The following is a 55,866-nucleotide window of genomic DNA, read 5'->3' as shown; positions in this document are numbered from 1 at the left end:
CGGCCGAGATCCAGAGGCGCGCAGCTATTCGTCTTTTGCCACATTCGCTGATCCCGATGGCAATGGTGGCTGTTGCAGGAGATCACGCACCGATTGCCTGGTCGCGAGGACGCGCAGGACACGACATTCTCGAGTTTTCGGAGCTTGCCGCTGCGTTGCGGCGGGCGGCTTCGGCACATGTCGAGCATGAAAGGCGGACTGGCGGCCAGCGTGACGACAACTGGCCCGACTGCTACGCGCAGTTCATGGTGGCGGAACAGACCGGTGGCCCGCTCCCGACGTAGTGGCCACGCGCGGAGATTTCCAATGCTGCGAGCGATAGCTCCGGTGTCGAAATTCCCCGGGGCAGATCAAAGGTCGAGAACGACGTCCCCATCCGGCTGCGAGCAGCAAATCAGCGCATTGGCCGTCGCCGGCGGGTCGATTGGCTCGGGGCTATAGGTGACGGTCCCAGTGACGAGTCCCGTCTCGCAAGTATGGCAGACGCCAGTTCGGCATGACCATCGCGTGGGCACGTCGCAGGCTTCGGCAAGTTCAAGTAAGCTCTGAAACCGTGATCCCCAGCGGACGCTCAAGCCACTCCGGGCAAAAGAAACACGGGGGCCCGCGTTGGGAGCTTCAACCAGCGGATGCGGCGATCGCGATGGCTCGCTGGCTATCCCGGGCGTCGTCGAAGGACCTGGGCCAAACACTTCGGTATGGATTCTTGCAGGGGCGACGGCGCATGTGGCAAGACCGGCAGTCATGCCACTCATGAACACCGATGGTCCGCAGATGTAGAAGTCGGCATCTGGCGGCACACCCAGATCTTGGAGTGCGCGCACATCCAAGCGTCCGATAGCGTCGAAATCGACACCTAACCTGTCCTCGCGATCGGGCGAACTGTAGCGTATGTGGGAATGGCTGCGCGTCAAGGCCTCAAGCAGGTTTCGGGCCTCTTCGGCGAAAGGATGCTCGCGACCGCAATGGGCCCCATGGAACCACCAAACTTCTTGCGTCGACGCTCGGGCTGCCAATGCGTGAAGCATCGACATCATGGGCGTAACGCCTACTCCGGCGCTCAGCAGCACTATCGGGCGATCCTCGTCCCCGAGAATGAAATTGCCCCGTGGCGTGCTCACGTCCAGGAAATCTCCAACCTGGACGCTCTCGTCTATAAACGTGCTCGCCTCGCCATGCGGTTCCCGCTTTACGCTTACCCGATAGCACCGATCCCCGGGTAAACTCGACAAAGAGTAACTGCGCATAACAGCCGGCCCGTCGGCCGAAACCGCGAGGCGCAGCACGACGAATTGGCCGGGGATGGCGGCGTACAGATGAGAGTCATCCGTAGGCTCGAGGATCAATGAAACCACAGTCCCGCTTTCATGGACCTTGCGAGCCACCTTCAGCGGCCGGAACCCCGGCCATGCTGGTGTCCGTCCGGAGACAGGGTCCAGACCGGCATTTCCCGTCGTGGTTCCCTTCTCCCCTTGTGCGAGAAGTGCTCGGAAGGATCCTTGCCAACCAGGACTCAGCGCGGGAATGCGCAGTGCGCGCTCAAGCTGGCTCCGCGGATGGCTGGGCGTGTAAAGCAGCGCGTCCACCTCGGAGACCGTCATCGCCTCTGGGCCGATTTCCACCCGAGTGACTTCATCTCCCGCCTGAACCTGGCCTTCTTCCAGTACGCGCAGGTAAAAGCCAGGCCTGCCGTGCGCGACCAGCAGCGCGGCCATACGCGGCTCATTCATCCGGATGCCAACACGGTAACAGGTGACGCGCGGCTGCGTCACTTCCAACAGCGCGCTGCCGATGCGGTAGCGATCGCCAATGCAAACCTCACGATCCGGCAAGCCATCGACCGTGAAATTCTCGCCAAATTGCCCGTAAACGAAGTCGTTTCGACCTAGCTCGCTTTGCCAGAACCGATAAGAGTCGATTTGATAAACCAGCACGGCGCGTTGTTCGCCACCGTGCCCCGCGATATCTCCTTGCCCGTCGCCATCGATGTTGAGCCGACGCACCTGGCAGGGGCCCTCGACTGGCGCTTTCCAAACGGCGGTGTCGACGATTTTGCCTTGCCATGGAATGCCGCGCGGCAATCCCACATTGACCGATAGCAAGCGAGCCATGTTCTCTCTTCTTCGTCAGCGTCGCGGGCTGCACCGCTCGCCAACATTTCACCGAGGATGCCTTCAGGGTTACCACCAAGAGTACCATCGCGGGCCCGCCGATGCGACCGAGACCAAAGTATTGGAGATACCATCGTCCAATATATTCTGGCTCGTGGCGCTGCCATAGTTTGTTCTGCTGAAGTGACGGATGGGTGTTATCGTGGTCAGGATTTTGCAGATGGTAATCTCGTGTCGGGGATAAATGTATCTTTCGGCTTCCGCTTTGGTTCAAAATTCGGAGAACATGATAATGTCTCATCACTATTCAGGCCCTGACTTTGGCTTTCCTCGTGGAGACGCACGTTTGGACCTCACTGACATTTATGCCTTCCCCAAACCGGGAGACGCGAGCAAGTCGATCCTCATCATGAATGTGCATCCATCCTCGACGGTGATTGATCCACATTCCACAACCGTAGAGCCATTCGCCCCCGACGCGGTGTACGAGCTGAAGATCGACACAAACGGCGATGCAGTCGCCGATGTCGCGTATCGAGTGAATTTTGTGTCCTTGTCGGAAGGAAGGCAGATCGCCTCTGTGAGTCGTGTGGAAGGCGCCTTAGCAGCTGGGGCCGACGACGGCGGGGAGGTCGTCGTCACGGCCGCACCAGTCTCGAGAGGAAGCGACGCCCAGGTAACGGAAGCAGGCGATTACCGTTTCTTCGCGGGTTGGCGAAGCGAGCCGTTTTTCTTCGATACTCTCGGCGCCGTCGCTGATTTGCAATTCACGGGAGCTGATTTCTTTGCTGACAAGGATATCTGCAGCATCGTGCTGGAAGTAGCCAATTCCGCGTTGGGCTCAAAGCCCATCGGTCTATGGGCTCGCATCTTGGACAGACAGGGCGACCGTTGGATACAGGTTGAACGTGGTGCTCGACCCCAGCAGGCAGTGTTCCTCCCCGGCGAGCAGAGAGAGGACTATCTCTCTGCCGAGCCGGCAGACGACAACCAGTTCATCAAGACGTTCGCGCACACCCTTGAGCACTCGGGAGGATACCGGCCTGCTGAAGCAGAGCGCGTGGCAAGAACACTGCTTCCCGACATTCTCGTTTACGACCCGTCACGACCTGCGTCATTCCCGGAAAACGGCAGAAGCCTGACTGACGATGCCGCGGATTTCTTTATGGCCATTTTCACGAACGGCGGGGTTCCGGGGGATGGAGTGGGGCCGCACCGCGACCTGCTTGCCGAGTTCCCGTACCTGGGGTCGCCGCACAACCCGCACCTTTGAGGGTTGGAGATGTTCCCTGGGTGTTGTTCGGTCCACTACCCGGCCGAACGCCGCTCGTGTGCTTCACTGAGGAGACAGACATGCGATTGATCCTGATTTTGATAACTGTAACCCTCGCCTTGGCAACGCCAACCTTTGCCCACCCCGGCGTTGATTCCGTCGTTTCCTTTAACGCAGGGTTGGGTCATCCCCTCACGGGCCTCGATCACATCACGGCCATGGTGGCCGTCGGGATGTGGGCCGCCGCCAAGGGAAACCGTGCGCTGTGGGTGTGGCCGTTGACCTTCCTTGTGGTGATGCTGATTGGCGGCGCTCTTGGCCTGGCGCACATCACTGTGCCGTTGGTGGAGCCCGGCATCCTGGCTTCGGTGATCATCCTGGGGCTCATGGTGGCGTCGGCGGTAAATCCGCCGGTATGGATCGGAGCTGCCATCATTGCTCTTTTTGCGCTGCTGCATGGTCACGCCCATGGAACTGAGTTGCCTGAGACCGTGAATGGGGTTGAATTCGTTGCGGGATTTGCGTCTGCCACCGCGGTCTTGCAAGCAATCGGAATCGGATTGGCGCTCGCCTTGCAGCGCTCTGCGTCAGTTCCCCTCAGTCGCGCGAGCGGCGCGCTCTGCGTCGCGATCGGGGCGGGCCTGTACGCAGGAGTTCTTTGAAGCGGGGCCAAGCAAGAGCCGTTTCTGGCGTCAGATTCATTGCTGGATTGCAGCACAAGTGGCGCTGTGTGGCTGGGACTGACGCAAGAACTGTCGACCGGGCAAACGGAGGAATGGAATGTCAGGACCAGAGATGGATGATGACGTGTCTCTCAGCCCAGGCGTCGTTCCTGGGGGTCGCGTGCGTTCGCAGTTATCCACGGCGGGGGTGGTCCATGACCTCGGCAATCTCATCCAGGTGGCTTCCTCTGCGTTGAACCATCTGGCTCGCGAGCCCAGCATCTCAGCGGTTCCGGGAATTGATATTGTAATTGCCGGTGCCAGAACCGCGTTGGATCGAGCGGGCGGCCTTGTCAGGCAGACGATCAAGACGGCCCGGGAGATTCAGGGCAATGTCGAGCATGCGAACATAAGCGTGTGCCTGGTCGAGATCGAATCTCTTGTCCGAAGTGCTCGATATGAAAATGTTCGTTTTGAGTTTCGGGTAGATTCCAACCTCCCTTTGGTAAGGTGCGATCGGGCAGGCTTGCAGAACGCGGTCCTGAACCTTGTGTTCAACGCTCGTGACGCAATGCCTGACGGCGGTTTGATCTCGATCGACGCCTTTGCCCCGGAAAGCCTTCGTCAGGTCGCCATTCGCATTCGGGACAGCGGAATTGGAATGACCGGCGAGACAGTGGTCCGGGCATTTGATCCCTTCTTCACGACAAAGGGCGGTGGCTTTGGCGGTGTCGGCCTGCCGATGGTGAAACGTTTCGCCGAAGAGTCCGGAGGAAGCGTCCATATCGAGAGCGTACTCGGGATGGGCACAACCGTGACATTGCGATTGCCCGCAACAAGCTGACGAAGCACTGCGAGCGGTCCAATCGCGACTGCGGCCGGGCACCGGGTGTGCTGTGACAATCCCCTATCACCACGAGCCGGAAACCGTGAGGAGCAACAATGGAAAAGCCGTCCATATCTGAAGGCATCACACCACTGAGTGGGTTGGCGTTGGACGAAGCGGTGGCATCCGCGCACGAGGGGATGATCCCTCCGCCCATGGAAAAATCTCTGATAGCGCGGTTTCCCGCTTCGTTCTTTGCGATCGGCCTGGGGACAAGTTCCTTCGCTGGTTCGTGGCAGTTAGCGCATCAGCTCTGGGCGGCTCCGGAGGGGATTGTTGTGGCATTGGTGTTGCTTGCGGCGTGTCTGTGGGCAGTCCTTCTGACGCTCTACATTCTGAAGTTGTCGCTGGCTCCAATGGCGCTGCGAGCAGAGCTCGCCAATCCCGTTCAGAATTGCTTCCCTGGTCTGGCGGGCGTCGGCATGATGCTCACTGCAGTGAGCATGTTGCCCTACAGCAAGATTGGGGCAGTCGTGCTGCTTTCTACGGGAGGTGTGCTCGCAGCAAGCTACGGCATCTGGCGGACCCAAATGATCTGGCGGGGGACGATTTCGATGTCCGACGCGACCCCTGCCCTATATTTGCCGGTTGCCGCGGCCTCTTTTGTCCTGAGTATTGGCTTGTCGACATTTGGCTGGTTTGACTGGGCCGAGCTGGCGTTAGGGGCGGGACTCTTCTCATGGCTGGCGACCGAATCGCTATTGTTTGGCCGGCTCTATTTTGGTGAGCCGCTAGCCAGCCAGATCCGATCGACGATGGGTGTCCAACTGGCGCCGCCGGCGGTGTGCTCACTGGCCTACGCTGATTTGTCGGGTACCGCTGGAGACGTGTTCGTCCACTCCCTCGTGGGTTACGCGCTTCTGCAAGCAATTGTCGTTGGCGCCATTCTCTCACGGATCCTACGACGCTTCTCCGCCGGACTTTGGAGTGTCAGCTTCGGGGCCACAGCATTGGCAACGTCAATTGAAAAGCTGGCTGTTCGAGGCGACACGAATGTTGCGACGGTCCTTGCTCTGCCGGTTTTTGTTGGCGTCAACCTGCTTATCCTGTGGCTAACCGTCAGAACGATCATTTCGGCTATCTCCGGTTCTCTACTGCCTGTCGCCCAGGAGGAGAAATGATCCCGTGTGCAAATTCCGCCCTGCAATAGCGGCCACGTATAGCCGTGCTTCGTGGGTCTGAAGGGCCGCGACTTGGTAGGTGCTTCGGTCGGCACTGCGACGTTCCCTTGCCACGGGCTGCTCACAACTGCCGATTTGCAAAGGAGACGCCCGCGCAGGATCGGCAGCCAAGGAAGGTCGCGAAGATTTGAACCTTGTCTCAATGGGAGTCCCGGATGACCCAAGCAATCGTAGCGGATCAAATCTATGCAATGCCCCCGCAAAAGGGCTTTACCGTCGCGCTTTTTTTGACAGTGGCCGACATCGGTCGTTCGGCGCGGTTTTACGAGAAGGTCTTCGGAGGCCGCATTCTGAGCCTGGGAGATAGCAGTGGTGCGCCCGGCTACATTCAGATCGCGAATACTTGGCTGATCGTAAACGTCGGGGGTGGGCCTACCCCCGACAAACCGTCCGTCATGCTTGATGTTCCCGGCGATCCCAATTTAGCCAGCAGCTTTCTGAACATTCGCGTTGCCGATATCCACGGCTGCCATGAACTATGGCAAGCCCGAGGTGCTGAATTCATTACCGAGCCGATGGAGAAGTACGGCGAGACGTGGCCCGTACAGAACGCCGGCTGCCGCTTTTTCTCGCCTCCCGCGGCTCCCATGCCTAACTTTTTGAGCAGCGATGTCTGCTTACGGGCGGGGGCAAGCTGGCTCCAATGGCCGACATCAGGCGCAAAGCGGACGTTTTGAGCGTGTCATCAATTCTTGGAACCAGATCCCAGGCTGCCCATGGCCAGCGAATGGCTGCGCTCGCCAGAGCCCGCAGTAACGGCCTGCTTGGAGTGGGCAAATGACGGAGTATGAAGCGCGTTGCCCCGCCGCTTATGAGCGGGAGTGGGACGAATTGCTGGTTAAGCTGCTGCGTGAAGCGCGGAAGCCGGTGCCGGAGCGCATACCGACTAGCTCACGTGTACCTGCTCGATCTGGTGGGCCGGTACAAGAGGGCCGCGGTTACGCACAGCAAACAGCAGTTCATCCTCGTCCGTGAGCCCGTTCATGAAGAGCTTGAAAATGTGAGCCGCCACTTTCTCGCATCGCGGGCTGTCAGCCGGAATATGCCGCTCCTGGCTGATGGTCTTGTAGACGCGGGTGAGCATGTCGAGTTCGTCACTCGTGACGACTTGGCCGGGATACAACATAGCCTTTCCTCCTCGAAAGCTACGAAGCGCGAAGAGTGCGACAAGCGTGTGAATTCCGCAATCAATCATAATGTGATCGGGCGGCGCTGGGCGCGCGGTATTGCAGCGGCAAAGGAAGTGCTGGATCGCGCCCGAATAAAAGCCGTGGAAGCTGCAGAGGGCTCGTTTGCGGTCGAAGGGTGGCACGACATGGGCTTCCCACCGGATCGAAAACCGTCGGAGGAGGTATACTCCGCAGCCGAGTTTGGTGGGCGGCCAGCAATGCCGCGATCAAAGCGTGCTGCCAAGGGAATGGCCAGATGAAAAGCGCCTCGAGGAGGTTCACGGCTTGCAACTGCTGCACGATCCCGAAACGCAGCTTGTCGATCGGGTCACGGCTCTGGCTAAACTGCGCGCCATCATAAAAGCTGAAAACAGTAACAACGAGTTTCATGACATGAGGATCGGCGAACTGGCCTGCACGGCGACCGACGACATGGCTGATAGCGAACTGGCGAGAGAACTCGTGATGGCGGTGACCGTTGCATATACGCCCTTGGCTTGCGCTCAGTTCGCTCCCGATGAACCGATTTTGCCGAAGCGGCAAGCGGTGCTCGCCGCGATCGCCTCGAGCTCATTGCGGCCTATCGGAAACGTCCCCTTTTGGCAAACGCCATAAACCAATTGAACAACCAAAAGAGGCGCAAACCCGCCGCTCGCTCGCTACAGCACTGTTTACGGCGCGCTCGCGAGCGGCGTATGCGTGGGCCTATTCAGAATGACCGCTTTTCGCGTTGCGAATGAGTGCTTCCGGCTCCATTCCTAGCGCGTCGGCGATGCGCCCAAGAACCGTGCCTTGCCGAAACATCAGCGCGTTCAATGGCACCTATATAGCGGGCGGTCAGACCGGAGCGCTCTGCCAACTCCTCTTGAGTCATGTGCCGCCTAGCTTACCGGTTGTCTTAGAGCCTAGACCAGCTTCTACAAGTCGGCGGAAAGCCTCCGATCTGGTGGGAAGATCGGGCTGATTTCGGCGCCATTCGTCAACGCGGGCAAGCAAGTCGCTCGTAAGCCGCAGCTCGAAGCGCTCAGTTTTGTTATCAATAGTATCCGGCGTGTTTGACAATGAGTATGTCCGTAATGTACGGTATGTACGTAAATTGTGGTTTTCGATTTGCGGCCGAACAACGTGCACGAACACGTCGCTCGGCCTGACCACAACCCAAGCTGTTTGGAGCTCGGATCATGGTTGATTCCGACAATACCACGACTTTGCCTTTCGTCATCGGCCGCCAACGCGATGAGCTCGAGAGGCCGGAGTCCCAAGCCACAGACTCCGCTTTGGGACTATGGAGGGAGTGGCAACGAGCTCGATATGCCTCATTGCTGTTGTGTCGAATTCAGCAGCGGATGGAGGCGCGAATGCTCGCCAATACCGGAATTCAGGTATTGACCGCGGGCGAGCCGATGTCGTGGCAACTATCAGTGTCTACTACGGGTCTAGACTCTGAGCATCTCATAGCTTGCGAAGCCGAGGTCTTTGCGATGACCGAAGCTCTGAAGCTTCAGGATTCAATCCCTGAAGTCGCGGCTACATCGCTCGTCGGCGTCATCGCCAAATTAGAAATGATCCTGGGTGCCGATCGGGATATTGGTGACCCAACCGACTTCCCGTGGCCGCACATAGCTTCCGTATTGCGTGACTTAAAGGCGATCGCGGGAGATTTGCCGGTTGGTCGCCGCAGCCGGGAAAAGACGCGGCGCGATGTTGCCAGGCATTGGGAGTCCGCAGTTAAGCTGGTCGCGGCGCTGAAAGAAGAAGGAGACGCGGAGTACTATGGCGATGCAGCGGTCCTGTGACTCGCCCGCTTACAATTGTCGCCTGCAACCCCGACCCTGACGATTAAGATGAACCCGCACGGCGCAAGTGATTGCACGCTGTTGCCCTACGACATGAACTTGGTGCTTTTCATCGCCGTCCAAAGGTCCCCGATGGCAGGTCGATCCACTATTGGGAGAGCGACCGGCATGTCGGAGGAAACCAGCACCGGGCCACAGGCTTTGCTTCCGGCGAACGACAACCGCGACCTCGTCAGCCCCGAGAGTCCCCCTGAAAACATGGCGGCGGCCAAGCTGGATCGTGTCGTGTTGGACATCGCCCGACTGATCGGCCGGCGGCTAGCGCGGGAGGCATTCGAGGCGGGGCAGGTGGCCAACGACAATCGGCCGGGCCGCCGAAAGGAAGAGGGCAGGGGGCTTGATGGCGACCGCCTTGGGAATAGGAGAGAGGATCCGCCGCCATGACTCGTGTCGCAGTCTATGCCCGCTATTCTTCCGATAGCCAGCGGGATGCCTCCATAGAGGACCAGTTGAGGCTGTGCCGCGAGCAGGCAGCGCGTGAGGGCTGGAGCGTGGCTGGAACCTATGAGGATGCGGCGATCTCAGGGGCCAGCACAGTGCTGCGGCCGGGCATCCAGCATTTGGTGCGCGATGCGCAGCGCGGCCGCTTCGAAGTGGTGCTGGCCGAGGCACTCGATCGCATCAGTCGCGACCAGGCAGATGTCGCCACCCTCTTCAAGCATCTCAAATTCGCCGGCGTTGCCATCGTCACTTTGGCCGAGGGCGAGATCAGCGAACTGCATGTCGGCCTCAAGGGCACGATGAATGCGCTGTTCCTGAAAGACCTTGCTCTCAAGACCCATCGTGGCCTGCGGGGGAGGGTGGAGAAGGGTAAGGCCGGAGGAGGGCTGTGCTATGGCTACCGGGTGCTGAAGAAACTGGATGGCGCGGGCGAGCCCATAAGGGGCGACCGTGCAATCGTGCCGGAGGAAGCGGCCATCGTGCGCCGCATCTTCCGCGAATTCGCCGCAGGCAAGAGCCCGAAGGCAATCGCCGTCGACCTCAATAAGGAGAGCGTTCCAGGCCCGCTTGGCCGGCACTGGGGCGATACCAGCGTGCGCGGGCATGTCATCCGGGGCACCGGCGTCATCAACAACGAGCTCTACACCGGCGTGCTGGTTTGGAACCGCCTGCACTTCGTCAAGGATCCCGCCACCGGCAAGCGCGTGTCGCGGCCCAATCCGCCTGCCAAATGGATTCGCACCGAGGTGCCGCATCTCAGGATCGTCGAGGACGAATTGTGGCAGGCCGTTAAGGAGAGGCAGAAATCCATCGCCAGCCAGTTCGAGGCGGTGGCGATAGCCACGCGCAAGGCCCGGGCCAAGAAGCTGCACACGATGAAGCGGCCCGTCTCCCTCCTTTCCGGCCTGCTCACCTGCGGTTGCTGCGGCGGACGCTACGGCCTGTTCACGCGCGAGCGCTATGCCTGCCTCAATCATCAGCGCCGAGGCATCTGCGCCAACGGCCGCACCATCACCCGCGAGAAGATCGAACGGCGCGTCCTCGCAGGCCTGAAGGAAAGGCTCGTCTCGGCCGATGCCGTGGCCGAGGCGATCAGAGCCTATGCGCAGGAGACCAACCGCCTCAACCAGGAGCGTCGCGCGCAAGGCGAACAGGACCGCAAGGCACTCGACAAGATCGAGCGCGCCATCGCCGGCATCATGGCCGCGATCGAGGATGGCCTATACCAACCTTCGATGAAAGCAAGGATGGAAGACCTGGAGAGGCAGAAGGCGGAGATCACCGCGAGGCTGGCGGTGGCGCCCACTGACGTGCCGGACCTGCATCCCAACGTCGCCACTCTCTACCGCAAGCGGGTCGAGCAACTCACGCAAGCGCTCGCCGACCACGAGGACGGACGTCCAGCGTCCGAGGCACTGCGCTCGTTGATCGGAGAGATCGTCCTCACGCCCGGCGACAAGCGCGGCGAGGTTCATGCCGAGCTACGTGGCGAGTTGTTCGGCATCCTGGAACTCGCCAAACCCGACCAAAATCAAGAGTCTGACGGTGTTATGACAAAACGGGTTGCGGGTCCCCGCAACCAAACAAAAAACGGCCCGCTCCTCGCGGGCCGTTTTTGTATTCGGCTGGGGTGGCATGGGGGCCGGCTGTTCATCCTTGCTCGCCGGATCGGGCAGGATCGCCTTGCGCCAATTCCTCCAAATAAGCACGCAGCGACCGCGGCTCCCGGCCCAAGATCGCACGTAGCGTCAGTGGGTTGCCGAGCAGGCCGTGGCGATCGTAGTGATCGAACATCGCCCGCAAGCCGGGAGGAACATCGCCGAGCACATCGGGATCGCGGCGCTCCCTAACTTCATGGCCCAGCACATCGCTCATCAGCGCAGCGACATCGAGGCGGTTAAGTTGCCCAGGTGCGCAGAGCTCGAACGTTCCAAAAAGCAGCCGCTCTTCGGTCAGGGCTATCGCGGCGACCTCGGCGACATCGCGATAGTCGACCAGCGAAAAGCGTGTCCCGGACGACCAGGGCTCCGCAAGCACGCCCTCCCTCACGACTTTGGGCCAGAATGCCGCGTAGTTCTGGAAGTAGCGCGCCGGATGGAGGAACGTATATTCCAGGCCGGAGTTGAGAACCGCCTCCTCGACCGGCGCTTTGGCGACATGATTGACGAGGTCCGAAAGCACCGGATGGATCACGGCCGAGAACACGAACCGGCGCACACCGGCGTCGATAGCGGCCTCCACGACTTTCTTTCCCACATCAGCCTCGGCGGGAATGAAGGCTGGGGCGATATAGAAGACGGCGCCCACATCCTTGAGCGCCGCATCCAAAGCTGCACGATCGCGCAGATCGCCGATGGCAACCTCGGTTGCGCCGTGACGGCGTACCAGTTCAGCCTGCTCAGGCTTGCGGACGAAGGCACGGACGCGCGCGCCCCGAGCGGCAAGGGCGGGAATGACGCTGCCCGCAAAATTTCCCGCTGCACCGAAGGCGAGAATCATCATGATCATGTTCCTGTGCGTTTCGTGACGATCACGGATCTGTCCGGGCACCAGTGGCCCTCGACCCAATCTGGTTCCCGCGACCGGGATGTCACCTCCCCGCCGGCATATTTTTCGGGTAAGGCTTCAACAGGCCGCATAAGATGAGTTGGCGCGAAGGCGCGCCGCGTTCGAATGGTTTCGTGTTTCGTCGCAAACCCATTTGTGGGTAGACTCGCCCCGGCTTTTTGCTGACGTGCATTAACGTCCGAAATCCCCGCAAGTATTCGCCCTTGGCGATCTCGAATGAACGCAACCAAACTGACGGAGACAAAGATGCGGCAAGCGCTGATCGTATGGGGCGGCTGGGAAGGGCATGAACCCGAGGCCGGCGCCCGTGTCGTCAAGGAGATGCTCGAGGAAGAAGGCTTTGCCGTGCGCGTCGAAAACACGACGGCAGCTTTTGCCGATCCGGCGATCGCCGATCTCAGCCTGATCGTGCCGATCTATACCATGTCCAAGCTTAACAAGGCCGAAGAGGCGAACCTGACCGAGGCGGTCGAAAACGGCGTCGGCCTCGGCGGTTATCATGGCGGCATGGGCGACGCTTTTCGCGAATCAACGAACTACCAGTTCATGTGCGGCGGCCAGTGGGTCGCGCATCCCGGCAACATCATCGATTATCAAGTGAACGTGGCGCGGCGCGACGACCCGATCATGCAAGGCATCGAGGATTTCGCCTACCGCTCCGAACAGTATTACATGCATGTCGATCCATCAAACGAGGTGCTGGCGACCACCACTTTTTCCGGCGACCACGCGCCGTGGATCGACGGCGTCGTCATGCCGGTGGTGTGGAAGCGCCGGCACGGCAAGGGGCGCGTGTTTTATTCCTCGCTGGGTCATGTGGCCTCGGAGTTCGAGGTCCCGCAGATGCGCACCATCCTGCGCCGAGGGCTGGCGTGGGCGGCGCGCTGAGCGACCGGCTCAAGGTCGGCTAAACACTTTCGAGATAGGTCTCGATCTCGAAGTCGCTGACGTTGAGCGCGAAAGTGTTCAGCTCCTGGCGCTTGCAGGCGACGAAGGCGTCGCGCAGCACGTCCGGGAAGATTTCGGCGACACGCTGGCCCGCCTCGAAGGCGGCGATCGCCGAGGCCCAATCCGGCGGCAGCTTGGCGAGCGTCAGCCCCTGGCCTTCGCCGCCGGTCGGCTCACCGGGCGAGAGCTGGCGCTCGATGCCGATCAAGGCCGCGCCGAGAATCGCCGCCAGCACCAGATAGGGATTGGCGTCGGCGCCGGAGACGCGGTGCTCGATGCGGCGTGCGGCCGACGGGCCGCCTGGAATGCGAATCGCCACCATGCGGTTTTCATAACCCCAGGCGACGGCCGTCGGCGCATAGGATCGCGGCCGCAGCCGGCGGTAGGAATTGAAATGCGGCGCGAACACCAGCGTGCTCTGGGCCATCGCGGCAAGCAGGCCGCCAACCGCGTGGCGCATGGCGTCGGAACCCTGATCCGAGCCGTCGTCGAAGATGTTGCGGCCTTGCCTGTCGAGGACGCTGAAATGAACATGGAAACCGTTGCCGGCGCGCTCGCCATAGGGCTTGGCCATGAAGCAGGCGGCAAAGCCATGCTTGCGCGCGATGCCCTTGACGGTGCGCTTGAAGAGCACAGCGTCGTCCGCGGCGCGCAGGGCGTCGGGCACATGGTTGAGATTGATCTCGAACTGGCCGACGCCGTTCTCGGCGATCGCGGTGTCGACCGGAATGTCCTGCATACGGCAGGCTTCGTAGATATCGTGGATGAAGGCTTCGAAATCGTCGACCTCGTCGATCGAAAGCGCCGCGTCGGAATCGAGGCGTCGCCCGGTTACCGGCGAGACCGGTCCGACAGGCCGCTGCGACGTCGGGTCGACAAGGTAGAATTCGAGCTCGGTCGCGGTGACGGGCGTCAGTCCTAGCGCGGCGTAGCGGTCGAGGATGCGGGCAAGCGCCCGGCGCGGGTCGCCAAGATAGGGGGCGCCGCTGTCATCCGCCAACCAGACCGGCAACAGCGCCGTCGGATGCGCCGTCCAGTTGACGGGCAATATGCCGCGCCCCGTCCAATGGCAAAGCCCGTCGGCGTCGCCGGTCGAGAACACCTGGGCGTTGCCTTCGATGTCCTCGCCCCATATGTCGAGCCCGATGGCCGAGTAGGGCATGCGCAGCTTGCCTTCGAGCGCCTTGCGCGCCTGCTCGACCGGAATGCGCTTGCCGCGCATGATGCCGTTCAGGTCGCACACCGCCGCCCGCAGGCTCTGGATGTCCTTCCTGCTGTCCAGCCAGTTCAAAACGTCCGCAATCGCATCGCTCAATTTCCAGCCCCTGTTTTTCTGGGTGCTGTAGCCCTGCCGGCTACGATATCCAATTTTCGGCTTGTGAGTTCGTGAAGGCCAACGCGGCTGGTGCCGGTCGATTTTCCTTCATCTTTTCAAATTATTAGCCGGGATATCGGGAGGCATTTCAGGTTCACATTGTGCGATCTGCGATCGCAACATAGCGGCCCGATCGGCGAAAGCCAAGCCGGATTCGGAGGCCCGCCTGGCTGTCAGTGGCGCAGTTCCGGAAATTTCACCTGGCCGAGGATGTGGGCCGCGCCCTCGGCGATATCGCGCACGATCGCGGCCCGCGCCCTTTCGCCGTCATGAGCCTCGATCGCCGCCACGACCTCCTCGTGATAGTCGATGCCGAGAATGCCGGCCAGGTCATCCTCGAAACCGATGTGCAGATTTCGCAGGAATGGGCCGACCTGCATCCATACCGTCTCGATCAGAAAGATCATCTGCTCGTTGCCGCAATGGCGGTAGATCGAGAATTTGAAGTCGTAGTTCTTGCGCAGATAGTTTTCGATCCCGCCGCTGCGGGCGGCTTCGGTAAGTTCGGCGCAGTGGCGCCGGATCGCGCGCAGATTGTTGCCGTTGATGAGTTTTGTCGCGAGCTCGGTGGCCGCGCCTTCCAGGATCGTGCGCACGGCGGTCAGTTGCTGGAAGCGGTCGGCGGAAATCAGCGGCACCTCGACGCTGCCGTTCGGCATCGGGCTCAGCGCTCTCAGCGCCTGCAGCCGCATGAAGGCGCTGCGAACCGGCATGTCGCTGGTACCGAGCTCCTTGGCGAGCTTGCGCGAGGTTAGCTTCTGGCCAGGCCGGAGCTGGCCCGACATCAGTGCCCGCACCAGTTCCAGATAGACTTTTTCATGCAGCGGAACGGTATCGACAGCGGTCAGTCCGAATTGCGATTTGTCGGCCATTGGCGATGCGCTGCTTGATCGGTCCTGAAACTTGTTTCGTCACGTCCGACGCGGGAATAGCTGGTCGCCGCCGGGATACCTGGCCGGTCGTTCGGCCGCACGATAGACGGTCAACGCGAACCGCCGCAAGGGCGACTGGGATCGCTATCCAATCCGAGCGTCGATGATCTCGACGAAGCGCGCGAACAGGCCGGCCTGCGATTTGATCTTCAGCTTGCGGTAGATGTTGCGGCGGTGGACCTTGACGGTCCCCGGCACGATGCGCAGCGCCCTGGCGATCGATTCCGTGGAGTGGCCCTGAAGCACCAGGTCGACGACCTGCTTTTCGCGCGAGGTCAAGGACAGGCTCTTCCAGATATGCGCCCGGTCGAGTTCGTTGGTCATCGCGAAGGTTTCGCCGGAGGGTTGGGGCGCCACCTCATCGGCAGGCAGTGACGGCCAGCGCTGCTTGCAGAAACCGATCACCGCCGGCGCCATGTCACGCAGCAGCCTGGCATCCGCCGTTCCGAACGGCCCAGTGGCGCGCAGCCGCATCAGCGACAGCACCAGCGCGTCCTTGCCGGCTAGCGGCACGAAAAAGCCGACCTCCTCGGCAAGTTTGGTCTGGCTGTAATAGGAGCGGTAGTATTCGCTGGCATAGAAGCGGTCCGGCGCGAGCTCGCGCATGCGCCAGAAACCCTCCTTGCGCTCGACCGCGGCGTGGTGGAATGGGTCGAGCAGATAGGGCCCCTCCTGGTAGAGCGCGACGAAGATGTGGCTCTCCGCCGGCGAGAAGGTCTCGAACAGGAGCGGTGGCCGTGCGGCACCCCGATAACCGAAGATCACGCAGTGATCGAAACGGACATGTCCGCTGAGCCAGCCGACGATCGCCTTGCCGAAATGATCGCCGCCGGTCTCGCGCGACGCGGCGATCACGGCGGCCAAGGCGTTGTAGTCGTCACTGCGGGAAGCAGCCAATCCATACCCCTCTAAACGATAAAATCGGCTAAATATACCACCTGCGAGGTATATACCAGGTGCATTGCCTCTGCTAGCGTCAAGGCATTGCCTCACGCTGTCGCTGGAGCCTTGGCTTGACTGCAGTGCCCGATATCGAATTTCGCGCGGTCACCAAGCGCTACGGCGCCGTCACCGCGGTCAGCGGTATCGATCTTGCCATCCCGCCTTCCGCGTTCGTCGCTTTGCTCGGCCCTTCAGGCTGCGGCAAGACGACCTGCCTGCGCATGATCGGCGGCTTCGAGCAGCCGAGCGAAGGCCAGGTGCTGATCCGCGGCCGCGACATGGCCGGAACGCCGCCCTACCGGCGCCCGGTGAACATGGTGTTCCAGCAATATGCGCTGTTCCCGCATCTCGATGTCGAGGAGAACATCTCCTACGGGCTGCGCCAGGCAAGGCCGCCCCTGTCGTTGCGCGAGATCGCCTTAAGGGCAGGCGAGGCGCTTTCGATGGTGCAGCTCGCCGGCTACGGGCGCCGCAAGATCCACGAGCTTTCCGGCGGCCAGCAGCAGCGCGTGGCGCTCGCCCGCGCGCTGGTCAACAAGCCGGCGGTGCTGTTGCTCGACGAGCCGCTGGCGGCGCTCGACAAGAAGCTGCGCACCGACATGCAGATCGAGCTGCAGAACCTGCAGCGCGAGATCGGCATCACCTTCGTGCTGGTCACCCACGACCAGGAGGAAGCACTGTCGATGAGCGACTTCGTCTGCGTCATGAATGGCGGCCGCGTCGTCCAACTCGGGCAGCCGAGCGAGATCTATGACGAGCCGGCCGACCTGTTCGTGGCCGACTTCGTCGGCAAGACCAATCTTCTCAGCGGCAAGGTGGCCGGACTCTCGGGTGACCTCGTCGATGTCGTGCTCGCCGACGGCACGGTGATTTCGGCGCGCAAGCGGGTGCCGCTCGGCCGCGGCGAAGCCGTCTCCGTCAGCCTGCGGCCGGAATCGCTCAGCCTTTCGGCGCCTGGGGGCGGTGCCTTGAAAGGCATCGTGCGCAATCGGATCTTCCTGGGCTCGACAGCCGAATACGCGATCGAAGTCCAGGGCATCGGATCGCTGCTCGCCAAGGCCGATCACGTGATCGGCCAAGGCAATCTGTTCAAGCCGGGCGAACCCGTCGCCATCGGCTTTGCCGCCGGAGCGCCGCTGGCGTTTCCGCATGCCAACAATAACGGGACAAACCAGAGGGAAGACCAACATGCCGAAATCCTATCGTGACGGACTGCCGATAAGCCCCGATAAATTCGTCGACCAGTTGATGCGTTTGAAGCGCGGCTCGATCAGCCGGCGCGACTTCCTCGGCCTCACCGGGCTCGGTGTCGCCACCGCCGTGATGGCGCGTGAGCTCGGTATCATGCCGACACCCGCCTTCGCCGCCGAGAACCTCGGCGACCGCATGTCGATCGCCACCTGGCCGAACTACCACGACCCGCAGACGTTCGAGAACTTCAAGGCGGAGACCGGCGTCGCCGTCGAGGTCAATGTCTTCGGCTCGAACGAGGAGATGCTGGCCAAGCTGCAGGCCGGCGGCTCGGGCTGGAGCCTGTTCGTGCCCACCAACTACACCATCTCGACCTACAAGAAGCTCGGCATCATCGAGGCGCTCGACATGGCCAAGCTCGGCAATTTCGACGGCAAGTCGGAAGATGCGCGCTTCACGGCGGAAGGCACGATCGACGGCACGATCTACGCCGTGCCGAAGAACTGGGGCACGACCGGCTTCGCGGTCAACACCAAGAAGCTCGCCAAGCCGATGTCGAGTTGGAAGGAGTTCTGGGACACAGCCATGGCGGAAGGCGATGGCCGTACCATGGTGCATGACTATCAGCTCACCACGATCGGCAATGCGCTGAAATATTACGGCTATTCGTTCAACTCGCTGAAGCAGGACGAGCTGGCCAAGGCCGAGGAACTGCTGCTGAAGGTCAAGCCGCATCTGTTCGCGGTGTCGAGCGACTACCAGCCGGGAATGCGCGCCGGCGATGCCTGGATGACCATGTGCTGGACCAATGACGGGGCACAGCTCCATCGCGATATTCCCGAGATCGCCTATGTGCTGGGCAAGGAGGGCGGCGAGATCTGGACCGACTTCTACGCCATCCCGAAGGACGCGCCGAACAAGCCGGCCGGCTATGCGCTGCTCAACTACCTGATGAACCCGAAGGTGGCGGTGAAGGAGCATCTGGCCAATGGCGCCCCCTCGACCGACGCGCGCGTCAACGCGCTGCTGCCAAAGGAAGTGCTCGACAACCCGATCCTCTATCCGGCAGCCGACCTGTTGAAACCGCTCGAATTCGGCGCCGCCGCGACGCTGACCGATCCGGGCCGCGCCGAGCTTATGGCGCGCTTCAAGTCAGCTTGAGCGGGACCGGCAACAAACCAGAACCAGACAATGCGACCGGCGGACGAGAGTCTGCCGGCTCCCAACCGGCTTTCCCGATGCGCCGCAGTCTCTTTCGCAAAAACCTCGTGACGGCGCTGCTGCTCGCCCCGGCGACGCTGTGGCTGGTCGTATTCCTGGTGTTGCCCTTCATCGCCATCGCCATCTTCAGTGTCGGCGAGCGGGCGCCGGAGGGCGGCTACCAGGTCGCGCTGACCTTCGCGCAATACGCCAACCTACCGGCGCGGGCGACCGCCTTCTGGAACACGATGGTGCTGGCGCCCGCCGGCGCGCTTGCCTGTCTGCTCGTCGCCTATCCGGTCGCCTATTATCTGGCGCTGCGCGCGTCGCAGCGCTGGCGGCTGATCCTGCTTGCGCTGATCGTCATCCCCTTCTGGACCAGCCTTCTGATGCGCACCTATGCCTGGATGTATATCCTTGGCGGGCGCGGCATTCCGGCTTTGCTCGCCTATGTCGGCATAGAGGACCTCAGGCTGATCAACACGCCGGGCGCGGTGCTGCTGGGCATCGTCTACGGCTACCTGCCGCTGATGATCCTGCCGATCTATGTCAGCCTGGAACGGCTTGACCGGCGGCTGCTGGAGGCCTCCGCCGATCTCGGTGCTACGCCACTGTCGACCTTCCTCGGCGTGACGCTGAGACTGTCGCTGCCCGGCGTCATGACCGGCTTCTCGCTGGTGATGATCCTATTGCTCGGCGAATATCTGATCCCGACACTGCTCGGCGGCGGCAAGGTGTTCTTCATAGGCAACGCGCTGGTCGACCTCTTCCTGCAATCGCGCAACTGGCCGTTCGGATCGGCCATCGCCATCACGCTTGTGCTGGTCTCTGTGGTGGTGCTGATCGTCGCCAACCGCATCTCGACCCGGCTCTCGGGCGCACGCCGGGTGGACCTGATCTGATGCGCGCCTTCGTCGTTGCCGTCTTTGCCTTCCTCTATCTGCCGATCGCGTTGGTCGTGCTGTTCTCCTTCAACGCCGGCCACCACGCCAGCGAGTTCACCGGCTTTTCCGTGCAATGGTACGGCAAGGCGCTGTCCAATCCCTTCCTGGTCGAGGCGCTGAAGAACAGCCTGTTCATCGCCACGACAAGCGCGCTGCTCGCGGCCTTCTGCGGCACCGCCGCGGCGCTTGGGCTGCAGCGGGTCGGCGCACGGACCCGGGCTCTGTTCGACGCGCTGCTGGGCGCGGCGATCGTCGTTCCGGGCGTCGTCATCGGCATCTCGACGCTGGTGGCGCTGGTGCAGCTTTTCGCCGTCGTCAATCCGTTCCTCGCTTCGCTTTGGCCGACAGACCAGCCGCCGCGGCTTTCGCTGGGCTATGGCTCGATCATCGCCGCGCACGGCCTTTTCTCGATGGCGCTGGTGACGATGATCGTCGGCACGCGGCTGAGCAGCCTCGACCGCAATCTGGTCGAGGCTTCGAGCGATCTCTACGCCACGCCGCTGACGACGTTCCGCTCGATCGTGCTGCCGCAGATCATGCCGGCGGTGATCGCGGGCTTCCTGCTCGCCTTCACCTTCTCCTTCGACGACTTCATCATCGCCTTCTTCGTCGCCGGCGCTCAGACGACGCTGCCGATCTACGTCTTCGCCTCGATCCGGCGCGGCGTGACGCCGGAGATCAATGCCATCGCCACGATCGTGCTCTGCGCGTCGGTCCTGCTCGTGCTGCTCGCGCAATGGCAGCTCGGCCGTCGAAAGCCATCGCCTTGAGAGACCAATCCATGATCTTGAAAGACCGTATCGCCGTGGTGACGGGCGCCGGGTCGGGTATCGGCCGCGCCGGCGCGATGATCATGGCCAGGGAAGGGGCGCACGTGGTCATTGCCGACCGCGATCCGGCGGCCGGCGAAGCCACCGCTTCCGACATCCGCGAGGCTGGCGGCCGGGCCGAGGCGGTCGCCACCGATGTCGGCGACGATACGGCCGTCGAAGGCCTCATTGAGAGAACGCTCGGCAGGCATGGCCGGATCGACATCCTGCACAGCCATGCCGGCATCCAGATCGGCGGCCCGCTCACCGAAGTCGGCACCGACGGGATGGACGCCTCATGGCGGATCAATGTGCGGGCGCAATTCCTGGCGGCCAAGACCGTCATGCCGGCGATGATCGCGCAAGGCGGCGGTGTCATCCTCAACACGGCGTCCAATTCCGGCGTGTTCTACGACCGGGAGATGATCGCCTATACCACCTCCAAGCATGCCGTAGTGGCGATGACCAGGCAGATGTCGCTCGACTACGCCAAGCACAATGTGCGCATCAATGCGCTCTGCCCGGGCTGGGTCGACACGCCGTTCAACGCGCCGTTCATCACGCAGATGGGCGGGCGCGACGCGATCGAGAACTATGTCCGCACCAAGATCCCGATGGGGCGCTGGGCGAGCGCGGAGGAGATCGCGGAGGCGATCCTGTTCCTCGTCTCCGATCGCTCGTCCTTCATGACCGGTCAGGCGCTGGTGGTCGATGGCGGCGAGAGCATCGGCTGAGGCGCGCCTGGCAAATCGCCTACCGGTCGTTGGGATTTCCGAATGCCGGATCGCGGCGCCGCGAGTAGGTGTCGATGCGCGGCAGATCGTCGGCGAATTCCAGCCAAGGCAGCCGAAGGCGCCAATAGGCGTGGGCGTGCGGCTTGAACCGCTCCGGATGATCGAAGAAGCCGATCGTGACATAGAGTTCGTCGCTCAGCCCTTCGTCGCGATAGGTGATCGAGGTGCCGCATTTGTCGCAGAAGGTGCGAACGACGCCTTTCGTCCTCGAGAAGCTCCGGGGTTGGCCGCGCGTGAAGCGGAACTGGTCCGGGCGGTAGCCGACCCAGATGGTCAGCGGGCTGCCAATCGCGCGGCGGCAGTCATCGTCATGATCGAAGCAGATCCAGAACGGATCGCCCTGCATCTCGGCGGCAACCGCTCCGCAAAAACATGCGCCCGTGTCGCTCCTGCTTTCCATCTGATCGCTCCTGGTTGCTTCGGAATCGTTCTGTCGGCATGCGACGCATATGGGGAACAGTACAAGCAGGTACCCGGTTCCCTCCGCCCGTTTGGGCCAATAACGGGCAGCGGTTTCATGGGCGGGCTTGCGCGGCGCGCGCTGATCGGCCAAACCATGCCAGGTTCTCGACAAGGCTTGTCATGCGAGCGGTAGAAAGGCTTTCCACCACCCGGCCGTTTCCAGTTGCGGCCGCAACGGCGCGCGCTTTGGCGGAGCGCCGCTGATCATGCGCTGCTGCCGTCACGAAAACCTGCAGCGCGCGGAGGAGACCAAGGTCGGCTCGCATGTCGTTCGCGACGGCTGGACCGAAGGGGTGCAAGGCGCGCTGACCCGGCCTTCGGCCGGTCAACAGGCGGGCGCCTGTCCTCGGATAACGCAGCTTAGATAACGCCCCTACCGGAACGGACATGCCCGCCGAAGCGCTCTCTCCTTCGTATGGACATGACCAATGCCTGACAATCTGAACACCTCATTCGCCGGCGCGGACACCCAAAGCTGGCTGAAAACGCACGCGATCAACGAAGTCGAGTGTTTCGTGCCCGACGTCAACGGCGTGCTGCGCGGCAAGACCCTGCCGATGGCCAAGTTCCTGAAGTCGCTCGACGACCGCGCGCTCTATCTGCCGAGCAGCGCCTTCCTGGTCGCCATCGACGGCCGTTATTCCGGCTCCATCGACGAAGGCTTCGCCTACCAGGATCCGGACATGCGCATGGTGCCGGACGTTTCGAGCCTGTGCCTTGCGCCCGGCAGCGCCGGCAAAGCCTACGTTTTCGCCGACACGTTCCACATGGACGACCGGCCGTGGATGGCCTCGCCGCGCCATGTGCTGAAAGCCGTGCTCGACCTTTATGAGCAGCGCGGCTGGCGTGCGGTAATGGCGCCTGAGCTCGAATTCTACCTGACGGCGCCCAACCCCAACCCCGATCAGCCTTTGACCGCACCGATCGGGCGCAACGGGCGGCCGGAAAGCGTGCAGCATCCTTACGACATGCAGGCGATGGAGGAGTTCGAAGCGGTGACGCGGCAGCTCTATGAGCATGCCGCCATCACCGGCTTGCCGGTGGAGACGCTGATCCACGAATCCGGCACGGCGCAGCTCGAGATCAATCTGCTGCATGGCGATCCGCTGACGCTTGCCGACCAGGTGCTTCTGTTCAAGCGCCTGGCGCGGCAGATCGCGCAGGCGAACGGCATGCACGCCACCTTCATGGCCAAGCCGATCGCGGCGCAGGCGGGCAGCGCAATGCATCTGCACATGTCGATCGTCGACAGGAAGAGCGAGCCTTTGTTTGCCGGCGAAGACGGCGAGGACAGCGAGATGTTCGCGCACTTCATCGGCGGCCTGCAGAAATACATCCCTGAAATCATGCCGCTGTTTGCGCCGCATGCGAATTCCTACCGGCGCATCCGGCCCGGCCATAGCGCGCCGGCCAATATCGAATGGTCGCATGACAACCGCTCCTGCGGCCTGCGCGTGCCGCTGGGCGGCCGCGCCGCGCGCCGCATCGAGAACCGGCTGCCGGGGGCGGACGCCAACCCGTACCTTGCCATGGCCGGCTCGCTGATCGCCGGCTATCTCGGGATCGAGGAGAAGCTTGCGCGCTCGGAGGAGGCCTTCGGCAACGCCTATAAGAGCAAGAGCACACTGCCGAAGACGATGGAGGAAGCGCTTGATCGTTTCGCCGCCTGCGAGCCGGTGCGGGCGCTGCTCGGCGAGGATTTCTGCCAGACCTATCTGCGCGTGAAGAGCGTCGAGCTCGACCTGTTCCAGAGCGTCGTGACGTCCTGGGAACGCGACCATCTGCTGCTCAAAGTGTGACCATGGCTTCGGATTCAACAGGTTTCAATTCCGGTCTCGACATCGACAAGTCCTATTATGTCGCCACCGCCAATCCGGCGCCCGACCATCCGGCGCTTGCCGGCGACGTCGAGGCCGATCTGGTGGTGGTTGGCGGCGGCTGCACGGGTCTGTCGGCGGCGCTGCATGCGGCCGAGCGTGGGCTCAAGGTGGTGCTGCTCGAAGGCGGCAAGATCGGCTGGGGCGCCTCGGGCCGCAATGGCGGCCAGATGATCCCCGGCCTGCGCAAGGGCGCAAGAGGCCTGGTCAAAAGCTTTGGGCCGGAACGGGCAAAGGCGCTGTTCGATTTGGCCTTCGAGGCGCGCGGGCTGGTGCTCGATATCATCGAGCGCCACGGCGTCGAATGCGACTTGCGCCTGACCGGCCATCTGGTCGGCGCGGTCAGCGCTTCGGATATGCGCGACTTCGAGGAAGAGGCCGAATGCCTCGCCAAGGTCATGAATTTCACCGATGTCGAGATCCTGTCGGCGGCTGAGGCGCGGCAGATGGTCGACACGCCCTATCAGGGCGCGGTGTTCGAGCGGCTCGGCGGCCACATGCATCCGCTCAACTACACGCTGGGGCTTGCCCGCGCCGCTACCGCCGCCGGCGTCGTCATTCATGAGAACTCGGTCGCGGTGCGGCTGGAGCGCGAACCTTCCATCCGGGTGTTCACCGACGAGGGCTCGGTCCGCGCCAGGCATGTGGTGCTGGCCGGCGATGCGCTGCTGAAAGGGTTGGAGCCGCGTGTCAACAGCCGCATCATGCCGGTCGGCAATTACATCGTCGCCACCGAGCCTCTGGGCGAGCGCAATGTCATCCCGGCCAATGTCGCGGTCTCGGACACGCTGTTCGTCGTCAACTATTACCGGATGTCGGCGGACGGACGCCTACTGTTCGGCGGCGGCGAGCGCTACACGCCGTCGGCGCCGGCCGACATTGCCGCCTTCGTGCGGCCGCATATGGAGAAGACCTTTCCGCAGCTCAAGGGCTGCCGGATCGACCATGCCTGGGGCGGTCTGGTGTCCATCACCACGTCGCGCCTGCCGCATGTCGGGAATTACGGCGAGGTCTATTTCGCGCATGGCTATTCCGGCAAGGGCGTCATCCTGTCGACGCTGTCGGGCAAGCTCTTGGCGGAAGCGATCACGGGCGATGCCTCGCGGCTCGACCTGTTCTCGGCGCTGACGCCGCTGCCCTTCCCGGGCGGCACGGCGCTGCGCGGCCCGCTCTATGTGCTCGGCATGCTGTGGTATGCGATGCGCGATCGCTTAAGGCATTAAGGATCTATCGATATTCAGGTGAGGCCGGCCTGCAGCAGATCCTAGGCTGGCTTCCTGTACCCGGCGTGGCTAATGTCTTGGCGCCGGGGACGAGTCCCCGGCGTTCGCTACTTAATCGAAGGCAGCTCACAGGTCGCAGCAAGGGGCAGAGCTATGAATATCGAGGCGGGCCGGCTGACCAAGAAGGAGCGCCACGAGTTGATCCTGTCGGAGGTTCGGCGCTCGGCCTCGATCCGCATCTCGAAGCTTGCGCGCCGCATCGGCGTCGCCGGGGAGACCATCCGCCGCGACCTGATCGAGCTTGGCGATGCAGGGCTCATCAACCGTACCTATGGCGGCGCCACCATTTCACTGGTGACGTCGGAACCGGTGATCGCCGAACGCGGCCTCACAATGGTCGAGGAGCGGGCCCGTGTCGGACGAGGTGCGGCCGGACTGATCGAGAAAGGCAGCATCGTGATGATCGACGGCGGATCGACCACCTACGAGGTCGCGCGCAGCCTTTCGCAACACGGCCGGGACCTGACGATTATCACCAACTCCGTCGGCGTCGCCTCGGTGGCTGGCGCCAACTCCAGCTTCCGCGTCATCCTTTGCCCCGGCACCTATGACAGCCGCGAGGCGGCCGTGCTCGGCGAGGACACGGTCGAGTTCGTGCGCCGCTACAATGCCGACGTCGCCATCATCGGCGCCTCGGCGCTGAATGCCGAAGGGCCGAGCGACATGATCTCGGGCGCTGCGGCGGTGAAGCGCGCGATGATGGCACGGTCGCTGTCGACCATGCTGGTCGTGACCAACGACAAGTTCGGCCGCAGCGGCCTCGAACGCGTCTGCGCGCTGAGCGAGATTTCCGATGTCGTCACCGACAGCGAGCCGGCAGCCGAGATGCGCGCGGCGATCGACGAGGCAGGCGGCGAGCTGCACGTCTTTGCCGAGAGCTGAATAGGTTAAGCGTCGCGGTTTGTCAGCGCGATATGGCAGCAGCCGGAGCCATGACCCGGCGTCCAGGTGACATTGGAGAAGCGCACGCCGGTTGCCTCGAACAGATCGCGGTCGAAGGCGCCGGCGATGCGGCAGAGCGTGGCGAGTTTCTCCTCGCCGACGCCGGCCTCTATCCAGGCATCCTTCAGCGGGCAGCGCTTCACCTTGAAGGCGATGTGGCCAGGCCCGCGCTCGACATCGGTCGGATACATGCGCCCGCCATCCGGACTGACCGCCAGAAAGGCGTCGCCGATCGCCGGCGCATCATTGGGGCCGAAAGCGGCGAACGCCGCAGCCGCGACTTCCCGGCCGCGCTTCTCGATGGTGCGGATCATTAACGCCTCGGCTTTCTCGGCGCCAAGCTCGGCGGTCAGCTCGTCGAGGAAGAGACGATAGAGATCGGCGCGATTGCGGAAGGCGGAATCGAGCTCACGCGACAGTTTTTCGGCTCTGGCTGCTTCGGGATTGGTCATGGTGAGTCCTGATTTGTCGTTTGACCATGATCTGTCCGCAAACCGGTTCCCACTTTGGAGGATCATGGTCGGTTCCAGGTCAATCTTGGCGTCGCCTCGACCAGCGCCTTACCGATCGCCGATCGCGGGTTGGCGATGACGGCGCGGGCATCGCCGCTCTCGGCGATCCGGCCGGCGTCGAGGATGACGACGCGATGCGCCACGGCGCGGATGACGCCGAGATCATGCGAAATGAACAGATACGCGATCCGTTCCTGCCTTTGCAGGTCGAGCAGCAATTCCAGGATCTGGCCGCGCACCGAAACATCGAGCGCCGACACGGCTTCGTCGAGCACGATCAGCGACGGCCGCGTGGCGATGGCGCGGGCGATCGCCACACGCTGGCGCTGGCCGCCGGAAATCTCGTGGATGGCACGAGCCGCGAGACCGGCATCGAGGCCGACGCGCTCCAGCAGCGCCGCGATACGGCGCGGGCGCTCCGCATGTGGGGCAATGCCATGGATGCGCAACGGATCGTCAAGCACGCGCGCCACGGTGGCGCGTGGATTGAAGGCTGCGAGCGGATCCTGGAACACCATCTGGATGCGGGCGCGGCGCGCGCGCAAAGCGGCGCCGGATAGCGCGAGGAAGTCCGCGCCTTCGAAGTCGACGCGGCCGGCATCGGGCTCGATCAGCCGCAGCACCAGCCGCGCGATGGTGGATTTGCCGCTGCCGGATGGGCCGGCGAGCGCCAGCGTCTCCGCAGGCTCGATCTCGAAGGACACATCATCGACCGCCGCGAAGGGTTTTCCGCCGCGACGGTAGCGCTTGGCGAGACTGGAGACGGCCAGCACGGTCATGCCGAGGCGCCTTGCCGGTCAAGCAGCGGCTCGGCGTCGAGGCCGAGATGCGCATCGAGCAGGGCGCGCGTATAGGCATGGCGCGGCGCGTTGAGGATTTCATCGGTCTCGCCGAGTTCGACCAATTCGCCGTGGCGCAGCACCGCGATGCGATCGGCAAGCGTGGCGGCGAGCGCGATATCGTGGCTGATGAAAAGCAGCGTCATGCCGTCCTCGGCCACCAGCCGGCGGATCAGCGCGACGATCTCGGCCTGGACGATGGTGTCGAGCGCGCTCGTTGCTTCGTCGGCGATGAGCAGCTTCGGCCCAGCAGCGATTGCCGCAGCGATGGCCACCCGCTGCTTCTGGCCGCCGGACAGCTGGTGCGGGTAGACGTGGAGGACGGCTTCGGGGTCGGGAAGGCGGACGCGGTCGAGGAGGGTTTTGGCTTGGGCGAAGGAGTCAGGCCAGCTGAGGCCGAGATGGGTGTGGACGACTTCGGCGATCTGCTTGCCGATTGGCATGACCGGATCGAGGCTGGAAGAGGGGTCCTGGAAGACGAAGCCGATGTCGCGGCCAAGGAGGGGTCGAAAGTGCAGAGGCTGGCGATCCTTCGCACCCCCCTCTGTCCTGCCGGACATCTCCCCCGCAAGGGGGGAGATCAGGCCGTCATCTCCACTTTCGCCAATCGCCAGCGTTGCAGGAAGAGAGCCGACAGCGGAACCGCCAATCTCCCCCCTTGCGGGGGAGATGGCCGGCAGGCCAGAGGGGGGTGTGACGGAATGAGACGATTGAAGTTGGTTTGCTGACCATTCGATCGTTCCACCCACAACGGCACCCCTCGCCAACAGCCCAGCAACCGCCAGCGCCAACGTGCTCTTGCCCGAGCCGCTTTCGCCGATGATCGCCAGGCGCTCTCCGGTTTTCACATCCAGGCTGATGCCTTTCAGCGCCGACACCTCGACGCCGTCATGCCGGTACCGCACCGAAAGATAGCGAATCGAAAGCAGCGCGGTCACGACAGGCTCCTGCGCACAGCGGTGCTCTCCACAACGCCTTCGCCGGCGAGATAGACGCCAAGCACGGTCAGCACCAGCGCGATACCGGGAATGACCGACAAAAACGGCGCGGTGCGCAGCACCGCGCGGCCTTCGGCGATCATGCCGCCCCAGGTGACGCGGTTGGGATCGCCCAGGCCAAGGAAGGAGAGCGCGGCCTCGGTGAGGATCGCGGCGGCCACGATCACCGAGGATAGCGCCAGCACCGGCGGCAGCGCGTTGGGCAGCACCTCGCGAAAAGCAATCTCCAGCGGATGCATGCCGATGACGCGGGCGCCGGCGACGTAATCGCGCTCGCGGATCGACAGGACCTCCGCACGCGCCACCCGCGCGGGGCCGGTCCAGGCGCCGAGCGCGATCGCCGCGACGACGATGCCGAGCGAAGGCCCGACGATGCTGACGAAAGCGAGCGCGAGCAGGAAACTCGGCACGGTCTGAAAGGCGTCGGTGATGCGCATCAGCACTTCGTCGATCAGGCCGCTGGCGAAGCCGGCCAAAGTGCCGATCACCGAGCCGATGAGGAGCGCCGCGGCGGCCGCCGCCAGCCCCACCGCCAGCGACGTGCGGGCACCATGGAACAGCTCGGCCAGCACGTCGCGGCCGAGCCGGTCGGTGCCGAGCGGCAGCGACCAGTCCTGGAACGGCGGCAGCAGCGCCGGTCCGGCGATGGCCTGCGGGTCGCCGGGAAACAGCAGCGGCGCCGCCAGCGCCATCACAATGAGCAAGATGAGGATGATTGCGCCGGCGATTGCTTCCGGCGTGCGGAAGAAACGATGCAGGCGGCTCATGCGCTTGCCTCGCCGGCGCCGACGCGCGGGTCGAGGACAGCGTAGGTGAGATCGACCAGGAGGTTGATGACGAGGACCAGGACGGCGCTCACCAGGATGATGCCGAGCAGCAGCGGCGTGTCGCGCCCGGCGACGGCTTCCTGCGCCAGGCGGCCGAGGCCAGGCACGGCAAGGACGCTTTCGATGACGACGCTGCCGCCTAGCATCTGCGCCGATTGCAGGCCAAGCATGGTGACCAGCGGCAGGAGCGCATTGCGGGCAACATGGGCAAGCACGATGCGGCGGCGGGGCAGGCCCCTGGCGCGGGCGGCGAGGATAAAGTCTTGCCGCCAGGCCTCGGCCATGCCGGCACGCATCATGCGCAGATAGAGCGCTAGATAGATGAAGCCGAGCGCCGACACCGGCAGCACGAGATGGACGGCAATGTCGGTGGCGCGGGAAAATCCGGTTTTACCTGAGGCGATGGTCTCGATGCCGCCGATCGGCAGCCAGCGCAGGTCGACGGCGAAGATGACGATGAGCACTAGGCCGAGCCAGAAGCCGGGCACGGCATAAAGCGCCAGCGAGCCGATGGAGAGGAAGCGGTCGCGGACGCTGCCGGGTCTGGCGCCGGCATATATGCCGAGCGCCGAGCCGAGGCCGAAGGAGAGCGCGGTGGCGCTGCCCATCAGGATCAGCGTGGTCGGCAGGCGCTCGAAGATGATTTCGCGGATCGGCCGCGAGAAGGTGACGGACTGGCCAAGCTCGAGATGCAGCAGCGCCCAGAGATAATTGGCGAGGCGCGTCAGCTCCGACTGGTCGAGGCCCCAGCGGTGGCGTAGCAGTTCGATCATGCCGGCATCGCCGCCGGTCGAGACGACATAGGCGTCGACCGCGTCGCCGGGGGCGGCTTCGAGCAGCAGGAAGCTGCCGATGACGACGATGAGGAGCACGAAGACGCTGCCGACGACGCGGCGGCGCAGGAGGCGGAGGGCGCGGGTCATGGCGAAAGGACGCTGCTCGCAACCCTTCGAGATTGCGCTCTACGGCGCCCCCCTCTGTCCTGCCGGACATCTCCCCCTCTAGGGGGGAGATTTGCCATCACATAGGCTTTCGCCAATTTTCGACGCCGCAGGAATGAGCGAGGCGCGAGAACTGCCAATCTCCCCCCAAGAGGGGGAGATGTCCGGCAGGACAGAGGGGGGCGCGAAGGAACTCTCATTCTCAAAGCTGAGCACCCCGGCAGCCGATCCGCAAGGAGATCAGCCGGCCAAATAGGTGTCCGCCCAGTTCGATACTGCCCAGCGCGGGTTGTTGGCAATGTTGCCGACCGTCTCGCGGGCGACGGAGATGAAGCTCCACTCGGCGACGTTGATCAGCGGCAAATCGGCCGCGACCTTCTTCTGGAACTCCTTGTAGAGCTCGGTGCGAGCCGCTGTATCCAGCGTCTCCGATGCTTTCGCGATCAAAGCGTCGAGGTCGGCGTTCTTGTAACCGCCCTGGTTGGAAAAGGGCACGCCGTCGGGAATGCCGCTCTGCACCAGGATGGTGGTCGAGATTGCCGGGTCGCCGCGGAACACCGGCGGGCCGACGGCGAGGTCGAAGGCGTGGTCGGTGTAGACGGCCTTGACGTGCGCGGCGGAGTCGTTTTTGACGATCTCGGCGTCGATGCCGATCGCTGCGAGTGCCTGGCGCAGATAATCGCCGAACTGCTTCGTCTCGTTGAAGTAAGGCGCCGGCAGCAGCTTCAGCCCGAAGCGCTTGCCGTCGTCGGCGCGCTTGTAGCCGGCTTGGTCGAGCAGCGCATTGGCCTTGGCGACGTCGAAGGGATAGGTCGGCACGTCGGCGGTGTAGAATTGCGGATCGTTCTTCGGCACCGGGCCGGTTGCGGTCGCGGCGTAGCCGAGGAAGATCGTCTTGACGACGAAATCCTTGTCGATGGCATGCGCGATCGCCTGCCGCACTTTCAGATCGGCCAGCTCTTTGCGGCGGTGGTTGATCTCGACGACGAGCTGGTAGGTCAGCCCCTCATAGCCCTTGGTGATGACCTTCAGGCCTGGTACCTTGGAAATGCGGTCGAGGTCGGCGAGCGGCACGGCGGAGAAGGCGGCGAGCTGGATCTCTTCCGCCTCGAGCGCCGCTGCGGCGGACGTGCGATCGGGGAGCACCTGGTAGACGATCTCGTCGAGATAGGGCTCGTCCTTGCCCCAATAGGCGTCGTTCCTGGTCAGCCGGTAATATTGCCCGGCCTTGTATTCGGCGAACTTGAACGGACCGGTGCCGACCGGCGCGTTGTTGGCCGGGTTTTCCTCGATCTTGCCCACCTCATAGAGGTGCTTCGGCACGACGCTCGACAGCGCCGGCAGCGCATTGCGGATCAGCTGGAACGGCGTCGGCTTGGCGAATTTGAAGATCGCGGTCAGTTCGTCCGGCGTGTCGACCGCCTCCAGGTCCTTGAACACGGTGCGGCCGAGATTTTGCAGCGGCTTCCAGATCTGCAGCGCCGAGAAGGCGACGTCGGCGGAAGTGAAGGGCTTGCCGTCATGCCATTTGACGCCGTCGCGCAATTTGAAGGTCACCGACAGGCCGTCGGCAGCGCCTTCCCAGGAAAGCGCCAGCCGCGGCTGCAGCCCGTCCTTGCCGTCGAAGGCGGCTTCGGCCAGCGTCTCGACGATCTTGCTGGAGATGAAGAAGACGCCATTGGAGGCGACGATCGCCGGGTTGAGGTTGCGCGGCTCGGAATCCGCGGCGACGATCAGCCGGCCGCCCTTCTTGGGCATCTGCGCAAGGCCGATGGTCGGAAGCGCAGTGGAGGCCAGCAGCAGCGCCGAGCCGGCCAATAGGCCGCGGCGTGAAATCGTCAATTCGGACATCGCTCAAACTCCCCTCTTCGCGCCGTGGCAGGCGCGGCAATCCGGTGATTATGGCCCTTGGCAAAGGTTTCGCCAGAGACGGATTTGGCGCATCATGGCTTGGCTTTGAAATTTCCGTCCGCTGGACCAGCCAGCCGACGGAGGCTCTCATGCTCTTATCTGGTAGGACCAGATTACAGACAAGCGCGATCGGGATTTGGACGGAAAACGGATTTGGCGGGAAAGTGATCAATTCTGGCTGGACCAGAGTGGCCAAAAAGATGCAGATTTGGCCAACAGCCATACATCATGACTTTCGGCGCTCCTGCGGCCGATGAAAACAGGGAGAGGAAGATGAACATCGCTCCGGGCAAAACCGAGGTCAGCAATGTCCCGTTCGATCAGGCGCGGGTGGATCGGCTGATGGAAGACGCCGGCATCGACGTGCTCTTCGCCACCTCCAAGCACAACACGCAATATCTGCTCGGCGGCTACAAGTTCATCTTCTTCGCGGCGATGGATGCGATCGGTCACAGCCGCTATTTGCCGATCGTCCTTTATGAGAAGGGCGGGCCGGAACATGCGGCCTATATCGGCAACAAGATGGAAGGCGGCGAACATCAGAACCATCCGTTCTGGACGCCGACCTTGCATGCCGCCTGCTGGGGCACGCTCGATGCCGCCAATCTGGCGGTGGAGCATCTCAAGCAGATCGGCAAGGGGGCAGCCCGCATCGGCATCGAGCCGGGCTTCCTGCCGTCGGACGCCTACACGCTGATACGCAAGGCGCTGCCGGATGCAAAGCTGATCGACGCGACCGACATGCTGGAGCGTATGCGCGCCATCAAGACCGAGGCGGAGCTCGAACAGCTGCGCATCGCCTCCGAGCTGATCACCGATTCCATGCTGGCGACGATCGCCTGGGCGCGCGAGGGCACGAGCAAGACCGACATCATCGAGCAGCTCAGGCGCGAGGAGACCAATCGCGGCGCGCATTTCGAATATTGCCTGCTGACGCTGGGTTCCAGCCACAACCGCGCCGCGTCCAGCCAGGCCTGGAAGAAGGGCGAAGTGATGTCGATCGATTCCGGCGGCAACTATCACGGCTATATCGGCGACCTCTGCCGCATGGGCGTGCTTGGCGAGCCGGATGCGGAATTGGAGGATCTTCTGGCTGAAGTCGAGGCGGTGCAACAGGCGGCCTTTTCCAAGGTCAAGGCCGGCATACTGGGCGGCGACATGATCGCGCATGCGGAGAGCGCGCTGAAAGCCTCCAAGGTCGCGGCCTACACGGATTTCTTCGCGCACGGCATGGGGTTAATCACGCATGAGGCGCCGTTCCTGATGACCAATCACCCGGTCGCCTATGAGGGCACCTATGCAGCCAAGCCGCTGGAAAAGAACATGGTGCTGTCGGTCGAGACCACCATGCTTCACCCGTCGCGCGGCTTCATCAAGCTGGAGGACACGGTGGCCGTCACTGACGCCGGCTATGTGATGTTCGGCGACCGCGGGCGTGGGTGGAACAGGGGCGGGATTTCTTAAGGAGAAGGTCGGCGCTGCCCCTCATCCGCCCTTCGGGCACCTTCTCCCCGGTTGCGCTACGCTATGCACATATCTTCCGTAACTGGCGTGAGTGATCGACCTGAGGCTTGATTGCCAGGTGGTTCCCCCAATCCGTCGCTGCTTCGCAGCGCCACCTTTCCCCCCTCCGGAGGGAAAGGAAAGGAGCCTTGCTGGACGAGCGCTGACGGCAAAAAGCTTGGCGCCTTTCCTCTCCCCCGTCGATCGGGGGAGAGGTGGCTCGGCGAAGCCGAGACGGAGTGGGGGTCGACCAGCGCTGGAACGGGGAAAAGGAAACATCATCATTTGCCAGCCGGCAGCAGCCTGAAGTCCGGTAGCTCTCGCAGCGCGAGTTCCGGCCCAGCCGGCGAATAGACAACAAACAGCTGCATCGGCTGGTCGCCAGTGTTGAGCGTCGAGTGGAAGCGGCTTTCCGGCACGTAGATAGTGCAGCCGGGGCCGACCTTCGCTACTACCGGATTGCCGTTCTCATCCTCGACCATCTGTTCGCCATTGCCGGAGATGACGAAGATGATTTCCTCCGCGCCCGGATGGTTGTGGCGGGTGTGGCCTTTGCCCGGCGGCAAATCGACGACGCCGCCGGAGAAGCGCTCCGCGCCATTCACTTCCGGCGCGACGGTCAGCGACAGCTTGCCCCAGTCGAAGCCGAAGGCGCTGACATCCTTCGGGTAGACGAACACCTTGCTCCTGTCGGCCATTGCCTCATCCCTTCTTTTTCTTTGCTTCTGTCTTCCGGTCGCGAAGCGCGACCGCCTTGAAATCCGCCGTCTGCGTGGCGATCGCCGCTTCCGCCGGCAGCCGTTCCATCGAGCTTGCGCCGTAAAAGCCATGCAAGCCCTCGCAGCGTTCGAGAATGTAGCGCGCGTCGTCGGGCATCGAGATCGGTCCGCCATGGCAAAGCAGGATGACGTCCTTGCGAACCGAGCGCGCGGCATCGGCAATGGCGTCGATTTCCTTGACGCAGGCGTCGAGCGTTTTCGCCGAAGTGGCGCCGATCGAGCCGCCGGTGGTGACGCCCATATGGGCGACGACGATATCGGCGCCGGCTTTCGTCATGGCGCGCGCCTCGTCGGGGTTGAAGACGTAGGGCGTGGTGAGCAAGTCGAGCTTGCGCGCCTCGGCGATCATGTCGACCTCGAGCCCAAAACCCATGCCGGTCTCCTCGAAGCTCTGGCGCATGGTGCCGTCGAACAGGCCGACGGTCGGAAAATTCTGCACGCCGGAAAAGCCCATCGTCTTCAGCTCTGCGAGCAGAAGCGGCATGATGACAAAGGGGTCGGTGCCGTTGACGCCGGCCAGCACCGGCGTCTTCTTCACCACCGGCAGCACCTCATAGGCCATTTCCTTGACGATCTCGTTGGCGTTGCCGTAGGCGAGCAGGCCGGCGGCCGAGCCGCGCCCGGCCATGCGGTAGCGGCCGGAATTGTAGATGATGATCAGGTCGATGCCGCCGGCTTCCTCGGCCTTGGCCGACAGACCGGTGCCGGCGCCGCCGCCGACGATCGGCACGCAATCGGCGATCATCTTGCGGAATTTCTCCAGTATCGTTTTGCGCGGGATGGCAGCCATGCTTGTCGTCTCTCATGTCCTGGCGATGTCGAGAAATGCCTCGGCCGCGGCCTTGGCGAAGGCGGGGTCGTTGATGTGCAGCGGCAGGCGCGTGACGGTGCGGTTCCTGGTCGGCTCGATCGTGCGTTCGATGGCGTCAAACAGCTCGGCGTCGGCTTCCGGATCGAAGAACGCGCCGCCTTCGATATCGAGCGCCGAGACGCCCTTCTCCGGGATCAGGAAATGGACCGGACCGTCGCATCGGGCGAGGCGGCCGCCGATCCATTCGCCGATCCTGCGGCATTCCTCGGCCGTGGTGCGCATCAGCGTGACATTGGGATTGTGCTCGTAGAAGAGCCGCCCATGATATTTTTCCGGAATGGTCGGCGGCGCCCAGAAGTTCACCATGTCGAGCGCGCCGACCGAGCCGACATAGGGCAATTTCGTGCGCGCAATCGCGCCGAAGCGATCCTCGGTCGCCGGCAGCACGCCGCCGAACAGGAAATCGCAGACCTCGGTCGTGGTGATGTCGAGGACGCCGGCAAGCAGGCCGCTGTCGGCGAGCTTCTCCATCGAGCGGCCGCCGGTGCCGGTGGCGTGGAAGACCATACAGTCATAGTCGGGGCGCAATCGGTCGACGATCGCCGTCACACAGGGCGTGGTGACGCCGAACATGGTGAGTCCCAGCGCCGGCTTGCCGGCGGCGGCCGAGGCGGGCTTCGCGGCCATGCCGGCGATCGCCTGGGCGGCATTGTGCAGCACAATGCGGGAGAGCCTGTTCAGTCCCGCCATGTCGGTGACCGACGGCATCATGATGATGTCGGAGATGTCGACGTAAGGCGCGGTATCGCCGGAGGCCAATGTCGAGACCATGATCTTCGGCAGGCCGAGCGGCAGCGCCCGCATGCCGGCGGTGACGATCGAGGTGCCGCCGCCGCCGCCGATGCCGATCACCCCGGCGATGTCGTCACGTGACTGAATGAAATTGGCGAAGGCCGCGCCCATGCCGGCAACGGCGGTGCCGCGATCGTCGATGCCGAGAACAGCGCCGGCTCCCTTGGGATGATGCGCGGCGACCTCGCTGGCAGGGATATCCACCGGGACGGTCGCGCCTCGCGTGCCGATATCGACACGGACGACTGCGCCGCCGGCCTTGGCGACGGCATCGGCCAGGAAGGCGAGTTCCTCGCCTTTGGTGTCGGCGGTGCCGATCACATAAATGCGCTTCATCCGCGGTTCCCCGTCCGGCATGGCCGGCTTTGCCGCCGGCCTTTTTTGCCCCATCCTTAAGCTTCTCGGCAAAAGCCTCGTCGCTGGTGGGGACCGTATTTTTTGCCCCACCCTTAAGCTCCTCGGCAAAGCCTCGTCGCTGGTGGGGACCCGTTATTGACCGGCATTGCGCCATTGCAAATTTTTGAGACGCGCGTATCGTATTGATATGGATGTCTCACGTCAACAAGCCGCCTCCATCGATGACGCCGCACAGGCGCCGGCCGCCGAGAAGGGGCCGCGCGCCCGCACAAAGCGGCTGATGCTGGAAACGGCGACGAGGCTGATGCAATCAGGCATGACCCCTTCGGTCAGCGAGGTCGCGGAGGCGGCAGAGGTGTCGCGCGCCACCGCCTACCGGTATTTCCCGAGCCAGGCGGCGCTGGTGCAGGCCGTGGTCGATGAAGGGCTCGGCCCTATCCTTACCTGGAAGTCGACGTCCGACGATGCCGAGCGGCGCGTGGCAGATCTGTTCGCGACCGCGATGCCGCGCATCGAAGCCTTCGAGGCGACCTTCAAAGCGGCGCTGAAACTGTCCCTCGATCAATGGGCGCAGCGCCAGGCGGGCACGCTCGGATCCGAACCGGCCTTCATTCGCGGTCATCGCGTCGACCTGTTGAAGGATGCGATCGCGCCGCTCAAGGGACGCCTGAAGCCGCGCCAGCTCACGCGCCTTGCCCAGGCGCTGTCGCTGATGTTCGGCGTCGAGGTGGTAACGGTACTGAAGGATATCTGGGGGCTGAACAGCGCCGAGATGGTGTCGGTGGCGCAATGGGCGGCGGGCGCGCTGGTGCGCGCCGCAATGGCGGAATCGGAGGCGAAATCGGCAGGAATGGCTGCGGCGCCTGGGGCGACGATCGGGTAAATCTGGTTCGACCAGATTGTGAGGACGATTTTGAATGTTAAATGGGGTGAGCTGGCCCTTACAAGGGATCGGCGTATCAAGGAGTAGGAAAAACAAGGGAAAACAGGCAGATGCCATAATGGCGGCCTCGTTCGTCTGCGCCTAGCCTCCCAAGAAAGCGCTTGACGTCAAGCGGGAATTGGTAATACCAGATTTAGGACCGATAAAGCGGATCAAAGTGAAGGCTGCGATCCATTTCCGACAGGGTGGGAGGCCTGGACCGGAGAGGTGCCATCACAGGAGGAACTACCAAGGCCGGCTTCGCCGCCGGCTCGCATGAGACGGTAGAATGCGCACAAGGGAGGAAAACTATGCGCAAGATTATGACCAGCGTGATTGCTGGTATTGGGCTGGCGCTTGCCTGCGGGACATCCGTCCGCGCGCAGGATAAAGAACTCACCATCTTCTGGGCGGAATGGGACCCGGCGAACTACCTGCAGGAACTCGTCAACGACTACACGGCCGAAACTGGCGTGAAGGTCACCGTTCAGACAACGCCGTGGCCCGACTTCCAGACCAAGGCCTTCACCGAGTTCAACGCGCATGGCGACGCCTACGACATGGTCGTCGGCGACTCGCAATGGCTGGGCGCCGGTTCGACGCAAGGCCACTATGTCGACCTGACCGACTTCTTCAACCAGCACAAGCTTGGCGACGTGATGGCGCCCGCGACCATCAAGTATTACGCCGAATACCCGGGCGGTTCCAGCAAGTACTGGGCGATCCCGCTGGAAGGCGACGCGATCGGCTGGTCCTATCGCAAGGACTGGTTCGAGGACCCGAAGGAGAAGGAAGCCTTCAAGGCCAAATACGGTTACGACCTCGCGGTGCCGACGACCTATGCGCAGCTGCGCGATATCGCCGAGTTCTTCCACCGTCCGGACCAGAAGCGGTACGGCGTGGCCATCTACACCGACAATTCCTATGACGCGATGGCGATGGGCGTCGAAAGCGCCATCTTCAGCTATGGCGGCGATCTCGGCGACTACGCGACCTACAAGGTCGACGGCATCACCAACTCCAAGGAAGCCGCCGCCGGCCTCGACATGTACAAGCAACTCTACAAGTTCACGCCTCCGGGCTGGGGCAAGACCTTCTTCGTGGAAGACAACCAGGCGATCACCGGCGGCCTGGCCGCGATGAGCATGAACTTCTTCGCCTTCTTCCCGCCGCTGGTGAACAAGGCCACCAACCCCTACGCCGACGTCACCGGCTTCTTCGCCAATCCGGCCGGCCCGGACGGCAAGCGCTTCGCCGCGCTCGGCGGCCAGGGCATCTCGGTCGTCTCGTATTCGAAGAACAAGGACGAGGCGATGAAGTTCCTCGAGTGGTTCATCAAGGACGAGACCCAGAAGAAGTGGGCCGAGCTTGGCGGCTACACCTGCAGCCAGGCCGTGCTGAAGTCCGAGGCCTTCCAGAACGCGACGCCCTACAACAAGGCGTTCTACGACACGATGTTCATGGTCAAGGACTTCTGGGCAACGCCTGAATACGCCGAAGTGCTCGATCAGCTGAACCAGAACATCTATCCATTTGTGGTCGGCGGCAAGGGTACCGCCCAGGAGGCGCTCGACAAGACGGCCGCCGACTGGAAGGCGACCTTCACCAAATACAATCGTTACAAGTAAGCATCGCAGTCAGAATGCCGGAGGAGGTTTCCCCCTCCGGCATTCCTGTTTTCAGGAGACAAAGTTGGCTTCGGTAGCCCTTACCAATCTTGATCCAGCGTCCAGGGCCGCCGCTCGCGGCTGGTCCGATCTGACCATCCGCAACCTGTTCATCATCCCGACGCTGGTCTTTCTGATCGTCTTCAACATTTTCCCGCTGATCTATTCGCTCGGCTATTCCTTCACGAACTTCGCCGCGAACCGCAGCGAACCCTGGCAGTTCGTCGGCTTGCAGAACTATCGCGAGCTGCTGAGCGACGATCATATCTGGTCGAACTTCGTCATCACCGCCAAATACGTGATCGTTTCGGTGGCTGGGCAGATGATCGTCGGCTTCGGCCTTGCGCTTCTGCTCAACCGCAGCTTTCCGATGAAGGGCCTGATCACCACGCTGCTGCTGCTGCCGATGATGATGTCGGCGGCGGTCGTCGGCCTGTTCTGGCAATTGCTCTACAGCCCGTCCTGGGGACCGATCAACTATGTCTTCGGCCTTGGCGACTTCGCCTGGCTCTCCAATCCCGACAGCGCGCTCTACGCGGTCGCGATCACCGATATCTGGATGTGGTCGCCTTTCGTCATGCTGCTGTCGCTCGCCGGTCTCTCGGCCGTGCCGCAGCATCTCTACGAGGCGGCCGCGATCGACCGCGCCGGGTGGTGGTACACCTTCACTCGCATCACCTTGCCGCTGGTCTCGCCGATCCTTCTGATCGCGCTGATCTTCCGGACCATGGAAGCCTTCAAGACCTTCGACATCGCCTACACGATGACCACCCAGCCGACCGCCGAGCTGATCGCGATCCGGCTCTACAAGCAGGCCTTCCAGCAATGGGATACGGGCAAGTCCTGCGCGCTGGCCTACATCGTGCTGATCATGGTGCTGGCGATCACCAACCTCTACGTGAAGTATCTCAACAAGGTGAAGGAGCGCTGACATGGCCGCCGTCCGCACTTCTTCCGAGGTCGCCTTCAACCGCATCGCCATCGCCGCGGTGCTGATCGCGACGCTGATCTTCCTGGCACCGATCTACTGGATCGCCTCGACGGCCTTCAAGCCGAAGGAGCTCGCCGTCAGCGTCCCGCCCACCGTGCTGTTCGAGCCTGAGGTGACGCCGTTCGTGCGGCTCTTCACCAAGCGCGTGCAGATGCAGAAGCCCGTCGATCCGCAAGTCTACGATGCCGCGCCCTGGTGGGAAAAACGCATCTATGACGGCGGCGAGCGGGTTCTCAAGGTCGGCAAGGACGTGCAGCTTTCGCAATATCCCGACCGGTTCATGAACAGCCTGATCGTGGCGGTGATCAGCACGGTGCTGGCTGTGGGCATGGGAACCTTCACCGCCTATGGCTTCTCACGCTTCAAGATCGCGGGCGAGGCGGACCTGCTCTTCTTCATCCTGTCGACCCGCATGCTGCCGCCGGTGGTGGTCGCAATCCCAATGTTCCTGATGTACCGGATGGTCGGCCTCAACGATTCGCATATCGGCCTGATCATCCTCTACGTCGCCTTCAACCTGTCCTTCTCGGTCTGGCTGATGAAGGGCTTCATGGACGAGATCCCGAAGGAGTATGAGGAGGCGGCACTCGTCGACGGCTACACGCGCATGCAGGCCTTCTTCAAGATCGTGCTGCCGGAGGCGGCGACGGGCATCGCGGCGACTGCCGTGTTCTGCTTCATCACTGCCTGGAACGAATACGCCTTTGCGCTGATCATGACCAACCGGCGCGCCCAGACGGCGCCGCCCTTCATCCCCTCGCAGATCGGCTCCGGCCTGCCGGACTGGACGACGATCGCGGCGGGTACCTTCCTGTTCCTGTTGCCGGTCGCAATCTTCACCTTCCTGCTGCGCAACCATCTGCTTCGCGGCGTGACGTTCGGAGCAATCCGCAAATGAGTTTTCGCTCCACCAACGAGAAGTACCTGCTGCCGGCCTCGCAAATCCTCATGGTGCTGGGCATCGTAGCGCTCTGCCAACCATGGAGCCTCGGCCTGCATTCATACGGTGTGACGATCATTCTGATCGGGCTGATCGGCTTCAACATCACGTCCAAGATCGCACCGGAGCAGAGCGAGGAAACCGGCGCCGCGACGCATGAGGGAGCCCGCCAGTGACGCAGATCGAACTTCGCGGCATCGAGAAATTCTTCGGTGCCGTCCAGGTCATCCATAATCTGAACCTGGCCATCGCCGACAACGAGTTCATCGTGCTGCTCGGCCAGTCGGGCTGCGGCAAGACCACGACGCTGCGCGCCGTGGCAGGGCTGGAGACGATCGACCAGGGCGACATCCTGATCGACGGCAAGCCGGTGCAGCACCTCAAGGCGGCCGACCGCGACATCGCCATGGTGTTCCAGTCCTTCTCGCTCTACCCGCATATGACGGTGTTCGAGAACGTCGCCTTTCCTCTGCGTGCAATGCGCATGAGCAGCGGCGAAGTCGACAAGTCCGTGCGCGAGGTCGCGCGGGTCCTGCGCATCACCGATCTGCTCGACAAGAGGCCGTCGGCGCTCTCCGGTGGCGACATGCAGCGCGTGGCCATCGGTCGTGCGCTGGTGCGGCGCCCGAAGGCGATGCTGATGGACGAGCCGATCGGCGCGCTCGACGCCAAGCTGCGCGAGGAGATGCGCGCCGAGATCAAGCGCCTGCACGTCAAGCAAGGGTCGACCACGATCTATGTCACGCACGACCAGATCGAGGCGATGAGCCTCGCCGACCGCATCGTCATCATGCATGAAGGCTTCATCCAGCAGGTCGGAACGCCGGATGAGGTCTATTCGCATCCGGCAAACCTGTTCGTGGCGCAGTTCGTCGGCAGCCCGGTGATGAACATCGCCGAGGTCAATGTCGCGGATCAGGCGGGCACTGCCTCCGTAACCGTCGGCGATGCGCCGGCTGGTTTCGAGTTCCCGCGCCAGCTCCTGTCCAAGCTCAACGGTCATGCAGCCAATGGCGGCCTGACGCTCGGCATCCGCCCGGAGGGCGTACTCGTGCGGCACGATGCGGCGCCCGGCTACATGCCAGTCGAGGCGAGCATCATCGAGCCGCTCGGGTCCTTCGACATTGTCGATCTCAGGCTCGGCTCCACGATGCTGCGCGCCCGCACCAAGGCGGGCTACGTCTCGGGCCCCGGTGAGAAAGTCCATGTCCGCATCGATCCCGAGCAGGCGCACTTTTTCGACACGGCAAGCGGCAAGTCGCTGGGAGTAAGGCTGTAATGGCCCATATCGAACTGAAGAACATCACCAAGAAATACGGCAGCCACACCGCGCTGACGGGTCTGAACCTCGACATAGCCGACGGCGAGTTCTTCGTGCTGCTTGGCGAGACCGGCGCCGGCAAGACGACGACGCTACGCCTGATCGCCGGACTGGATAAGCCGACCGAGGGGCAGGTTCTCATCGACGGCGTCGACGTCGCCGACTGGGGCGCGGCCGAGCGCGACGTCGCGCTGGTGCTGCAGCAATATTCGCTTTATCCGCGCTACACTGTGCGGCAGAACCTCGAATTTCCGCTGAAGCCGAAGATCCGCCGGCTGCCGGACGCCGAGATCAAGGACCGTGTCGCGCGCGCCGCCCGCACGCTCAGGATCGAACATCTGCTCGACCGCAAGACCGACCGGCTTTCCGGCGGCGAGATGCAGCGCGTCTCGATCGGCCGAGCGATCGTGCGCAAGCCGCGCGTGTTCCTGATGGACGAGCCGCTCTCGGCGCTCGACGCCAAGCTGCGCGAAGCGCTGCGCACGGAGCTGAAGAACCTTCAGATGCAACTCGGCGCCACGTTCCTGTTCGTCACGCACGACCAGATCGAGGCCATGTCGATGGGAGACAAGGTCGGCGTGCTCAACCATGGCCGCATCGTGCAGACGGGCACGCCGCATGAGATCTACAACAATCCGCGCGACACCTATGTCGCGAGCTTCGTCGGCTCGCCGCCGATGAACCTCATCGATGGCAGGCTGGTCAACGACCGCGCGGTGATGGCGCCGGTGAATTTCGAACTGCCGCTCACAATTGGCGCCAAGAGCTTTGGCGGGGGCAGGACGAGCGGCGCGGCCGACGGTCGCCCGCTCGTCTTCGGCATCCGTCCGGAGGACGTCTATCTGGAGAGCGGGGCTCCGGTCGAGGCACGCGTGCACGATGTCGAGAACCATGGCGTGGAAAAGATCCTGACGCTCAGGGTCGGCGACACGATGCTGCGGGCCACGGTGCCGGCCAGGACCGACGTGGCTATCGAAGAGCCGGTGCGCTTTGCCTGGAACCCCGACAAGGTGGTGATGTTCGATAAAGGCAGCGGTGTGAGCCTGCGGCACGCCGGATAGAAGTCTTAGCCTGCTGACTTGCTCGCGGCGCTGTGGCCTTCCTGATGGGGCCCAAGCAGGCCGCCGAATAGGCCAGCCCGCTCGCCCTCGCGAGTATCGGCCCCGGCGGCTCTCACGAGCGCCGGGCCGTCAATCTTCAAGCCGAGCGGCCGTCGAACTCGAACACTTCGATGCCGGCGATGTCGACGCCGTCGAGGCAGTTGATGTTGATATAGGCGGACCGTTCGTTGCCTTGGCCGACGTCCTCGGCAAAGGGGTGCATGCCGCATGTGCGGCAGAATCGGTGCGCGATTTGAGCCTTGCCGAAGGTGTAGCGGCCGAGGTCGTCGCCCCAGGCGACCAGATTGAGCTTTTCGTGCGGCACGGCCCACAAAAGCGCGCCCTTGCGCCGGCAGATCGAGCAATTGCAGTGCACGGCCATGCGGAGCTCGCCTTCGACCTCGAACGCCACCTTGCCGCAGTGGCAGCTGCCTTTGTACAGCATCAGCATCTTTCCATCGCTGGCAGGGTGCAAAGGCACACTTGCCGGGTTATCTCTTCGCCGGCCAACTAGAGCATGATGCCGAAAAGTGTGAAGCGGTTTTCGGACGACATCATGCTCTACTTCTTTGATTTAGAGGCGGATTCAGATTTCAGGTCGATACGACCTGAAATCATCCGGCTCTAGGCCGCACGCTTAAAAGACGTTGCAATTTTGCAAGGCCTGACATCGAAAATGCAATCCATCCGCGACCGTCTCGAAATCATCCTGTCACGTCTTGCCAATCGTGCGGCCGACGAGAAGGTCTTTACGAAGCTCTATGCCGGGGCCGCGCGGGCAGCCGCCGATGCGTCCGATGCCCGCCGCAAGGCCGGCGTCAGCCTTGGGCCGCTCGACGGGCGCATCGTTTCAATCAAGGATCTGTTCGACGTCGCCGGGGAGCCGACGACGGCCGGATCGCTGATCCGCGCCAGCGCCGAACCGGCGGCGCGGGACGCGGCGATCGTGCAGAGGCTGCGCCAGGCGGGCGCGGTCATCCTCGGCAAGACCAACATGACCGAGTTCGCTTTCACCGCGATCGGCGACAATCCGCATCACGGCACACCGGGCAACGCTGCCGATGCCGGCTTGATCCCGGGCGGCTCGTCATCTGGAGCCGGCGTTGCGATCGGCGAGGGCACAAGCGACATCTCGATCGGTTCGGACACCGGCGGCTCGGTGCGCATCCCCGCCTCGCTCAACGGCGTTGTCGGCTTCAAGCCGACGGCGCGGCGCGTGCCTTTGACGGGAGCCTTTCCGCTGTCGATGACGCTGGATTCGATCGGTCCGCTTGCCCGCAGCGTCGCCGATTGCGCGATCGCCGATGCGATCATGGCGGGACAAGAGCCCGCCGGTCCTCAGCCGGGCTCGCTCGCCGGCCTGCGCGTCGGCATTCCACGCGGCGTCTTGTTCGGCGAAACGCAGGCGAAGGTCGCCGAAGCTTTCGAGGTCTGCATCGACAGGATCGGACGAGCCGGCGCCCGCGCCGCCGATTTGTCCATCGACGATCTTATCGCCGAGATGCGCGCAGCAACCGAGCGCGGGACGATCGCGTCCATGGAAGGCGCGGAGGTGCATGCCGATTGGCTGGCGGGCGGCGCCTCTGTGCCGGTCGATCCGCATGTCACCGGGCCATTGGCGCGCGCGCTGGCTGTCCCTGCCTCGGCCTACATCCGGACGATCCGCCGGCGCGCCGAGCTTGTGGCGGCCATGGCGCAACGGCTGGAGACGGTCGATGTTCTGGCATTGCCGACCGTGCCGATGGTCGCGCCGTCCATCTCCGCCATGGCCGGCGACGAAGCTCTGCGCGACAAGACGGAAGGACTGCTCTTGCGCAACACGCAGGTCGCCAACCAGTTCGACCTTTGCGCGATCTCGCTGCCGATGCCCGGCACGAACCTGCCGGCCGGATTGATGCTGGTGGGCAAACACGGGCATGACAGTCATCTGCTGCGCATTGCCGCCGCGGTCGAGGCTTTGCTTGGCCGGTGACTGCGCAGGCCATCAGGACGCAAGTCCGGAAAGGCTGGCCCGCATCTCAGGTCTACACCGTCGCGATGCTCGCCGCGGAACTATTCGCCGACCGGAAAACGCCGGCGATAGTGCTCGATAACGTCCGGATTGCGCAGATTGACGGGCAGCTTGCCGGCGAGCACCAGCAAGGCCTCGCCGGCGGCGCCGACACCCATGCGCATCATCGATTCCTCGGTGATGCCGGCCATATGCGGGGTGACGATGACGTTGTCGAAGCCGAAATAGGGATGGTTCGGCGGCAGCGGTTGGGTCGCAAAAACGTCGAGCGCAGCGCCGCCGATGCGGCCGGCACGCAGGGCCTCGATCAGCGCCTCATCATCCACCACCGGGCCGCGCGAGACATTGATCAGCAGCGTGTTGGGTTTCATGCGGGCAATGCGCTCTCGACTGATGAGGCCGCGCGTTTCCTGCGTCAGCGGGCAGCAGAGCACGATGATGTCGCTCTGCTCGACCAGCGCGTCGATCGACAGGAAGCCGACACGCTCGGGCGCGGGGCGCAGGCTGCGCGTGGTCGCCACGACATTGAGGTCGAAGCCGTGGGCGGCGATGTGGCCGACGGCCTGGCCGACCGCGCCGAGGCCGACGATGCCGACGGTCTTGCCGGCCAGCTCGCTGGTCGAGTTGGCGTGCTCGCGGCCGGCAAGCCAGCCCTTGGAGCGCAGGTCGCGGTCTATCACGCGGAAGCGCCGCAGCAACGCAAGGGCGGTGAACATCACATGCTCGGCGACCGAGCGGGCATTGACGGCGGGCACGTTCGCCACCAGCACGCCGGCCGCGGTCGCGGCCTCGACCGGGATCATGTCCAGTCCAGCGCCGTGGCGGATCGCGGCGCGCAGGCTCGAAGCACCCGCAAACAGCTCCGGGGGCAGCGGCGCGCGCACGATGACGATGTCGGCGTCGCGGGCCTCGGCGGTCAGTGTCTTGGCATCGAGCGCGGAAGCGATCGCAAGCCGCCCGGCGCCGGCCAGCATCGCCGTGGCGCGTGGGTGCAGCGGATGCGTCGACAGGATCTTGCGCATGGGGTTCCATTTCCGCATTTGTGCGATGCCAAGCTAAACGTCTGGCTGCAAAATGCTCAAGGGCATTTCGCCGTTTCACGGAAACGGAGAACTGCCCTGTTCTGTGGGTTGACGCAGTTTCGGACGGAAGGCTACGGCGAAGGTGCCGAACCTGACCGTCCACACCTTCCTGGAGTTGCTTAAGCCTTTTCGAGTGCCGCGCTTTTCGGCTCCATTCCGCGGCCTTCGATGATCCCCTTCCAGTAGCTCTCGGCGCCCTGCAAATGGGCATTCATGAGGGCCTGGGCGAGGTTGCCGTCGCGGCGCAACAGCGCTTCGTAGATCTGGATATGCTCGGCATGCGAACGCACCGAGCGTTCGGGATCGTTGAAATAGATCGGCAGGCGCTGCTCGCCCATCAGGTAATAAACGCTGCAGATATTGTGGAAGACGCTGTTCTTGGTCGCGCGCACGATCTCGAGGTGGAACTCGCGGTCCTCCTTGGCGAGGCCTTCGCCGGCGGCGATGCGCTCTTCGGAGGCCTTGAGAATCTCGCGCAGGCGCTCGAAATTCTCCTCGGTGGCGCGCGAGCAGGCAAGCTCGGCCGCCTTGATCTCGTGGATCTTGCGCAGCTCGACGGTCTCGTAGATCTGCACAGGGTCGAGCGGCAAGCCGGCGCGGGCGAACAGCGCCAGCGCTTCCACGCTCGCCTGCTTGGTGTCGATATAGATGCCGGATTTGGCGCGCCGCACGACGATGCGCATGGCCTCAAGGATGGCCAGCGCCTCGCGAATTTGGCCGCGGCTGACGCCGAAATGTTCCGCCAGCTCTCGCTCCGAGGGCGTGCGGCCGGACTCCTTGTCCGAGTTGGAAAAGAGATAGGCGGCGAGTTCCGCGAGAAGGTTCTTTTCTTTCATCGTCAAATACGTTGCGCGTGCGCCTCCAGGAATCGCTCGGAGATGGTGAATCCCAATCCAGGCTTTTCAGGGATCGCTATCATACCGTCCTTTGCCTCGACAGTCTCCTCGACGAGGTCATGGATCATCGGGTTGGCGCCGAGCGAATATTCAATGGTGAAGCTGGCGGGTGAGGCGGCACACACATGCAGCCCGGCAAAGAAGCAGGGCGCGCCGGCCCATAGATGCGGCGCGAATCGCAGGTTGAAGGCGCTGGCGATGGTGCCGATCTTCATCGCCTCGCTGATGCCGCCGCAGAAGGCGGGATCCGGCTGGAAGATGTCGGCCGACTTCAGCACAGCCAGATCGCGGAAAGCATAGCGCGTCGCCTCGCTTTCGCCGGTGGCGATCGGCGTCGATCCCGAGGCGCGCACGTCGGCCATGCCCGGCTTATCGTCGGCGGTCACCGGTTCCTCGAACCAGGCAAGGTCGAGATCGGCGGTGAGGTTGATGAAGCGCTTGGCCTCGGCGACGGTATAGGTGCCGTGCGCGTCGACCATCAGATCGACATCCGGCCCGATCGCCTGCCTTGCGGCGCGCACGCGCGCGGCCGAGACATGCGGGGCGCCGTCCATGGCGCCGATGCGCATCTTCAGTGCCTTGAAGCCGCCCTTGGCGATGTAGGATTGCAACTGCTCGCCGATGGCCTCGGCTGAGGCCCAGCCGCCCGAGGCATAGGCCTGCATGCGCTCGACCTTGCGGCCGCCGAGCAGCCGCCACACTGGCTGCCCCAGCGACTTGCCGAGGATGTCCCAGAGCGCGATGTCGACGGCGCTGATCGCCGCCACACTCATGCCGCGCCGCGCCAGCTGCGGCATGGCATGGCCGGCATGCGCCGCCGTCTCATGCCGCACGCCATTATAGAGCATTTCCCAGATGATGCCGATGTCGGCCGGATCGCAACCGATCAGCTGCGGGCCGATCTCGTGATTGAGCATATGGACGAGCGCGCCATAGCTGCCAGCGCTGCCGGCGGCGTTCTTGCCCTCGCCCCAGCCGACAAGGCCGTCAGCGGTCTCGATGCGCAGAATGGCGGCGTCGAACGTCGTCACCTGACCGAAGTCGCTGCGATGCTGCTTCGCGACTTCGATCGGGATACGAACCCACCAGGCCTGGACGCTTTTGATGCGCATGTTTTCCCTTCGGCCCCTCCGCCCGCCGGGTGGAAGGGATAGGTTTCCGATCTGAGGCCTACTTGATCAGCGGCAGCAGCGTTTCGGCAGTGATGCGCATCTGGTCGGTGTAGAATTTTTCCGTGAGCACGCTGGAGCCGTGGTCTTGGATGAATTTGAGCTGCTCGGGCGAGATGTCGACCGGATTGCGCTCGACCATCTCCGGATAGGGCGCCGCAGGCGTGCGGTCGACGGGCGCGACGAACTCGTTGGTCAGCGCGCCGTCATAGCCGACTTCCTTCAACGTGCGCACGATCTTCGGCCAGTCGATCTGGCCAAGGCCGGCTGCGAAGCGGTTGTTGTCAGCGACATGGAAATCGAACAGGCGCTTTCCGACCTGACGGATCGCGTCATAGACGTTAAATTCCTCCATGTGGATATGGTAGGCGTCGAGGCAGACGCCGCATTCGGGGCTCACCGCATCGGCGAGCGCCAGCGCCTGGGCGCCGCGGTTGAAGAGGTAGGTCTCGAAGCGGTTGAGCGGCTCAACGGCGATCCTGACGCCGACCTTCTTGGCATGGCTGAAACATTCGCGCGTGGCATCGACCACCCAGCCCCATTCCTCCGCCTCGGTGCCGTCCGGCACGACCTTGCCGACGGTCGCGGGCACCAGCGTGATGATCTCGCCATCGAGCTCGCTGACCATGGTGAGCACGTCCTTGACGTATTGGACGGACCGCTCGCGCTGGCCCTGGTCCCTGGCGGCGAGATTGCGCTCGCCGAGCATCAGAGTCACCGAGCCCCAGCAGCGGATGCCGTGCTCCTTCAGGAGCGCGCGCGTCTCCTTGGTCTTGTACTGCTCGGGTTCGCCGGAAATCTCGATCGATTCGTAGCCGAATTTCTTGATGCGCTTGAGCGTCACCTCCAGCGGTTCCGCCCGCATCCAATTGTGAGTCGAAAGATGCATGGTCTATCCTTCCCAGAATTCGCCTGTCACATTCTACCCCGCGACGCCTCCAGTAGAGGCGGGCGTATGATTCCTCCCCAAGGCGTTGCCAGCATTTTCCTCGAAACTGGTTCGACCAATTGGGCCCTCCATGACCTCTACAGCAAATTTTCATGCACGGCAACAAGTGGGCGGCTGAAGCTCTATCAGCCGAGCAATAGTCTGATTTTACGTGGTAATTCCACTTATCTGTTTGCAAGCTCGGCTCACCTCCGCGGTTTTCGGCCGCTTGACCGAATTCCGGGATTTGGTAATACCAGAATGGCGCAATGCATAGACGCCGACAGGGTTGACCAAACAGGCTGGCCCTCATTTCAATAGGCGCTATGGTTGGTCGCGAAAACAAACGAGGGAGGATGCCGATGCCGACGACGATGAAGGGCCCCGGCCTGTTTCTGGCGCAGTTCGCGGGCGACGCCGCGCCGTTCAATTCGCTGGGTTCCATCACCAAATGGGCAGCGGGGCTGGGCTACAAGGGCGTGCAGATCCCGACCTGGGACGCGCGCCTGTTCGACCTCGAGAAGGCGGCGTCGTCGAAGGCCTATTGCGACGAGGTGAAAGGCGTCTGCGCGGATGCAGGTGTCGAGATTACCGAATTGTCGACGCATCTGCAGGGGCAACTGGTCGCGGTGCATCCCGCCTATGACGCGCAGATGGATGGATTTGCGCCGCCATCGGTGCACAACAATCCCCCGGCACGGCAAAAATGGGCTGTCGAGCAGATGAAGTTCGGCGCCAAGGCATCGCGCAATCTCGGGCTGAACGCCTCGGTGTCGTTCACCGGCTCGCTCGCTTTCCCTTACCTTTATCCGTTCCCGCAGCGCCCGGCCGGCCTCATCGAGGAAGCCTTCGGCGAACTCGGCAAACGCTGGAAGCCGATCCTCGATGTCTATGAGGACAACGGGGTCGATGTCGGCTACGAGATCCATCCCTCGGAGGACGTGTTCGACGGCGCCACCTTCGAGATGTTCCTCGACGCGGTCGGCGGCCACAAGCGCTGCAACATCAACTACGACCCGTCGCATTTCCTCTTGCAGCAACTCGACTATCTCGAGTTCATCGACATCTATCACGAGCGGATCAAGGCGTTCCACGTCAAGGATGCCGAGTTCAACCCGACCGGGCGGCAAGGCGTCTATTCCGGCTACCAGGGCTGGGTGAACCGTGCAGGGCGCTTTCGCTCGCTGGGCGACGGACAGGTGGATTTCAGCGGCATTTTCTCCAAGCTCACCCAGTACAATTACGATTCCTGGGCGGTGCTGGAATGGGAGTGCTGCCTGAAACATCCCGAGGACGGCGCCGCAGAAGGCGCGCCTTTCATCCAGCACCACATCATCCGGGTGACGGAGAAGGCCTTCGACGATTTCGCCGCCGGCACGACTGATAAAAAGCTGCTGCGGGCGATGATGGGGATTTGACTGCAGCTCCCTTGAGGAGGTTCGGCCGCAGGTCCGGGTGGGGTTGAATCCCAAATCGCAGCGGACTCTTACACCCCACCCGACGCTGCGCGTCGACCCCTCCCTACAAGGGGGAGGGTGAGGAACTAAAGAGAGAGGACAAGAATGGTCGGCGCATCGAAATCGGAAGCGGGAGGCGGCCCGATCCGCTATGGCATGGTCGGCGGCGGGCAGGGCGCCTTCATCGGCGCGGTGCACCGCATCGCGGCGCGCATGGACAACGACTTCGTGCTGGTGGCCGGTGCGCTGTCGTCGGATCCGGCGCGGGCCAAGGCATCGGCCGAAGAACTCGGGCTCGATCCGGAGCGCAGCTACGGCTCGTATGCCGAGATGGCCAAGGCCGAAGCCAAGCGTCCAGACGGCATCGAGGCGGTGGCGATCGTGACGCCGAACAACGTGCATGTGCCGGCGGCGAAAGCCTTCCTAGAGGCGGGCATCCATGTCATCTGCGACAAGCCGCTGGCGACGTCGCTGGCCGAGGCCAAGAAGCTTGCCGCCCTGGTCGAAAAGACCGGCAAGGTGTTCGTGCTGACGCACAATTACACCGCCTATCCGATGATCCGGCAGGCACGCGAGATGGTGGCCAAGGGCATGCTCGGCGATATCCGCATCGTGCAGTCGGAATATCCGCAGGACTGGCTGACCGAGGACCTCGCCGCCACCGGCCAGAAGCAGGCCTCCTGGCGCTCCGACCCCAAGCAGGCCGGCGCCGGCGGGGCGCTCGGCGACATCGGCACGCATGCCTATAACCTGGCTCGCTTCGTGTCGGGACTTGAGCTCGATACGCTGTCAGCCGATCTTGACGCCTTCGTGCCGGGGCGCCAGCTCGACGACAATGTCAACGTGATGCTGCGCTTCAAGCCGGTCGGCAATAAGCATCCGGCCAAGGGCATGATCTGGGCCAGCCAGGTCGCGCCCGGCCACGAGAACGGGCTGAAGCTGCGCATCTACGGCTCCAAGGGCGGGCTGGAATGGGTGCAGGCCGACCCGAACTATCTCTGGTACACGCCGTTCGGCCAGCCGAAGCAGCTGCTCACCCGCGCCGGCGCTGGCGCAATGCCCGTGGCGGCGCGCGTCAGCCGCGTGCCGTCGGGCCATCCGGAGGGCTATCTCGAAGGTTTTGCCAACATCTACCAGGAAGCGGCCCGCGCCATTCGAGCGGCGCGCAGGAAAGGCGGCAAGCCGGCTAAGGATGTGGTCTTCCCGACTGTCGCGGACGGCGTCGAAGGCATGGCCTTCATCGAGGCCTGCGTGAAGTCGTCGAAGAAAAACGGGGCGTGGACGAAGCTGTAGGGACGGCTGCGTCGTCCAAGCGAGTCCCCCGGATTGCCAGCCGAATTGCGAAGAGCAATTCGGGGCAACCCGACCTCTCCCCAAGGGGAGAGGAGACAAGCAACGCCCGCGCCGACCTCTTCTCCCCACCGGGGAGAAGGTAGGCCGCGGAGCGGCCGGATGAGGGGGAGTGTGGCCCGCCAACGCAAATGGCTGGCCGCAAGTTGGGGAGGGGGATGTCGATGAAAATCGGCATGTGCATGTTCTTGTGGACCACCAGCGTCTCGAAGAAGCACGAGGCGCTGCTGAAGGACATCAAGGCGACCGGTTTCGACGGCGTCGAGATACCGGTCTTTGTTGGTGCGCCTGATGATTATAAAAAACTCGGCGAGATGCTCGACCGCATCGGCCTGGAGCGCACCGCGGTCTCGGCCATGGGCGATCCGGCGATGAACCTGATCTCGCCGGACGCCGCCACCCGCAAGGCCGGCATCGACTATATGAAATGGGCGATCGACTGCAGCGCAGCCCTCGGCGCTGACACGCTCAGCGGGCCGCTGCATTCGACGCTCGGCGCCTTTTCCGGCAGCGGGCCGACTACCGCCGAAAAGAAGCGCTCGGTCGCCTCGCAGCGCGCGATCGGCGACCATGCCGGCAAGAGAGGCGTGATCATCGGGCTGGAAGCGCTCAACCGCTTCGAATGCTATCTCGTCAACACCATGGCCGACCTGTCGGAACATATCGACGCGATCGACAGGCCGCACATCAAGGCGATGTACGACACGTTTCATGCCAATATCGAGGAAGCCGACCCGATCGGCGCCTATACAAAGCATCGCCGCAATGTCGTTCATATCCATATTTCGGAGAATGATCGTGGCGTGCCGGGGCGCGGCAACATCCCGTGGAAGGAGACCTTTTCCGCCATCCGCAAGAGCGGTTACGACGACTGGCTGACCATCGAATCCTTCGGCCGCTCGCTCAAGGATCTGGCGGCGGCGACGAAGGTGTGGAGGGATTTCGCGGAGAGCCCGGAGGCGGTTTATCGCGAGGGGTATCGGCATATCAGGGACGGGTGGAAGAAGGCGGCGTAAGCGCCTCTCTGTTCGTCATCCACGGGCGGAGCGGGAGCGAAGCGGACGCGGAGACCCGAGGATCCATTCCGTGACGTCGACGCGCCGCGACGATGCAAGCAGGGGCGCGGGCTGGACCCATTTTTTGAATCGCCGCACTATTCGGCTGACGTCACGGAATGGATCCTCGGGTCTGCGCCGCGTCGCTTCGCTCCTTGCTTCGCCCGTGGATGACGAAGGCGCGGGTAGCCAACGGCAGTGATTGCCCTGCGTCCGTTACCCCTGCGCAGCCTGCAGCCGATTGTAATCATGCAGCGTGCGGCTCAACCTGCGGCGCAGGAAGTTCGAGATGTTGTCGAAGATGAAGACGACGAGCAGCGTCAGCAGCACCATGTAGAAGACGTTGGCCCAGTTGGAATTGGTACGCATCGCTTCCCAGAGCTTCAGGCCGATGCCGCCGGCGCCGACGGCGCCGATGATGGTGGCGCCGCGGGTGTTCGATTCCCACTGGTAGAGCGTCTGGCTGATGAAGACCGGCACCACTTCCGGCAGCACGCCGTAGCGCTGCACCAGCAAGCCGTTGGCGCCGGTCGAAAGCACGCCCTCGCGCGGCTTGTCGTCGATGTTCTCCAGCGCCTCGGAATAGGTTTTGCCCAATGTGCCGATCTCGGTGAAGAAGATCGCGGCGCTGCCGGCCAGCGGCCCGGGGCCAAAGGCGCGGGTGAAGAACAGCGCCCAGATCAGCATGTCGACCGAGCGCATGAAATCAAAGAAGCGCTTCAGCACCTGGCTGAGCAGCCCGCTCGGCGTGATGTTGCGGGCGGCGAAGAAGGCGAGCGGGAAGGCGACGATGCCGCCGAGCAGCGTGCCGAGGAATGCCATGACGATGGTCTGCAGGAGCTTCGTCCAGACATCGCCGTGCTGCCACTGAGCGTTGTTCCAGATGTTGTCGGCAGCCAAAGCGAGGTTCGAGGTGCCCGGCTTGAGCTCTGGCCCGGAGGCGATGAGCGAAATGACCTCGCCGGCCGATTTGCCGAAGAAGGGCGAGCGGGTGTCGAAGACGAAATTTGCCCAGCCGAGGAAGCGCTTGCGCACCTTGACGCGATCGACGGTGACGCGCACCTCGCCGACAAAGCCCATCTTGGCGACGATCTCATCGTCATGGACGGTCACCCAGTCGGGCACCGGACCTGTCACCACCGGCTTGCCGCCGGTGAGCGATACCGGCACCGTCTGGCCGTTGGCGACGATCGTTGCCCTGATCTTGTCGAAGGTGACGGACTTGTCCCGGCCGTCGATCAGGACGGTGAAGGTGCCGTCCGGATTCTTGATCACCCAGTCGGGATCAGGATGCTCGCCGAGCGCCGAGAAGCGCGGGTATTTCGGCGTGATCTCGGGCTGGTCGAGCCGGAATTCCGGCTGCAGGTCGTAGCTGATCCATTGCGACAGGAAGAGCGGCAGGCGCTCCCAGTGCGACTCGCGCAGCACCTGCGGCAGGCTGAAGAACCACAAGGCATAGGCGAGATAGAGCACGGTGCCGGCGATCAGCAGCAGCGGCCAGAAACGCTTATAGGCCGGCCGCTGGAATATCTGCGGATGGCGGTCCTCGATGGCGCTCAGTTCGGAGGCGGTCATGGCGGCCATTTCAAGCGCTCATCAGGAAGGCCTGCTCACCGACGAGCTTGCGGCGCAGCCAGGCGGAGAACTGGTCGACGAGGAAGATGGTGACGAAGAGCAAGAGCACCAGCGCCAGGGTCTTGGCGCCGAAGCCGCGTGAAATGGAAAGCTTCAGCTCCTCGCCGATGCCGCCGCCGCCGACCGCGCCCATGATGGTCGAGATGCGCACGTTGATCTCGATCCTGAGCAGCGTGTAGGACATGAAATTGGGCAACACCTGCGGCAGGTCGGCGAAGCGCACGCGCTCGAACCAGTTGGCGCCGACAGCGCGCAGGCCCTCTTCCGCGCGCATGTCGATGTTCTCGTTGATCTCGTAGAACAGCTTGCCCAGCGCGCCGATCGAATGCAGGCCGATGGCGATGATGGCGGCGACCGGGCCGATCGAGACGATGGCTGCGAACAGGCCGGCAATGACGATTTCGGGGAAGGCGCGCAGCAATTCCATGAAGCGCTTGACGACGAGCCGCAGGACCGGGCTCGGCGTCAGGTTGCGCGCGGCGATGAAGGAGAAGGGAACGGCGAAGACGAAGCCGATGAAGGTCGAGACCAGCGCCACGTTCACCGTGGTCAGCATCAGCTCGAAATATTCGGGGATGTAGAAGCCGCCCCAGATGTAAACGCGGCCAAGCGGGAAATTGAATTCCTGCGTGCCCTTGTCGTTGGGCGAGGCGATGTCGAACAGGGCGCGCCAGACATCGTTCCAGTCCTTCGGGACCAGCCAACTCAGGAAATCGAGGATGTGCGGCAGCCGGTCGAAGAAATGGCCGGCATTGGCCTCGTCGGCGAACCACATGGTCGCGCACATGGCGACAAGCAGCAGGCCGACGCCAAGCGCGGTGTAGAAACGGCGCAGCGATGTCTGGCGCCGCCAGGCATCGGCCTGCTGGCGGGTGGCGTCGGAATGGAGTGTCGCTGATGTCATGATCGGGACATGCAAAAAGGGCGGCGTTTCGAACGCCGCCCTTTTTCCTGATGCCTTTAACCGCCGATGGCGGCTTTGCGGGCTTCGACGATGACGCTGTAGAAGTCAGGCTTCACCGGGACGTAGCCGGTGAAATCACCACCCTCGACGCCTTCGAAGCAGGCCTTGTCCTTGGCCGGCAGCGCGGTGAAGAAAGCGGTGAGCTTGGCGGTCATCTCGTCGCCGAGCGCGGTGCGGACAACCAGCGGGCCGTTCGGGATCA

The 55,866-nt window shown here is 63.3% G+C and carries 53 protein-coding genes and 3 pseudogenes (2 of these 56 cut by a window edge); 32 read left to right on the top strand and 24 right to left on the bottom strand.

The annotated features are described in order from the left end of the window. Positions 1 to 284 (top strand): annotated as a pseudogene (locus LB535_RS22320) (VOC family protein) (it extends 305 nt beyond the left edge of the window). A 66-nt stretch (positions 285 to 350) separates the two neighbouring features. On the opposite strand, the gene LB535_RS22315 reads toward LB535_RS22320, so the two are convergent. Next, positions 351 to 2,111 (bottom strand): MOSC and FAD-binding oxidoreductase domain-containing protein, encoded by a 1,761-nt coding sequence (locus LB535_RS22315; RefSeq protein ID WP_224633708.1) that lies wholly within the window; start codon positions 2,109 to 2,111, stop codon positions 351 to 353. A gap of 346 nt (positions 2,112 to 2,457) precedes the next feature. On the opposite strand from LB535_RS22315, the gene LB535_RS22310 reads away from it, so the two are divergent. From LB535_RS22310 to LB535_RS22280, 7 genes are all read left to right on the top strand, one after another. After that, positions 2,458 to 3,384, top strand: a complete 927-nt coding sequence (locus tag LB535_RS22310) for a DUF4331 family protein (protein WP_181169702.1) — start codon at positions 2,458 to 2,460, stop codon at positions 3,382 to 3,384. An 80-nt stretch (positions 3,385 to 3,464) separates the two neighbouring features. Continuing rightward, entirely contained in the window at positions 3,465 to 4,046 is a 582-nt protein-coding gene (locus LB535_RS22305) for a HupE/UreJ family protein (RefSeq protein WP_140502870.1), read from the top strand. A gap of 133 nt (positions 4,047 to 4,179) precedes the next feature. Further along, complete coding sequence (locus LB535_RS22300; protein WP_224530512.1) at positions 4,180 to 4,890, top strand: sensor histidine kinase; 711 nt, start codon at positions 4,180 to 4,182, stop codon at positions 4,888 to 4,890. 98 nt (positions 4,891 to 4,988) lie between these two features. Further along, on the top strand, positions 4,989 to 6,053 hold the full coding sequence (locus LB535_RS22295) for a dicarboxylate transporter/tellurite-resistance protein TehA (RefSeq protein WP_140502873.1): 1,065 nt from the start codon (positions 4,989 to 4,991) through the stop codon (positions 6,051 to 6,053). 215 nt (positions 6,054 to 6,268) lie between these two features. Further along, positions 6,269 to 6,790, top strand: a complete 522-nt coding sequence (locus LB535_RS22290) for a VOC family protein (protein ID WP_224633707.1) — start codon at positions 6,269 to 6,271, stop codon at positions 6,788 to 6,790. Between the two features lie 218 nt (positions 6,791 to 7,008). Continuing rightward, positions 7,009 to 7,542: a hypothetical protein gene (locus LB535_RS22285; RefSeq protein WP_224611204.1), complete on the top strand. Its 534-nt coding sequence runs from the start codon at positions 7,009 to 7,011 to the stop codon at positions 7,540 to 7,542. A 25-nt stretch (positions 7,543 to 7,567) separates the two neighbouring features. Beyond that, positions 7,568 to 7,897, top strand: coding sequence for a hypothetical protein (locus tag LB535_RS22280; protein WP_224530515.1), 330 nt, complete (start codon positions 7,568 to 7,570; stop codon positions 7,895 to 7,897). A gap of 90 nt (positions 7,898 to 7,987) precedes the next feature. Here LB535_RS22280 and LB535_RS22275 read toward each other — a convergent pair. Beyond that, a pseudogene (locus LB535_RS22275) lies at positions 7,988 to 8,156 on the bottom strand (helix-turn-helix domain-containing protein). Between the two features lie 484 nt (positions 8,157 to 8,640). Here LB535_RS22275 and LB535_RS22270 point away from each other — a divergent pair. From LB535_RS22270 to LB535_RS22260, 3 genes are all read left to right on the top strand, one after another. Further along, positions 8,641 to 9,078, top strand: coding sequence for a hypothetical protein (locus LB535_RS22270; protein WP_224633705.1), 438 nt, complete (start codon positions 8,641 to 8,643; stop codon positions 9,076 to 9,078). 168 nt (positions 9,079 to 9,246) lie between these two features. Next, the gene (locus LB535_RS22265) at positions 9,247 to 9,522 is read left to right on the top strand and encodes a hypothetical protein (RefSeq protein ID WP_224530518.1); all 276 of its coding nucleotides are present in this window, start codon (positions 9,247 to 9,249) and stop codon (positions 9,520 to 9,522) included. Continuing rightward, positions 9,519 to 11,429 carry a recombinase family protein gene (locus tag LB535_RS22260; protein WP_224633704.1) on the top strand — a complete coding sequence of 637 codons (1,911 nt, stop codon included), beginning with the start codon at positions 9,519 to 9,521 and terminating at the stop codon, positions 11,427 to 11,429. The genes LB535_RS22265 and LB535_RS22260 overlap by 4 nt, the downstream gene beginning before the upstream one ends. 55 nt (positions 11,430 to 11,484) lie before the next feature. Here the strand turns inward: LB535_RS22260 and LB535_RS22255 are convergent. Then, a pseudogene (locus tag LB535_RS22255) lies at positions 11,485 to 12,078 on the bottom strand (SDR family oxidoreductase); the annotation flags it as partial. A gap of 315 nt (positions 12,079 to 12,393) precedes the next feature. Between LB535_RS22255 and LB535_RS22250 the strand changes: the two are divergent. After that, on the top strand, positions 12,394 to 13,035 hold the full coding sequence (locus LB535_RS22250; RefSeq protein ID WP_224633770.1) for a ThuA domain-containing protein: 642 nt from the start codon (positions 12,394 to 12,396) through the stop codon (positions 13,033 to 13,035). Between the two features lie 19 nt (positions 13,036 to 13,054). Here LB535_RS22250 and LB535_RS22245 read toward each other — a convergent pair whose 3' ends face one another. The 3 genes from LB535_RS22245 to LB535_RS22235 all read right to left on the bottom strand — a co-directional run bounded on the left by LB535_RS22245 (position 13,055) and on the right by LB535_RS22235 (position 16,299). Further along, positions 13,055 to 14,410 (bottom strand): glutamine synthetase family protein, encoded by a 1,356-nt coding sequence (locus LB535_RS22245; RefSeq protein ID WP_224633703.1) that lies wholly within the window; start codon positions 14,408 to 14,410, stop codon positions 13,055 to 13,057. Positions 14,411 to 14,643: 233 nt separating this feature from the next. After that, on the bottom strand, positions 14,644 to 15,342 hold the full coding sequence (locus tag LB535_RS22240) for a GntR family transcriptional regulator (protein ID WP_224633702.1): 699 nt from the start codon (positions 15,340 to 15,342) through the stop codon (positions 14,644 to 14,646). A 144-nt stretch (positions 15,343 to 15,486) separates the two neighbouring features. Beyond that, positions 15,487 to 16,299: a helix-turn-helix transcriptional regulator gene (locus tag LB535_RS22235; RefSeq protein WP_224633701.1), complete on the bottom strand. Its 813-nt coding sequence runs from the start codon at positions 16,297 to 16,299 to the stop codon at positions 15,487 to 15,489. Positions 16,300 to 16,415: 116 nt separating this feature from the next. On the opposite strand from LB535_RS22235, the gene LB535_RS22230 reads away from it, so the two are divergent. The 5 genes from LB535_RS22230 to LB535_RS22210 all read left to right on the top strand — a co-directional run bounded on the left by LB535_RS22230 (position 16,416) and on the right by LB535_RS22210 (position 21,222). Beyond that, entirely contained in the window at positions 16,416 to 17,552 is a 1,137-nt protein-coding gene (locus LB535_RS22230) for an ABC transporter ATP-binding protein (RefSeq protein WP_224633700.1), read from the top strand. Further along, a complete protein-coding gene (locus LB535_RS22225; RefSeq protein WP_224532099.1) occupies positions 17,533 to 18,696 on the top strand; it encodes a PotD/PotF family extracellular solute-binding protein in 1,164 nt (387 codons plus the stop codon). Before LB535_RS22230 ends, LB535_RS22225 begins: the two co-directional genes overlap by 20 nt. Before the next feature lie 77 nt (positions 18,697 to 18,773). Continuing rightward, positions 18,774 to 19,637 carry an ABC transporter permease gene (locus LB535_RS22220; RefSeq protein ID WP_224633698.1) on the top strand — a complete coding sequence of 288 codons (864 nt, stop codon included), beginning with the start codon at positions 18,774 to 18,776 and terminating at the stop codon, positions 19,635 to 19,637. Next, positions 19,637 to 20,449: an ABC transporter permease gene (locus LB535_RS22215; RefSeq protein ID WP_041010367.1), complete on the top strand. Its 813-nt coding sequence runs from the start codon at positions 19,637 to 19,639 to the stop codon at positions 20,447 to 20,449. Before LB535_RS22220 ends, LB535_RS22215 begins: the two co-directional genes overlap by 1 nt. Positions 20,450 to 20,460: 11 nt before the next feature. Further along, positions 20,461 to 21,222, top strand: a complete 762-nt coding sequence (locus LB535_RS22210) for an SDR family NAD(P)-dependent oxidoreductase (protein WP_224633697.1) — start codon at positions 20,461 to 20,463, stop codon at positions 21,220 to 21,222. A gap of 19 nt (positions 21,223 to 21,241) precedes the next feature. On the opposite strand, the gene LB535_RS22205 is transcribed toward LB535_RS22210, so the two are convergent. After that, complete coding sequence (locus tag LB535_RS22205; RefSeq protein ID WP_224633696.1) at positions 21,242 to 21,682, bottom strand: GFA family protein; 441 nt, start codon at positions 21,680 to 21,682, stop codon at positions 21,242 to 21,244. Positions 21,683 to 22,172: 490 nt separating this feature from the next. On the opposite strand from LB535_RS22205, the gene LB535_RS22200 reads away from it, so the two are divergent. The 3 genes from LB535_RS22200 (at position 22,173) to LB535_RS22190 (ending at position 25,786) form a co-directional block, all read left to right on the top strand. After that, positions 22,173 to 23,543, top strand: coding sequence for a glutamine synthetase family protein (locus LB535_RS22200; protein ID WP_224633695.1), 1,371 nt, complete (start codon positions 22,173 to 22,175; stop codon positions 23,541 to 23,543). A 2-nt stretch (positions 23,544 to 23,545) separates the two neighbouring features. Beyond that, positions 23,546 to 24,844, top strand: coding sequence for an NAD(P)/FAD-dependent oxidoreductase (locus LB535_RS22195; protein ID WP_224633693.1), 1,299 nt, complete (start codon positions 23,546 to 23,548; stop codon positions 24,842 to 24,844). 153 nt (positions 24,845 to 24,997) lie between these two features. Then, positions 24,998 to 25,786 carry a DeoR/GlpR family DNA-binding transcription regulator gene (locus LB535_RS22190; protein ID WP_224633692.1) on the top strand — a complete coding sequence of 263 codons (789 nt, stop codon included), beginning with the start codon at positions 24,998 to 25,000 and terminating at the stop codon, positions 25,784 to 25,786. A gap of 5 nt (positions 25,787 to 25,791) precedes the next feature. Here the strand turns inward: LB535_RS22190 and LB535_RS22185 are convergent, their stop codons facing one another. The 6 genes from LB535_RS22185 to LB535_RS22160 all read right to left on the bottom strand — a co-directional run bounded on the left by LB535_RS22185 (position 25,792) and on the right by LB535_RS22160 (position 31,814). Beyond that, positions 25,792 to 26,298 (bottom strand): L-2-amino-thiazoline-4-carboxylic acid hydrolase, encoded by a 507-nt coding sequence (locus LB535_RS22185; RefSeq protein ID WP_224633691.1) that lies wholly within the window; start codon positions 26,296 to 26,298, stop codon positions 25,792 to 25,794. Positions 26,299 to 26,360: 62 nt separating this feature from the next. After that, complete coding sequence (locus tag LB535_RS22180) at positions 26,361 to 27,137, bottom strand: ABC transporter ATP-binding protein (protein WP_224633689.1); 777 nt, start codon at positions 27,135 to 27,137, stop codon at positions 26,361 to 26,363. Beyond that, positions 27,134 to 28,135, bottom strand: coding sequence for an ABC transporter ATP-binding protein (locus tag LB535_RS22175; protein ID WP_318012331.1), 1,002 nt, complete (start codon positions 28,133 to 28,135; stop codon positions 27,134 to 27,136). The genes LB535_RS22180 and LB535_RS22175 overlap by 4 nt, the downstream gene beginning before the upstream one ends. Next, positions 28,132 to 28,962 (bottom strand): ABC transporter permease, encoded by an 831-nt coding sequence (locus LB535_RS22170; protein WP_224633688.1) that lies wholly within the window; start codon positions 28,960 to 28,962, stop codon positions 28,132 to 28,134. The genes LB535_RS22175 and LB535_RS22170 overlap by 4 nt, the downstream gene beginning before the upstream one ends. Further along, positions 28,959 to 29,945, bottom strand: coding sequence for an ABC transporter permease (locus tag LB535_RS22165; RefSeq protein WP_224633687.1), 987 nt, complete (start codon positions 29,943 to 29,945; stop codon positions 28,959 to 28,961). Before LB535_RS22165 ends, LB535_RS22170 begins: the two co-directional genes overlap by 4 nt. A gap of 258 nt (positions 29,946 to 30,203) precedes the next feature. Next, complete coding sequence (locus LB535_RS22160; RefSeq protein WP_224633686.1) at positions 30,204 to 31,814, bottom strand: ABC transporter substrate-binding protein; 1,611 nt, start codon at positions 31,812 to 31,814, stop codon at positions 30,204 to 30,206. Positions 31,815 to 32,147: 333 nt separating this feature from the next. Between LB535_RS22160 and LB535_RS22155 the strand changes: the two genes are divergently transcribed. After that, a complete protein-coding gene (locus LB535_RS22155) occupies positions 32,148 to 33,338 on the top strand; it encodes a M24 family metallopeptidase (RefSeq protein ID WP_224633684.1) in 1,191 nt (396 codons plus the stop codon). A gap of 320 nt (positions 33,339 to 33,658) precedes the next feature. Here LB535_RS22155 and LB535_RS22150 read toward each other — a convergent pair whose 3' ends face one another. The 3 genes from LB535_RS22150 to LB535_RS22140 are packed head-to-tail and all read right to left on the bottom strand — an operon-like array spanning position 33,659 to position 36,155. After that, positions 33,659 to 34,075, bottom strand: a complete 417-nt coding sequence (locus tag LB535_RS22150; protein ID WP_224633683.1) for a cupin domain-containing protein — start codon at positions 34,073 to 34,075, stop codon at positions 33,659 to 33,661. 4 nt (positions 34,076 to 34,079) lie between these two features. Beyond that, positions 34,080 to 34,946 carry a phosphoenolpyruvate hydrolase family protein gene (locus LB535_RS22145; protein WP_224633681.1) on the bottom strand — a complete coding sequence of 289 codons (867 nt, stop codon included), beginning with the start codon at positions 34,944 to 34,946 and terminating at the stop codon, positions 34,080 to 34,082. 12 nt (positions 34,947 to 34,958) lie between these two features. Continuing rightward, complete coding sequence (locus LB535_RS22140; protein WP_224633680.1) at positions 34,959 to 36,155, bottom strand: Tm-1-like ATP-binding domain-containing protein; 1,197 nt, start codon at positions 36,153 to 36,155, stop codon at positions 34,959 to 34,961. A 208-nt stretch (positions 36,156 to 36,363) separates the two neighbouring features. Between LB535_RS22140 and LB535_RS22135 the strand changes: the two genes are divergently transcribed. From LB535_RS22135 to LB535_RS22105, 7 genes are all read left to right on the top strand, one after another. Next, positions 36,364 to 37,059, top strand: coding sequence for a TetR/AcrR family transcriptional regulator (locus LB535_RS22135; RefSeq protein WP_224606773.1), 696 nt, complete (start codon positions 36,364 to 36,366; stop codon positions 37,057 to 37,059). A gap of 350 nt (positions 37,060 to 37,409) precedes the next feature. Continuing rightward, a complete protein-coding gene (locus LB535_RS22130) occupies positions 37,410 to 38,726 on the top strand; it encodes an ABC transporter substrate-binding protein (RefSeq protein ID WP_140845147.1) in 1,317 nt (438 codons plus the stop codon). A 64-nt stretch (positions 38,727 to 38,790) separates the two neighbouring features. Then, positions 38,791 to 39,696: a carbohydrate ABC transporter permease gene (locus tag LB535_RS22125; RefSeq protein ID WP_095769195.1), complete on the top strand. Its 906-nt coding sequence runs from the start codon at positions 38,791 to 38,793 to the stop codon at positions 39,694 to 39,696. Position 39,697: 1 nt separating this feature from the next. After that, positions 39,698 to 40,654 (top strand): carbohydrate ABC transporter permease, encoded by a 957-nt coding sequence (locus tag LB535_RS22120; protein WP_095769196.1) that lies wholly within the window; start codon positions 39,698 to 39,700, stop codon positions 40,652 to 40,654. Next, on the top strand, positions 40,651 to 40,872 hold the full coding sequence (locus LB535_RS22115) for a hypothetical protein (RefSeq protein ID WP_095769197.1): 222 nt from the start codon (positions 40,651 to 40,653) through the stop codon (positions 40,870 to 40,872). Before LB535_RS22120 ends, LB535_RS22115 begins: the two co-directional genes overlap by 4 nt. Continuing rightward, positions 40,869 to 41,975 (top strand): ABC transporter ATP-binding protein, encoded by a 1,107-nt coding sequence (locus LB535_RS22110; RefSeq protein ID WP_095769198.1) that lies wholly within the window; start codon positions 40,869 to 40,871, stop codon positions 41,973 to 41,975. The genes LB535_RS22115 and LB535_RS22110 overlap by 4 nt, the downstream gene beginning before the upstream one ends. Continuing rightward, positions 41,975 to 43,078 (top strand): ABC transporter ATP-binding protein, encoded by a 1,104-nt coding sequence (locus tag LB535_RS22105; protein WP_095769199.1) that lies wholly within the window; start codon positions 41,975 to 41,977, stop codon positions 43,076 to 43,078. Before LB535_RS22110 ends, LB535_RS22105 begins: the two co-directional genes overlap by 1 nt. Before the next feature lie 136 nt (positions 43,079 to 43,214). On the opposite strand, the gene LB535_RS22100 is transcribed toward LB535_RS22105, so the two are convergent. Beyond that, positions 43,215 to 43,562: a GFA family protein gene (locus LB535_RS22100; RefSeq protein WP_224633679.1), complete on the bottom strand. Its 348-nt coding sequence runs from the start codon at positions 43,560 to 43,562 to the stop codon at positions 43,215 to 43,217. A gap of 231 nt (positions 43,563 to 43,793) precedes the next feature. On the opposite strand from LB535_RS22100, the gene LB535_RS22095 reads away from it, so the two are divergent. Continuing rightward, entirely contained in the window at positions 43,794 to 45,089 is a 1,296-nt protein-coding gene (locus tag LB535_RS22095; RefSeq protein WP_224633678.1) for an amidase, read from the top strand. 80 nt (positions 45,090 to 45,169) lie between these two features. Here LB535_RS22095 and LB535_RS22090 read toward each other — a convergent pair whose 3' ends face one another. From LB535_RS22090 to LB535_RS22075, 4 genes are all read right to left on the bottom strand, one after another. Then, a complete protein-coding gene (locus LB535_RS22090; protein ID WP_224633677.1) occupies positions 45,170 to 46,150 on the bottom strand; it encodes a hydroxyacid dehydrogenase in 981 nt (326 codons plus the stop codon). 179 nt (positions 46,151 to 46,329) lie between these two features. Next, entirely contained in the window at positions 46,330 to 47,046 is a 717-nt protein-coding gene (locus LB535_RS22085; protein WP_095769202.1) for a FadR/GntR family transcriptional regulator, read from the bottom strand. Positions 47,047 to 47,048: 2 nt separating this feature from the next. Beyond that, positions 47,049 to 48,218 carry a mandelate racemase/muconate lactonizing enzyme family protein gene (locus tag LB535_RS22080; RefSeq protein ID WP_224633676.1) on the bottom strand — a complete coding sequence of 390 codons (1,170 nt, stop codon included), beginning with the start codon at positions 48,216 to 48,218 and terminating at the stop codon, positions 47,049 to 47,051. A 58-nt stretch (positions 48,219 to 48,276) separates the two neighbouring features. Further along, complete coding sequence (locus tag LB535_RS22075) at positions 48,277 to 49,164, bottom strand: sugar phosphate isomerase/epimerase family protein (protein WP_224546195.1); 888 nt, start codon at positions 49,162 to 49,164, stop codon at positions 48,277 to 48,279. Between the two features lie 401 nt (positions 49,165 to 49,565). On the opposite strand from LB535_RS22075, the gene LB535_RS22070 reads away from it, so the two are divergent. The 3 genes from LB535_RS22070 to LB535_RS22060 all read left to right on the top strand — a co-directional run bounded on the left by LB535_RS22070 (position 49,566) and on the right by LB535_RS22060 (position 53,026). Beyond that, positions 49,566 to 50,621, top strand: a complete 1,056-nt coding sequence (locus LB535_RS22070; protein ID WP_224633675.1) for a sugar phosphate isomerase/epimerase family protein — start codon at positions 49,566 to 49,568, stop codon at positions 50,619 to 50,621. A gap of 144 nt (positions 50,622 to 50,765) precedes the next feature. Next, positions 50,766 to 51,953 carry a Gfo/Idh/MocA family protein gene (locus LB535_RS22065; protein ID WP_224633674.1) on the top strand — a complete coding sequence of 396 codons (1,188 nt, stop codon included), beginning with the start codon at positions 50,766 to 50,768 and terminating at the stop codon, positions 51,951 to 51,953. A 221-nt stretch (positions 51,954 to 52,174) separates the two neighbouring features. Then, a complete protein-coding gene (locus LB535_RS22060) occupies positions 52,175 to 53,026 on the top strand; it encodes a sugar phosphate isomerase/epimerase family protein (RefSeq protein WP_224633766.1) in 852 nt (283 codons plus the stop codon). Positions 53,027 to 53,281: 255 nt separating this feature from the next. Here LB535_RS22060 and phnE (LB535_RS22055) read toward each other — a convergent pair whose 3' ends face one another. The 3 genes in view from phnE (LB535_RS22055) to phnD are tightly spaced (at most 56 nt apart) and all read right to left on the bottom strand, a layout consistent with a single transcriptional unit that may run on beyond the window. Continuing rightward, positions 53,282 to 54,649 carry a phosphonate ABC transporter, permease protein PhnE gene (gene phnE / locus LB535_RS22055; protein WP_224633673.1) on the bottom strand — a complete coding sequence of 456 codons (1,368 nt, stop codon included), beginning with the start codon at positions 54,647 to 54,649 and terminating at the stop codon, positions 53,282 to 53,284. A gap of 1 nt (position 54,650) precedes the next feature. Next, on the bottom strand, positions 54,651 to 55,604 hold the full coding sequence (gene phnE, locus LB535_RS22050; RefSeq protein ID WP_224633672.1) for a phosphonate ABC transporter, permease protein PhnE: 954 nt from the start codon (positions 55,602 to 55,604) through the stop codon (positions 54,651 to 54,653). A 56-nt stretch (positions 55,605 to 55,660) separates the two neighbouring features. Next, positions 55,661 to 55,866, bottom strand: partial view of a phosphonate ABC transporter substrate-binding protein gene (phnD, locus tag LB535_RS22045; protein ID WP_095769301.1) — the 3' portion only. Its footprint extends 703 nt past the window's final position; the window shows 206 of its 909 coding nt (coding positions 704–909); its start codon lies beyond the right edge, outside the window — the gene reads right to left on this strand; it ends in the stop codon at positions 55,661 to 55,663.

The organism is Mesorhizobium sp. CA10, from assembly GCF_020165285.1.
In the GTDB taxonomy this organism is placed as follows: Bacteria; Pseudomonadota; Alphaproteobacteria; order Rhizobiales; family Rhizobiaceae; genus Mesorhizobium.
Note: the sequence above shows the minus strand (reverse complement) of the source record. Positions and strands in the feature narration are given on the sequence as shown.

What these genes read in the sequence shown, in the direction of transcription:
- LB535_RS22145 (WP_224633681.1), bottom strand. Translation starts at nt 34,946, where the DNA reads ATGGCTGCCATCCCGCGCAAAACGATACTGGAGAAATTCCGCAAGATG.
- LB535_RS22265 (WP_224530518.1), top strand. Translation starts at nt 9,247, where the DNA reads ATGTCGGAGGAAACCAGCACCGGGCCACAGGCTTTGCTTCCGGCGAAC.
- LB535_RS22075 (WP_224546195.1), bottom strand. Translation starts at nt 49,164, where the DNA reads ATGCATCTTTCGACTCACAATTGGATGCGGGCGGAACCGCTGGAGGTG.
- LB535_RS22270 (WP_224633705.1), top strand. Translation starts at nt 8,641, where the DNA reads ATGCTCGCCAATACCGGAATTCAGGTATTGACCGCGGGCGAGCCGATG.
- LB535_RS22155 (WP_224633684.1), top strand. Translation starts at nt 32,148, where the DNA reads ATGAACATCGCTCCGGGCAAAACCGAGGTCAGCAATGTCCCGTTCGAT.
- LB535_RS22070 (WP_224633675.1), top strand. Translation starts at nt 49,566, where the DNA reads ATGCCGACGACGATGAAGGGCCCCGGCCTGTTTCTGGCGCAGTTCGCG.
- phnE (WP_224633673.1), bottom strand. Translation starts at nt 54,649, where the DNA reads ATGGCCGCCATGACCGCCTCCGAACTGAGCGCCATCGAGGACCGCCAT.
- LB535_RS22085 (WP_095769202.1), bottom strand. Translation starts at nt 47,046, where the DNA reads ATGAAAGAAAAGAACCTTCTCGCGGAACTCGCCGCCTATCTCTTTTCC.
- LB535_RS22115 (WP_095769197.1), top strand. Translation starts at nt 40,651, where the DNA reads ATGAGTTTTCGCTCCACCAACGAGAAGTACCTGCTGCCGGCCTCGCAA.
- LB535_RS22290 (WP_224633707.1), top strand. Translation starts at nt 6,269, where the DNA reads ATGACCCAAGCAATCGTAGCGGATCAAATCTATGCAATGCCCCCGCAA.
- LB535_RS22150 (WP_224633683.1), bottom strand. Translation starts at nt 34,075, where the DNA reads ATGGCCGACAGGAGCAAGGTGTTCGTCTACCCGAAGGATGTCAGCGCC.
- LB535_RS22300 (WP_224530512.1), top strand. Translation starts at nt 4,180, where the DNA reads ATGGATGATGACGTGTCTCTCAGCCCAGGCGTCGTTCCTGGGGGTCGC.
- LB535_RS22200 (WP_224633695.1), top strand. Translation starts at nt 22,173, where the DNA reads ATGCCTGACAATCTGAACACCTCATTCGCCGGCGCGGACACCCAAAGC.
- LB535_RS22080 (WP_224633676.1), bottom strand. Translation starts at nt 48,218, where the DNA reads ATGCGCATCAAAAGCGTCCAGGCCTGGTGGGTTCGTATCCCGATCGAA.
- LB535_RS22120 (WP_095769196.1), top strand. Translation starts at nt 39,698, where the DNA reads ATGGCCGCCGTCCGCACTTCTTCCGAGGTCGCCTTCAACCGCATCGCC.
- LB535_RS22305 (WP_140502870.1), top strand. Translation starts at nt 3,465, where the DNA reads ATGCGATTGATCCTGATTTTGATAACTGTAACCCTCGCCTTGGCAACG.
- LB535_RS22215 (WP_041010367.1), top strand. Translation starts at nt 19,637, where the DNA reads ATGCGCGCCTTCGTCGTTGCCGTCTTTGCCTTCCTCTATCTGCCGATC.
- LB535_RS22100 (WP_224633679.1), bottom strand. Translation starts at nt 43,562, where the DNA reads ATGCTGTACAAAGGCAGCTGCCACTGCGGCAAGGTGGCGTTCGAGGTC.
- LB535_RS22220 (WP_224633698.1), top strand. Translation starts at nt 18,774, where the DNA reads ATGCGCCGCAGTCTCTTTCGCAAAAACCTCGTGACGGCGCTGCTGCTC.
- LB535_RS22260 (WP_224633704.1), top strand. Translation starts at nt 9,519, where the DNA reads ATGACTCGTGTCGCAGTCTATGCCCGCTATTCTTCCGATAGCCAGCGG.
- LB535_RS22240 (WP_224633702.1), bottom strand. Translation starts at nt 15,342, where the DNA reads ATGGCCGACAAATCGCAATTCGGACTGACCGCTGTCGATACCGTTCCG.
- LB535_RS22250 (WP_224633770.1), top strand. Translation starts at nt 12,394, where the DNA reads ATGCGGCAAGCGCTGATCGTATGGGGCGGCTGGGAAGGGCATGAACCC.
- LB535_RS22065 (WP_224633674.1), top strand. Translation starts at nt 50,766, where the DNA reads ATGGTCGGCGCATCGAAATCGGAAGCGGGAGGCGGCCCGATCCGCTAT.
- LB535_RS22140 (WP_224633680.1), bottom strand. Translation starts at nt 36,155, where the DNA reads ATGAAGCGCATTTATGTGATCGGCACCGCCGACACCAAAGGCGAGGAA.
- LB535_RS22205 (WP_224633696.1), bottom strand. Translation starts at nt 21,682, where the DNA reads ATGGAAAGCAGGAGCGACACGGGCGCATGTTTTTGCGGAGCGGTTGCC.
- phnE (WP_224633672.1), bottom strand. Translation starts at nt 55,604, where the DNA reads ATGACATCAGCGACACTCCATTCCGACGCCACCCGCCAGCAGGCCGAT.
- LB535_RS22195 (WP_224633693.1), top strand. Translation starts at nt 23,546, where the DNA reads ATGGCTTCGGATTCAACAGGTTTCAATTCCGGTCTCGACATCGACAAG.
- LB535_RS22225 (WP_224532099.1), top strand. Translation starts at nt 17,533, where the DNA reads ATGCCGAAATCCTATCGTGACGGACTGCCGATAAGCCCCGATAAATTC.
- LB535_RS22160 (WP_224633686.1), bottom strand. Translation starts at nt 31,814, where the DNA reads ATGTCCGAATTGACGATTTCACGCCGCGGCCTATTGGCCGGCTCGGCG.
- LB535_RS22170 (WP_224633688.1), bottom strand. Translation starts at nt 28,962, where the DNA reads ATGAGCCGCCTGCATCGTTTCTTCCGCACGCCGGAAGCAATCGCCGGC.
- LB535_RS22295 (WP_140502873.1), top strand. Translation starts at nt 4,989, where the DNA reads ATGGAAAAGCCGTCCATATCTGAAGGCATCACACCACTGAGTGGGTTG.
- LB535_RS22185 (WP_224633691.1), bottom strand. Translation starts at nt 26,298, where the DNA reads ATGACCAATCCCGAAGCAGCCAGAGCCGAAAAACTGTCGCGTGAGCTC.
- LB535_RS22165 (WP_224633687.1), bottom strand. Translation starts at nt 29,945, where the DNA reads ATGACCCGCGCCCTCCGCCTCCTGCGCCGCCGCGTCGTCGGCAGCGTC.
- LB535_RS22180 (WP_224633689.1), bottom strand. Translation starts at nt 27,137, where the DNA reads ATGACCGTGCTGGCCGTCTCCAGTCTCGCCAAGCGCTACCGTCGCGGC.
- LB535_RS22210 (WP_224633697.1), top strand. Translation starts at nt 20,461, where the DNA reads ATGATCTTGAAAGACCGTATCGCCGTGGTGACGGGCGCCGGGTCGGGT.
- LB535_RS22135 (WP_224606773.1), top strand. Translation starts at nt 36,364, where the DNA reads ATGGATGTCTCACGTCAACAAGCCGCCTCCATCGATGACGCCGCACAG.
- LB535_RS22095 (WP_224633678.1), top strand. Translation starts at nt 43,794, where the DNA reads ATGCAATCCATCCGCGACCGTCTCGAAATCATCCTGTCACGTCTTGCC.
- LB535_RS22060 (WP_224633766.1), top strand. Translation starts at nt 52,175, where the DNA reads ATGAAAATCGGCATGTGCATGTTCTTGTGGACCACCAGCGTCTCGAAG.
- LB535_RS22090 (WP_224633677.1), bottom strand. Translation starts at nt 46,150, where the DNA reads ATGCGCAAGATCCTGTCGACGCATCCGCTGCACCCACGCGCCACGGCG.
- LB535_RS22190 (WP_224633692.1), top strand. Translation starts at nt 24,998, where the DNA reads ATGAATATCGAGGCGGGCCGGCTGACCAAGAAGGAGCGCCACGAGTTG.
- LB535_RS22315 (WP_224633708.1), bottom strand. Translation starts at nt 2,111, where the DNA reads ATGGCTCGCTTGCTATCGGTCAATGTGGGATTGCCGCGCGGCATTCCA.
- LB535_RS22105 (WP_095769199.1), top strand. Translation starts at nt 41,975, where the DNA reads ATGGCCCATATCGAACTGAAGAACATCACCAAGAAATACGGCAGCCAC.
- LB535_RS22130 (WP_140845147.1), top strand. Translation starts at nt 37,410, where the DNA reads ATGCGCAAGATTATGACCAGCGTGATTGCTGGTATTGGGCTGGCGCTT.